This is a genomic window from Halomonas sp. A11-A (genome assembly GCF_003182195.1).
GTDB classification, from domain to species: Bacteria; Pseudomonadota; Gammaproteobacteria; order Pseudomonadales; family Halomonadaceae; genus Halomonas; species Halomonas alkalicola.
Genome location: NZ_QGTM01000014.1, coordinates 1 through 56716 on the forward strand (window position 1 = coordinate 1; position 56716 = coordinate 56716).

Below are 56716 nucleotides of genomic sequence, written 5' to 3' on the forward strand. Positions count from 1 at the left end.
GGCGGCAGATGAAGTACGCATGGCTACCGTTGAGTGCCTATCTCTCATTTGACCACCTCAGCAAGGAGGTCTGTCGCCTACTCGACGGCTACGGGTCTGAGCGCACGATAAATTTTGAATAGCCACTTACCCACGCTTTACCACCCCAGCTTCACCCTCCTGCTTGCTTGACTCTTTCCACCGTCGCAGAACCTGCCGCTTTCCCGGCAAAATGCGATGAACCGATTATTTTAGTGTCTTCTTACAACGCTTCAGGCGAGAGGTCCACCACCACCGGGTCATGGTCCGAGGAGCGGAAGGGATCGGGGCGGATGAGCTCCGCGGCGCTCTCCGGGCCGTCGTAGCCGAGGAAGGGGGGCTCGTCGGCGTTGATGGGCCAGGGGTGTACCGCCGCCACGGCCGCGGCCAGGGCGGGGCTCGCCAGGGCGTGGTCCAGGTAGCCCGACTCGCCGTGGAACACATAGGTGTAGCGTTGCTCCGGCGGCAGCTCCCTGGCGATCAGGTCGACCAGGCCGGTGTCGGTCAGGGTGCGGATCGGCTCCTCGGCACCATAGGCGTTGAGGTCGCCGACCAGCAGCAGCCGCTCGCTTCCCTCGGTAGCGAGGCGCTCGAGGAAGGCCGCCATCGCTTTCGCCTGGGCCACCCGGCGCTCGTTCCAGCAGCCTTGGCCCTGATCGATATCGCCCCGGGCGGGGCAGCCGCTCTTGGCCTTGAAGTGAGCGGTCACCACCCCGAAGGCCTCACCGCCCTCCCGGGGTTGGAAGAAGGCCGCCAGCGGCGGGCGATGGTGCACCGGGTCGTTGTCGGCATGGAGCTCGCTGATCGCCTCCACCCGGTCCGGCCGGTAGAGCAGGGCGAGCTTGATGGCATCGGAGCCGCGGTCGGCGCGGCCGCCCACCGCCCGGTAGGTCACGCCGGTGCGAAGGCTAAGCTGCTCGACCAGGTCGGCCAGCGCCCCCGGGGTGTTCTGAACCTCCACCAGCGCCAGGATATCGGCCTTCAGCCCCGCCACCGTGGCGGCGAGCTTGGCCCGCTGGCGCTCCAGCTCCTCGGCGTTGGCCGCACCGCGCTGGCCGAGGGTGGTGAAGTAGTTCTCGACGTTGAAGGCTGCCACCCGCAGGCGCTCCCCCGGCTCGTCCAGCGGCGCCGGGCGCGGGTTGGCATCCAAGAAGCGTGGCGTCTCGGTGGGGTGCAGGCGCCAGGCATCGAAGGCGTGGGTCAGCACCCCGGTCAGCCCCGCGACCCGGCTGCCCACGCGGCGGGTGCCGTCATCGTTCAGGTAGGGAATGGGGCTCGGGAAAGCGCGGTAGCTGCCGTCGTCGAGCATCAGCACGGCGCGCTCCTGCGCATCGTCCGGGGCGTTGGTGGGGCGAAAGAGGCGCTCGTTGGCGAGCCTCAGGGAGCCATAGCGCCCAAGCTCGTAGTTGCCGGTGACGGTAAGGGGCTCGGCGAAGGTGACCAGCCGCCCCTCCAGCGTTTCCAGCTCTGATTCATCGAGCGGCCAGGCCAGCGCCTCGGGCTCCGGCAGCCGGTCGCGGGCGCAGATCTCGACGCGTTCGACCCGCTGCAGCTGCACCCGGCCGCGGTACGCACCGGTGCGGGCGTGGAGCTGCACGTGCTTGCCTGGCACGAGGCGCTCGGCGTCGCGCTCGGTGGCCCCGGGCATGTAGACGAAGAGCCCCACCGGGCCCTGCTCGGTGGCCTGCTGCAGGTAGAAGCCGTTGAGGCTGTCGCGGCCCAGGAAGGCACCGGTGACCACGCCCTCGGTCACCACCGCCTGGCCTTCGGGCAGGGCCGGCGCAGCGTCGGTTCCCTTGATGGCGGCGAGGTCGGCGGTGGAGGGTTCGGGGCAGCTGGCTGGGGCCTGCGCGGCCACCAGCAGCAGGGCCAGCAGCAGATAGCGCCCGATGCGCCGGGTGCCCAGCAGGCGGGGGGCGCCGTCGGAGGCGGCACTCAGCCGTGCAAACAGGGCGAGATTTTGCCTGGGTTTCATGGGGATGATGTCGCTGCCCTGAAGATTGCCAAGTCCAAGATAGTGTCATGAAGACGAGCCGTGACTCTAGCGAGGTTTGTCGTGCACTCCAAGGACGAGCGCAGGGCAGGGGGCCTCTGGCCGGTAGGTCAAGCACTGCGCCACCCTTCGTCAGGGGGATCGGGTAGACTCGTGCTGCACGAGGACCATTGAGACGCGACCGAGGGGGGAGCATGGGGATCGGAGCATCCGGCCTGTTGCTGGTAGCACTGGGCGGCGCGCTGGGCGGCATGGGCCGCCTGGCGGTGACCAACCTGTTCAGCCACTGGCTGGGGGCGCGCTTTCCCTGGGGCACCCTGGCAGTCAATCTAAGCGGTGCGCTGGTGGCGGGCTGGTGGGCCGCACGGCTGGGGATTCCCACCACCCTGGATCTCTCCTCGGCGTGGCTGGCGCTGGTGGTGGGGCTGCTGGGCGGCTACACCACGGTCTCCTCCTTCAGCCTGCAGACCCTCACCCTCTGGCAGAGCGGCCACCCGCGCCGCGCCGTGGCCAACGTGCTGGCTACCTGCCTGGCGGGCCTCGCCCTGGCGTCGCTTGGCTGGTGGCTGGCGGGAGGTGGCGCATGAGCCGCGGATATTCCCCTCTGTTCCCCTATGCCGCGGTGGGGCTCGGCAGTGCCCTGGGCAGCCTGCTGCGCTATCTGGTCTCCATGGGGTCGCTGGCGCTCTTCGGCCCGCTCTTCCCCTGGGGGACCCTGGCGGTCAATGTTGTCGGCTCCTGGCTGATCGCCTGGCTGGCCACCCTGGGGGGGCGCTACACCCACGGCCGCGTGGCGCGCTGGCAGCCCTTCCTGGTGGCCGGCTTCTGCGGCGGCTTCACTACCTTCTCGCTGTTCAGCCTCGAGACCCTTCATCTGATCACACTCGGCCGCCCCTGGCTGGCCGTGGCCTATGTGGCTGCCAGCCTGCCGCTCTGGTTCGCCGCGGCCTGGCACGGGCAGCGGGTCGCCAGGACGATGCGCCAGGCGCGGGGGCGGCGTTGAGCATGATCAGCACCGCCACGACGGTGGCCAGCACGGCCGAGAGGCCCAAGCCGATCAGCCAGATCCTGGATCCCTTTGTCATTCACTCTCCCCGGTCGCTGGCGTCATGGGCCGCTGCATTCTGCCAAGCGTGACACCCTAGCATGATGCCATCGCCGGGTGGACGGGAACCGGGGTATCGCTTCTGCGCGTCAGTCGCTATGGGCCGGACGGAAGCCACTTCAGGTGGCCATCGAGACGGGGTAGGCTGTAGGCCGACAGGATGAGTCGAGAGGTGTACGGCGTGAGCCAGGGAGTGGTGACCTATCAGGTGAGAGAGGAGGCGCTGGCGCGGCCCGAGGAGGTTCGGCTGGGGTCGAGTTCGCCGTCGTTCCTGCGGCCGCTGCTGGGCCGGGCACATCGGCGGCGGAGCCTGCTGGCGAGCGGGGTGAACTGGGAGCGCATCCTGTTCATCGAGGTCGACGGCGAGGTGGCCGGCTATCTCCAGTTCTATCTGGGTGGCGAGGGCCCGCATCGTCTCGGCCATGAGGACCTGCGGCCGCTGACCGGGCCGGCGCGGGTGAGTTCGCCAAGCTCCTTCACGCTGACCAGGATGTCGATCATCACCTCTCGACCCTGGTCATCGAAGGCCATGATGGTGCGTTCGTGTTCGCTCATGGAGTGACTCCGGGGGCTGATGGGGCTGCCTCCAGTATCGGCGCTTGAGCCGGGAGTGGCGAGTGCCGGAATGCCGCGGGACGGACAGGGTGGCAGCGCTCAGCGCTCGACCCAGCCTCGGCTGATCAATGGCGCGAACAGCAGGTGATAGAGCCGCCTCGCCACGTGGTGATAGAAGGGCAGGATCAGCCAGCTGCGACTGACGCCGACCAGCGCGGCCACGCCGGCGGCCAGCAGCAGGGCGCCCAGCATGTCCTGGGGGAAGTGCACGCCGAGAAAGACCCGCGCCCAGGCGACCGGCACGGCCAGCAGCAGCAGGTAGCGGCCGATGCGACGGGTGCCGGCATGCAGCAGCAGGCTGAAGCCCATGGTCAGCATGATGGTGGCATGGTTGCTGGGGAAAGCGGGCGTCGCCGCATGCTCGAGGAAGGTCTGCCCCACCGGCATCATGAAGGGGCGCGGCGTGGGCCACCAGTACCCGATCAGCCAGCTCGCGGCCAGGGCGAGCAGGGTGGCGATGAACGCCTCGAGCAGCGGACGCTTCAGGCGGTCGCTGCCGCGCAGCCAGCCGATGACCAGCAGGGCCGGCACCAGCCAGATCAGATAGACCGCGGCGAGCTCGGCCAGCAGCAGCAGGCGAGGATCGCTGTCCGGTGCGGCATTCAGCTGGGCGAACAGGGCGAGATTGAGCGTCTTTTCCGTGAGCATGAGGTGTCGGGGCGTCGTCCTTGAGGGGTGGCACAGGTCCGCACCGGCGGGTGATCCGGTGCGCGGCCTTTCTGCAGTGTGTGACAGGAGTATGACGATGCGCCCGGGCGGGGACAATGGGGCGACCATGAGGTCGCCCCTTGCCCGGGCGTCAGGCGGGCAGGCCGAGTACCGCGGTGGCGATGGCGAAGTAGATCAGCACGCCCACGGCGTCGGCGATGGAGGTCACCAGCGGCGCGGAGGCGGTGGCCGGGTCCCAGCCCAGGCGATTGAGCAGGAAGGGCAGGATCATGCCGATCAGGCTGCCCATGATCACGATCAGCACCATGCTCATCGCGACCACCATGGCGATCTCGGTGCCGGCGCGGAAGATCCCCACCACCGAGACGGCGAGTGCCATGGTCAGGCCCAGGGCGATGGCCACGCTGACCTCGCGGCCGAGCAGTCGCGCCCAGTCCCGAGTGTGCACATCGCCGGTGGCCATGCCGCGCACCATCAGGGTCGCCGCCTGGGAGCCGGCGTTGCCGCCGCTGTCCACCAGCAGGGGCAGGAAGAAGACCAGGGCGATATAGGCCTCGATGGTCTCCTCGAAGTAGGCGATGCCGGCGCCGGAGAAGATGTTGGCGAACACCAGCAGCACCAGCCAGACGATGCGCTTGCGGTAGAGGTCGAAGAGGCTGGCGCTGCGCAGGCCGCCCTGCAGCTTGCCCACCGAAACGCTCTTGTGCATGTCCTCGGTGGCCTCCTCCTCGGCCACGTCCATGGCGTCGTCATAGGTCACGATGCCCACCAGGCGCTCGCCGCCGTTGGTCACCGGCAGGGCCATCAGGTCGTAGCGCGAGATCAGCCTGGCCACCTCTTCCTGAGGGGTGTCCACCTTGGCGACCACCAGCTCCTCGACCATCAGGCTGGCCAGGGTAGCGTGGGGATTGGCCAGGATCATCTCGCGCAGCGACAGGGTGCCGGTCAGGCGGCCTTCGTCGTCGACACAGTAGATCTGGTAGATGGTCTCGGCGTTGGGGCCGGTGCGGCGCACCTTCTCCAGGGCGGTGGCCACGTCCATCTCGGCCGGCACGGCCACGTACTCGGAGGTCATCAGGGCTCCGGCGGTGCCTTCCTCGTAGCTGGCCAGCTTGCGGATGTCCTCGCGCTCGGCGTGGGCCAGGCGGCGCAGCAGCCCCTGCTGGCGGGCCTCGTCGAGCAGCTTGAAGAGGTCGGCACGCTCGTCGGCGCTCATGTGGTGCAGCAGCTCGGCGAGGGTGGCGTCGTCCATCTCGGCGGCAAGCGCGCTCTGGGTCTCCTCCTCCAGGTAGCCGAAGGCGCTGGCGCGTTCGTCCAGGGGCAGGTAGTCCAGCAGGGAGAGGGTGGTGTCCTCCTGCTCGTGCTGGATGAACTCGGCGAGGTCGGCCAGCTGCATCTCGGCGACCAGATGGCGGATGGCAGCGGTGTCCTGCTGCTCGATGGCGCTGCGCAGGTCGGCAGCGAGCTCGATGTAGCTCATGGTGTGGCTCCTTGGCGCGCGTCAGGCGGGCGCGCAAGAACCGGGGCCTAGGGGGTAGGCGCGGGCGGGCTCCGGCGCACCACGACGTTTGACGCGGCGCGGTCAATCAAGTTGTCGGTCGTGTCGTAGCGACTCGGAGGTTCCATTGATTCCTCAAGGGGGTTTCGCTGCCATGCAGCAGCGCCGGCATATTAGCCGCGAGTCAGATGAGGGTCAATTAAGATCGATTGGCAATTGCCTTGAGCGGCCAGGTGCGCTCATGCGGGGTCGATGGTCAGCGGCAGGCGCTTCTGGCACACGAGTTGAAGCCAAGAACGCAATCGGTTTGCAGCAGATACCGAAGCGCCCGCCATGCAGGGCATGGCGGGCGCTCGGAAAGGCCGCTTGGCGGGTTACGCCGTCAGCCGGCTGGCCACGGCGTCGAGGAAGCCGTTCATGTCGACCAGGGTCTCGCTGGCCGGGTCGCGGGTCTTGCCCTTGAGGTCGCCGGTGATGATGCCGGCATCCACGGTGTCGATCAGCGCCGCCTTGAGGGCATGGGCGTAGTCGATCAGGGCGTTGTTCTCGTCGCGCTCGCCCAGGGTCTCCAGGGCGTTGGCCACGGCGAAGAGCAGGGCGGAGGAGTTGAAGTGCGCCTCCCGGCCGTCGGTCTCCAGGTACTTCAGGTAGAGGTCGTGGGCGGTGCCGTGGGGCGCCTCGAACAGCATGGTGCCGTCCTTGCTCTCGATGATCGAGCTGGCGGTGGCCAGGCTGCCGCCCAGGGCGGCGGAGATGTCGGAGAAGATGTCGCCGTCCAGGTTCTGCGCCGGGTAGAGGGCGTTGCGGGGCGGGTCGGTGATCATCTTGATGAGCTGGCTGGAGGGCCGCATGATCATGAACGACGGCGGTGGGGTGCCGGTCTCGGCGAGCTCGCGACGCACGTCGGTGATCGCCGTGCTGAACACCTCGTCGTACTCCATGTACTCGCGCTTGAGGCCGAAGTAGACCTCCTTGCCCTTGCGCGAGGCGTCGCGGAAGACCTGCAGGACCCAGTCCTTGATCGCCGCCTGGTCGTTGGACATCAGCAGGATGGCGTCGCCCTTCCTGACCCGGCGCGCGTGCTTCTCCTCGCCGTCGACGATCACCTTGAGGATGCCGTCTTCCGAAGCGGGGGCGTTGAAGCTGCCGTACTGGTCGCCGCCGCCGGCGCTCATGCGCGAGATGGAGACCTGGGCCTTGCGGTCGGGAATGCCGAAGCGCTTGAGCTCCTCCACCAGCTTGTAGAGCTTGCGGCCGGTGGTGTTGTCCGGCACCCCCCACAGGGCGCGCTCCGGCGGATTGGCCACCAGGCGGGCGGCCTGGGCGTCGATCAGTTCGTAGTGATAGGAGAGCCCCAGCGCTTCGACCTGCTCGCGGTAGTCGCGATCAAAGATCTCCTCGATGGCGGCCCGCATCACGCCGTCGTAGCCGGCGATGACGGTATCCTTGAGGCCCAGGTAGATGTCGCGTTTCTCGCCGATGGCGCGCTGGAAGAAGCGGTGGGCCCAGGCCTTCACGTCTTCCACATCGTTGGTGGCCAGCAGCCAGGGGTCGCCCTTGTTGACCTCGCGGCGGTGCAGTTCGACCGGGTCGCCGCTGGCTCCCACGAACATCAGCTTGACCACGCCGGTGGCCCGGGAGAGCTCGTTGAAGCTGTCCTTGATGCCGCCGGTCTCCATGGTGTCGACCTCGATGTCGCGGCCGATCCATTCGGGGCGCGAGAACTTGAGGTTGCGAAACTCGATGTCCTCGCGGGTGATGTTGCCGCCGATGCCCTTGCGGATGGCGCCGTTGGGCGATCTGGTGGCCAGCGGGTGGAGCTTGGTGCCGTCGATCTCGGGGTGCTTGGCGAGCAGCTCGCCGAGCTGGGTGCGGTTGACCGTCATGCCGGCGTTCTTGATCCCCACGCCGTGTTCCCTGAGCGCCTCGACCGCATCGACAATCACCTGACCGTTGGTGACCAGGCGATTCTCGGCCGAGAGGTCGATCTCCACCAGCGGCATCTCCAGCCGGGAGGTCACGAAGGTGTCGAGGATTCTCTCGAAGGCCACCTGGGCCATCTCGTCGCCGTGCAGGATGACGAGGGGGGCGTCGACGCGGATCTTTTTGCTCATCACGGTTCCCTGTTTGTAGTGTTCGATCGATGAGGATCGTCACGATGTGCGGTGAGCCACAGGGTACGCCTGGCATGGCCAGGGCGCTACGCGCAGAAAGCAGTAGGGCATAGGGGCGCGCCGCTGCGCTAACCCTCGGCGCGGGCGGACCAGCGCTCGTCGGGATGCACCTCGTTGGCGGGCAGCACCGGGTCGTAGCCCTCGGCGCGCAGCGCCTCGATCACCTCCCGGGTGTGCTCGCTGCCCAGGGTCTCGAGCGTCGCCTCCACCTCGGTGGCGCGCAGCGAGAGGTCGGTGAAGGTGCGCTGGTGGGCGATCTGGATCACGTTGGCGCGCTGGTCGGCCAAGAGCCGGGTGAGCTCCGCCAGTGCCCCCGGCACATCGGGGATCGCCACGCGCACCCGCACGATGCGCCCGGTGCGCACCAGGCCACGCTGGATCACCGAGGAGAGCGCCAGCATGTCGATGTTGCCGCCGCACAGGATCAGCCCCACCTTGCGGCCTCGGTAGCGCTCCGGCTCGGCCAGCACGGCGGCCAGCCCTGCGGCGCCGGCGCCCTCGGCCACGCTCTTCTCGATCTCCAGCAGCAGCAGGATGGCGCGCTCGATCTCGGCCTCGTCCACCAGGCGGATATCGCTGACCAGCTCGCGGACGATGGGCAGGGTCAGCCGTCCCGGCTGCTTGACGGCGATGCCCTCGGCCAGGGTGGCCAGGCCGCAGTGGATCGGCTCTCCGGCCAGCGCCTGCTTCATGGCCGGGAAGCGCGACGTCTGCACGCCGATCACCTCGATGGCGGGGTTGAGCGCCTTGGCGGCCACCGCGTTGCCGCCGATCAGCCCGCCGCCGCCGATGGGGATCACCAGGCACTCCAGGTCGGGCACCTCGTCGAGCATCTCCAGGGCGATGGTCCCCTGCCCGGCGATGATCCGTTCGTCGTCGTAGGGGTGCACGAAGACCAGGTCGCGCTCCTCGGCCAGGCGCCGGGCATAGTCGCCGGCCTCGGCGACCCCGTTGCCCTCCAGGTGTACCTCGGCGCCGAAGCTGCGGGTATTGCGCACCTTGAGGTTGGGCGTGTGGCGCGGCATGACGATGGTGGCGTGAATCCCCAGACGGGAGGCGTGGTAGGCCACCGCCTGGGCGTGGTTGCCGGCGGACATCGCGATCACCCCGCGGGCACGCTCCGCGTCGCTGAGGCTCAGCAGGTGGTTCAGCGCCCCGCGCTCCTTGAAGGCGGCGGTGAACTGGTGGTTCTCGAACTTGATGTAGAGCTCGCAGCCGGTGAGCTGGGAGAGGGTGTGCGAGTGCAGGCAGGGGGTGCGCTCCACGCTGCCCCGGATGCGGGCGGCGGCCTGTCGGACGTCGTCGAGGGTCACGGTCATGGTGGGCGGCTCCGGGTTGGCTGAGCCCCCCATGATGCGTCGCCGTGAGACGCTTGTCGAAGCCGTCGCCGACCCCGCGAGGGAAACGCTTACCGAACCCCGGCGGCTGGGATAGAGTCCATCCAGGCACCCCTTCCAGGGTGATACTGACGAGGAGCATGCGATGAATGCCAGCAGGATACTGGAACAGCTGATGCAGCAGGCCGGTGGCCAGTCGGGCCGTCAGGGCGGCAGCGGGAGCCAGGGCGGTTCGGGCCTGGATATCAAGGGCATGCTGGATGGGCTCTCGCGCCAGCTGGGCGGTGGCGGCGAGGGGGGCGCAGCCGGGCAGGGCGGTGGCTCGGGGCTGGACGTCAAGAGCCTGCTGGGCGGCGGCGCCCTGGGGCTGCTGGTCGGCTCCAAGCGTGGCCGCAAGCTGGGCGGCAAGGCGCTCAAGTACGGCGCCATCGCCGGAGTGGGCGCGCTGGCCTGGAAGGCCTGGCAGAACTCGCGCGGGCCGGGCGGCGAGTCGCCCGCCGAGGGCGAGCCGGTGGAGCGCCTGGGCGGTGAGGCCCGCGAGCGGCGCAGCCTGGAGCTGCTGCAGGCGATGATCATGGCGGCCCGTGCCGATGGCCATATCGACGACCAGGAGCGAGCCCTGATCACCCAGCAGATCGATGCCCTGGGCGCGGACCAGGAGCTGCACGCCTGGGTGGAGCGCCAGCTGGCGGCACCGCTGGACGCCGAGGCCCTGGCTCGCCAGGTCGACTCGCCCCAGGCGGCCCGCGAGATGTACCTGATCAGCGTGGCGGTGGTCGACGAGCAGAATGCCATGGAGCGCGCCTGGCTCGACCAGCTCGGCCAGGCCCTGGCGCTGCCGGGCGAGGTCACCGCGGCGCTGGAGCACCAGGCGCGCGAGGCCGGCTGATGGACGCGGCACTGATGACCCTGGCCACCGGCTTCGGCCTGGGGTTCTCGCCCTGGGCCTCGGGCACGGTGGGCTCACTGCTCGGCCTGCCGCTGGCCTGGTGGCTGCTGGGGCGCACCCGCCGCGTGCAGGCGGGCGTTACCCTGGCGCTGCTGCTGGCGGCGGTGCCGGTCTGCCACCTGGCCGAGCAGGCGCTTGCCGCCAAGGATGACGGGCGCATCGTGCTCGACGAGATCGTCGCCTTCCCGGTGGCGGTACTGGGCCAGGCAGGGGCGCGAGCGCCCTGGGCGATGGCCTCCGCCTTCGTGGTCTATCGGGTTTTCGACAGCATCAAGCCGCCACCGGTGACTCTGGCCGAGGCGGTGCCCGGGGGTGCCGGCATCGTGCTCGATGACGTCGTGGCCGCCGCCATGACCTGGCTGGTGATGGCGGGCGGCCTCGCGCTGTGGCGGCGGCGTCAGGCGTCGCCTTGAGTCGTCGGCGGGAAGCGCACGTCGAAGCCGCGGGCGTCGCGCAGGCGCCTCGCTAGAGCGAAGACGTGGGGGTCCTCCACCTCCAGCTCATGCAGCGCCTCGGCGAGGTTGAGCAGGTAGTCGCGGTTGGGGCCGCTGGGGCCGTGGGCACGGGCGATCTGAGCGGCGATGGCGTCGAGCGGGGCGTCGCCGAGGAAGGCGGCATTCTCCTCGGTGGCGAGATAGATCAGCCCCTCGGCGCTGTCGCCATCGGTGAAGTGCAGCGGGACGACCTCGCGCAGGTAGCCGTTCTTCTCGCGCACATCCAGGGGGGCGAGCACCTCCGGGGTGATGCGGTAGGCCATGCCGTGGCACACCGCGCCCGGGTCGCGCACCAGGGTGGCGACGCGGCCAGGCGCCTCCGGGGTGCCGCGATGGTCGTGGGAGCCCTGCCAGAAACGCCGCGACCAGCCGTGGATGAACGCGGGGCGCCGCTCCAGGTAGGCGAAGTCGACCTTCCAGATCAGCGAGCCGTAGCCGAACAGCCAGATCTCGGCGTGGCCGTCGAAGTGGGTCATCTGGCGGTTGAGGGCGGTGGTGTCCAGGGCCATGGTGGTCGTGCAGCCGGTGGTGGAGAAGGAAGCCCCCATGATGCGTCGGAAGGCGGCGAAAGTCTAAGGGGGGAAGGGGCGCGACGCGGTCATGTGGGTGCGGTAGTCTGGCGGCCTGTTCACTTTCTGCTGATGGAGTCTCTGCCATGACCGTGATGATACTCGGCCTCTTGATCTTTCTGGGGGTTCACTCGGTGCGCATCGTCGCCGACGACTGGCGCAGCGCCCGGATCGCCCAGATGGGCGAGCTGCCCTGGAAGGCCGCCTACTCGGTGGTCTCGATCGTCGGCCTGGCGCTGGCGATCTGGGGCTATGGCCAGATGCGCCTGTCGCCCACCTGGGTGTGGTTTCCGCCGGTGGGGCTGCGCCACGCCGTGTCGCTGCTGATGATTCCCGCCTTCATCCTGCTGGTGGCGGCCTATGTGCCGGGCAACCACCTCAAGGCGAAGCTGGGCCACCCGATGATCATCGCGGTGAAGCTGTGGGCTTTCTCCCACCTGCTGGCCAACGGCCGGCTCGGCGACATCGTTTTCTTCGGCGCCTTCCTGCTCTGGGCGGTGTTCGACTTCCGCTCTGCCCGCCGTCGCCCCGCACCGCCGGCTCAGGCGGCGAGCGCGGCGCGGACGGCCATCACCGTGGTGGCGGGCCTGGTCGCCTACTATCTGTTCGCCTTCCATCTGCATGTCTGGGTCACCGGCGTGCCGGTGATGTGAGCGCCTCGGCTCACCTCGCGGTGAGCCGAGGGAGGCCAGCGGCACCCCAGTATCCCGCCCACATACATGGTTCATGCCCTTGACCGCGGTCAAGTGACGGTTTGGCTCAGGGGCTCCCCCCAGACGCGCTCCAGCACCGCCAGGGCCTCACTGATCACCGCCTCCTCGCCGCGGTCGCGCCGCCAGATGAAGCAGAGCGCGCAGGGCAGGCGGATCCCCTCGGCCACGGCGAGGCCGCGCTCCTGACGCTCGGTCATGGCCAGGGCGTCCCGGGCGAGGCTCAGGCCCACCCCGGCGCGCACCAGGTCGAGCATGCAGGCCTCCTGATCCACCTGGGCGACGCCATTGGGGGCGAGGCCCAGCGGGTCGAGCACGCCGTGCAGCAGGCGGTGGTGGACGGAGTCTTGCGGGGTGACGATCCACGGCAGCCGGGCGAGCCGCTCCCAGTCGGCAACGGCCAGGCGGCTGCCCCAGCCGGCCGGGGCGATCACGTGGTAGTGGAATTGGGTGAGCTCGCGGTGGACGATCTCCGCGGAGCCCTCGCCGGGGCCCTCACCCGGCGGGGCGAGATAGAAGCCCACGTCGAGTTCGCCGCGGCGGACCCGCTCCAGCACGCTGCCGCTCATGCCATGGGAGAGCTCGGTCTCGAGCTGTGGGGAGCGCTCCACCAGGCGGTGCAGGAAGGCGCCCAGGCGGATGAACTCGGGGTCGACGATGGTGCCGATCTTCAGCCGGCCGCGCAGGGTGCTGTGCAGGGCACGGGCGCTCTGGTCGAAGGCGGACACCGCGGCCAGCGCCTTCTCGGCGGCGGGTAGCAGCGCCTGGCCATCCTCGGTGAGCGTGAGCCCCTTGGGCCGTCGCCGGAACAGGGTGAGGCCCAGTCCCGCCTGGAACTGCTTGAGCTTGAGGCTCACCGCCGGCTGGGTCAGGTTCAGCCGCTCGGCAGCGCGGGAGACGCTGCCCTCCCGGGCCACGCTGACGAAGGCGCGCAGGGCCTGGAGATCCTGCATGGAAGCCTCCTCGGTATCCGGTGTGATATCAGCTGAACTTATACGCTGGTTTTGAATTACTCAATTGATCCTGGCGGTGATCGCGCTAGTCTGGGCAGTCACAGACGTGCGCCTGCCCTGACGAGGCCGACGAAAGGCGCGCTCCCGAGGCACATAGAGCGATAACAGACGAGGCCACCATGAGCACAGCGACCATCCTGCATTATATCAATGGGCAAATGAACGCCGGTGAGTCCGGCCAGAGCAAGGAGGTCTTCAACCCGGCCACCGGCCAGGTGACCGGCCGAGTGGCCCTGGCCTCCCGCGCCGATGTGGACACCGCCGTGGCCGCCGCCGCGGCGGCCTTCCCGGCCTGGGCCGATACCCCGCCGATCCGCCGCGCCCGGGTGATGTTCAAGTTTCTGGAGCTGCTCAACGCCCACAAGGATGAACTCGCGGAGGCGATCACCCGGGAGCATGGCAAGGTCTTCACCGACGCCCAGGGCGAGGTGGCCCGTGGCATCGATATCGTCGAGTTCGCCTGCGGTATTCCGCAGCTGCTCAAGGGCGACTACACCGAGCAGGTGAGCACCGGCATCGACAACTGGACGGTGCGCCAGCCGCTCGGCGTGGTGGCCGGCATCACCCCCTTCAACTTCCCGGCCATGGTGCCGATGTGGATGTTCCCGGTGGCCATCGCCGCCGGCAACAGCTTCATCCTCAAGCCGAGCCCGCTGGATCCCAGCGCCTCGCTGCTGATCGCCGACCTGCTCAAGCAGGCCGGGCTGCCGGACGGCGTCTTCAACGTGGTGCAGGGCGACAAGGAGAGCGTCGAGGCGCTGATCGACCACCCCGAGGTGCGCGCGCTCTCCTTCGTCGGCTCCACGCCCATCGCCAACCTGATCTACGAGCGTGGCGCCCGCCATGGCAAGCGCGTGCAGGCCCTGGGCGGAGCCAAGAACCATATGGTGGTGATGCCCGATGCCGACCTCGACAAGGCGGTGGATGCCCTGGTCGGCGCCGCCTACGGCTCCGCCGGCGAGCGCTGCATGGCGATCAGCGTGGCGGTGCTGGTGGGCGACGTGGCCGACCAGGTGGTGCCGCGCCTGGCCGAGCGGGCGCGCGCCCTCAAGGTCAAGGACGGCATGCAGCTCGACGCCGAGATGGGGCCCATCGTCACCCGCCAGGCCCACGAGCGCATCACCGGCTACATCGCCAAGGGCGTGGAGGAGGGCGCTGAGCTGGTGGTCGACGGCCGCGACTTCGATGCCTCCACTACCGGCGAGGGCTGCGAGCAGGGTTTCTGGATGGGCGGCACCCTGTTCGATCATGTCACCCCGGAGATGACCATCTACCGGGAGGAGATCTTCGGTCCGGTGCTGGCCTGCGTTCGGGTCCCCGACATCGCCACCGCCATCCAGCTGATCAACGACCACGAGTTCGGCAACGGCGTGAGCTGCTTCACCGAGAGCGGCAGCGTGGCCCGTGAGTTCGGCCGTCGCATCCAGGTGGGCATGGTGGGCATCAACGTGCCGATCCCGGTGCCCATGGCCTGGCACGGCTTCGGCGGCTGGAAGCGCTCGCTGTTCGGCGACACCCACGCCTACGGCGAGGAGGGGGTGCGCTTCTACACCAAGCAGAAGTCGATCATGCAGCGCTGGTCCGACTCCATCCGCGGCGGCGCCGAGTTCGCCATGCCGACGCATAAATAAGGTTTTTCGCAGGCTGGCGTGAAACTGCCCTGTGGGAGCCCGGGTCCCCCGGGCGAATGGCGCCGTAGGCGCCCCGGCGGTGTTGGTGAGGTTGGCATCTTCCGCCAGGAGTCCTTCGGCCTCCATTCGCCGGGCAAAGCCCAGCTCCCACAAGAAGTTCTCAGCCTCAACCAAGGCTCATGCCAGTTTGCGAAATAAGCAGCACGAGCCACCATTTGCCGCAGTGAGATCACGCCATGGCTGACCAGGAATTCGACTATATCGTGGTGGGGGCCGGCACTGCCGGCTGCCTGCTGGCCAACCGCCTGAGCGCCGACCCGGCCAACCGGGTGCTGCTGATCGAGGCGGGCGGCCGCGACAACTACCACTGGATCCATATCCCGGTGGGCTATCTCTACTGCATCGACAACCCCCGCACCGACTGGCGCTTTCGTACCGAGCCCGACCCGGGGCTCAACGGCCGCTCGCTGATCTACCCGCGAGGCAAGACTCTGGGCGGCTGCTCGAGCATCAACGGCATGCTCTATATCCGCGGCCAGGCGTGCGACTACGACGGCTGGGCCGAGCTCACCGGCGATGACGCCTGGCGCTGGGAGAACTGCCTGGCGGACTTCATGAAGCACGAGGACCATCACCGCCTGGATGCCGGGGGCGACGCCGACGCCGCCCATCGTGACTTCCACGGCCACGGCGGTGAGTGGCGGGTCGAGAAGCAGCGCCTCAGCTGGCAGGTGCTCGATGACTTCGCCACCGCGGCGGTGGAGGCGGGCATCCCCCGCACCCGGGACTTCAATCGTGGCGACAACGAAGGGGTCGACTACTTCGAGGTCAACCAGCGCAAGGGGTGGCGCTGGAATACCTCTAAGGCCTTCCTGCGCGGCGTCGAGACCCGCGGCAACCTGACCCTCTGGCACTCCAGTCAGGTGCTGGGGCTCGAGCTCCAGAGTGGAGAGAGCGGCGAGCCGCGCTGCCGCGGCGTGCGCGTCGAGCGCAACGGCGCCGAGGTCGTGGCCCGCGCGGCCCGCGAGGTGATCCTCGCCGCCGGAGCGATCGGCTCGCCCCAGCTGCTGCAGCTCTCGGGCATCGGCCCGGCGGCGCTGCTCGCCGAGCACGACATCCCGGTGGTGGTAGACCTGCCCGGGGTGGGGGAGAACCTGCAGGACCACCTGCAGATCCGTTCGGTCTATCGCGTCACGGGGGCGAAGACCCTCAATACCATGGCCAACTCCCTGGTGGGCAAGGCGAAGATCGGCCTGGAGTATGTCCTCAAGCGCACCGGGCCCATGAGCATGGCGCCGTCGCAGCTGTGCGCCTTCACCCGCAGCTCCGAGGCCTATGAGCATCCCAATATCGAGTACCACGTCCAGCCGCTGAGCCTGCCGGCCTTCGGGCAGCCCCTGCACGACTTCCCGGCGATCACGGCGAGCGTGTGCAACCTCAACCCCACCAGCCGCGGCACGGTGCGCATCCGAAGCCGCGACCCGCGCCAGGCGCCGGCCATCGCGCCCAACTACCTGAGCACGCCGGAGGATCGCAAGGTGGCGGCGGATTCGCTGCGGGTCACCCGGCGCATCGCCGCCCAGCCCGCCTTCGCGAAGTACCAGCCGGAGGAGGTGAAACCCGGCGTCGAGTTCCAGAGCGACGAGGACCTGGTGCGGCTCGCCGGGGATATCGGCACCACTATCTTCCATCCGGTGGGCACCACCAAGATGGGGCGCGACGACGATCCCATGGCGGTGGTCGACCCGCACCTGCGGGTGCGCGGTGTGGCGGGGCTGCGCGTGGTGGATGCCGGGGTGATGCCCACCATCACCAGCGGCAATACCAACTCGCCGACGCTGATGATCGCCGAGAAGGCCGCGGCCTGGATCCTGGCCGGGGAGTAACTTTCTCGTCATCGAAGGCAAATAGTGTTTGACCTGCGCCCGAGAAGGGCGCAAGCTGTGCGCAGTTGGTTAGCAAGTCGAACATCGCAAGTGGTTATCGAAGGCTCATGGCATCGATTTCCCGGTGAAAAGTTTCTTGTTCTACCCACTGCAACTCGGGTATTTCCCGGAAAATCAAACGCTATTAGAGGAATTCGATAATGGCTACCGGTACTGTCAAGTGGTTCAACGACACCAAGGGCTTCGGCTTCATCTCTCCGGACGACAACGGTGACGACCTGTTCGCTCACTTCTCCGAGATCCAGGCTGACGGCTTCAAGACCCTGCAAGACGGCCAGAAGGTTTCCTTCGACGTCACCCAGGGCAAGAAAGGCCTCCAGGCTTCCAACATCAAGGTCATCGGCTAATCGCCAGCTGACACTGATGTGACTCCTTCGGGAGTCGAGAAAGGGCCCGCCACGTGCGGGCCCTTTCGCGTGTGCGCCAGTTGGCCGAGAGGGGGCGCCGGGGTGCCAGCTCAGGCAGGAAGGTAGGATCGATATGGCTATTTGTGGAATAAGGGAGTTTCTACAAAGAATTTTTTAGAATAATCGGCGAGCGGCAGAATAGGGGCACTCTCGTTGACCGGATGCCTGCCATGCCCCTGGATGCCTGGATCTCCCTCGCCGTCGTGATCGTCGTCTTTCCGCTGATGGCCTTCTCGCGGCTGGGGCCGGATATCGTCCTGCTGGGCGCGGTGATCCTGCTGCTGACGCTCGGCATCCTCGAACCGTCCCAGGCGCTGGGCGGCTTCGCCAGCACCGGCCTGTTCACCGTGGCCTTCATGTATGTGCTGGTCACCGCCATCCGCCAGACCGGCGGCATCGACCTGATCATTCGCCATGTGCTCGGCCGGCCGCGCCGCGAGAGCGGGGCGCTGCTGCGCTTGCTGCTGTCGGTGGCCTTCCTGAGCGGCTTCCTCAACAACACCCCGGTGGTGGCCACCTACATTCCCGCGGTGCTGAGCTGGAGTCGCCGAGTGTGTGTGCCGGCCCACCGCCTGCTGATGCCGCTCAGCTTCGCCTCTATCCTCGGCGGCACCATCACCCTGTTCGGCACCAGTACCAACCTGGTGGTGCATGGCCTGCTGGTGGACCGTTCACCCGAGCTTGCCATGGGGCTCTTCGATCTCGCCTGGGTGGGCGTGCCGGTGGCGGTGGTCGGCCTCGCCTACCTGATCCTGCTGGGGCCGCGGCTGCTGCCGGCGCGGCGCGGCGCCGCGGCGGCCTTCGAGAACCCCCGTGAATTCACCATCGAGATGGAGGTCGACCCGGAGGGCCCTCTGGTCAATCGCACGGTGGAGGAGGCGGGGCTGCGCCACCTCCAGGAGCTGTTCCTGGTGGAGATCGAGCGCGACGGCAACGTGGTCAGCGTGGTGGGGCCCGGTGAGCGGCTCAAGGGCGGCGACCGGCTGGTGTTCGCCGGCACCAGCGAGGCGGCGGTGGAGCTGCAGCAGGTGCGCGGCCTGATGCCGTCGCGCCACGGTGAGTCGAGCCTGGAGAAGGACTTCAAGGAGCGGCGCCTGGTCGAGGCGGTGGTCTCCAGCCAGTGCCAGTTCGTCGGTCAGCGCATCCGCGACGGCCACTTCCGCACCCTCTACGGTGCCGCCGTGCTGGCGGTGTGCCGCGGCGGCGAGCGGGTCGCCGGCAACCTCGGCCAGGTACGCCTGCAGCCCGCCGACGTGCTGCTGCTGGAGGCGCGCCCGCCCTTCATCGAGCGCCATCGCCAGTCGCGGGACTTCCTGCTGATCAGCCAGCTCAACGGGGCGGCACGCCCCGTTCACGAGAAGGCCTGGCTGGCCTGGAGCATCCTGGCCGGCGTGGTGGCCCTGGCCAGCCTCGGGGTGATGAGCATGATGAATGCGGCCATGCTGGGGGCGGCGCTGGTGCTGCTGACCGGCTGCTGCTCGGTGGGGGCCGCCAAGCGCGGGCTGGATACCCAGGTGCTGCTGACCATCGCCGCCTCCTTCGGCCTGGGCGCGGCGCTGGAGAGCTCCGGGGCCGCGGCGGCTCTTGCCGGAGGGGCCCTGGCGCTGGCGGATGGCAACCCACTGCTGCTGCTGGTCGGGACCTACCTGCTGGTGGCGCTGCTGACCGAGCTGGTCACCAACAACGCCGCCGCGGTGATCACCTTCCCGGTGGTGATGGCCAGCGCCGAGAGCCTGGGGGTGAACCCGATGCCCTTCGTGGTGGCGGTGATGTTCGCCGCCTCGGCGAGCTTCCTCACGCCTATCGGCTACCAGACCAACCTGATGGTGCACGGGCCCGGAGGCTACCGCTTCGGCGACTTCCTGCGGGTGGGCGGGCTGCTCAACCTGATCACCGCCGCGGTGGCCCTGACGCTGATTCCGCTTATCTGGCCCTTCTGACGGACCCGGCGTCTCGCCGCCGCCATGGCTTTGCGGTAGGGTGTCGGGTCTGATTTCCCCGACCAATGGAAGCCCTCCCCATGAGCCAACCCGGTGAGCTGATCATCGAGCCGAAGGGCGGCAAGCCCGCCGATGCCTGTGTCTTCATCCTGCACGGCCTGGGGGCCGACGGCAGCGACTTCGAGCCGCTGGTGCCGGCCCTCTCGCTGCCGGCCGACGCCAGCGTGCGCTTCATCCTGCCCCATGCGCCGCGCCTGCCGGTGACCATCAACGGCGGCATGGTGATGCCGGCCTGGTACGACATCCTCGAGATGAACCTGGGGCGGCGCGTCGACGAGCGCCAGCTAAAGGCCTCCGCCGAGCGCATCCAGGGCCTGGTGCGCGAGCAGATCGGCCACGGCATCGACAGCCGTCGGATCATCCTGGCCGGCTTCTCCCAGGGCGGGGCGGTGGCCTACCAGGCGGCGCTCTCCTTCGAGCAGCCGCTGGGCGGCCTGCTGGCGCTCTCCACCTACTTCGCCACCGCGGAGAGCATCGCCCTGGCCGAGGCCAACCGCGAACTGCCCGTCGAGGTGCACCACGGCAGCTTCGACCCGGTGGTGCCCGAGGCGCTCGGCCGCGCGGGCTTCGAGCGGGTCAAGTCGCTGGGCTATCCGGCCCACTATCGCCAGTACCCCATGGCCCATGCGGTCTGCCCCCAGCAGGTCGCTGATATCGGCCACTGGCTGAGCCAGCGCCTGGCCCGCTGAGCCCTGGCCGAGCGCCATCGGCCATGCGTACAGGTGCCAGGCCACGCATTTTGGGCTAGGGTGGAGGGTGGACGCGGAGAGGTCCCTTCACTTGACGCAGGGAGTGTCGTGGCTTGGGCATGGAGATAGTCAGGCGGACATGGCAGCGCTGGCGGGCCGGAGGCGAGCAGAGCGCCCCCGGTCTCGATGCGCTGCTGCTCGCGCACTATCCCGGGGCGGTCATGCTGCTCGACGAGCAGGGCGTGGTGCTGCGCGTCAATCCCGACTTCGAGCGCCATGCCGGCTACCCTCCCGACCAGCTCCTCGGTCGTCGGGCGGTGACGCTGGATGCCGACCCCCTGCATGGCGGTTTCGCCCTCGCTCTCGATCACTGCTTCACCACGCGGCAGGCATGGCGTGGCGTGCTCCTCTGCCGGCGAGCCGATGGTGCCCTGCGCCACCAGACCACCATGATCCAGCCCTTGGAGGAGCGCCCGGGTGGCCCGCTGCGGCTGCTGGTGATCCAGTATGACGTCACCGGCATGCGCGAGCGGGAACTCCACGATCGGCAGCTGCTGGCGCGGCTCGAGGGCACCGTCTCGCACCTACCCGGGGCGGTGTTCCGCCTGCGCCAGGATGCGGCCGGCCATCTGGAGCTGCTCTATGCCAGCGAAGGACTGGTAGCGCTGATCGGGCAGACGCCCGAGCGGGTGATGGTCGATATCGAGCGCCTGCGCCGGGCGGTGGAGGAGATCGTCCTGGAGGTCGAGGGGGCGACCATCCGCTTCACGGTCAGCCTGGGCCTGGCGATCCTGCTCCCCAACGGCAGCCTGGAGGGCGCCCTGGGCGATGCCGACCGGGCCCTCTACCGGGCCAAGCACGAGGGGCGCAACCGGATCTGCGGGTCCGGCGGCGCCTCGCCGCTTCCCCGCGACGCTGATCCAGCGTGAGGGGGCGCCCTGGCATTCACCCCGCGAAGTGGTCAGGATCTTCGTCATGATATCGACTGCCCTGATTCTCCTGGCGCTGCTCTGCCTGCTGGACCGGCAGCTGGCCCGCGCCTGCCTGGCCTTCATCGCCTTCGCCCTGGTGATGGCGCTCGCCTGGTGGCGGCTGGGGGCTCCCTGGCTGGCCGCTGCCGAGGCGCTGCTGGGCGCGCTGCTGTCCGGCGCTGCCCTCTTCCATGCGCTGGGTTGCGCCGGCGACGTGCCACGCCTGCCCCAGCGGGACACCACGCCGCGCTCCGGCCTCCGGGCGGCAGTGCGTTGGCTCGCCGTCCTGGCCTGGCTCCTGCTTGTCGGCCTGGCGCTGGTGGGACTGCTCGCCAGCGAGCGGCTCTCCCTGCGCGGGACCGCCATGCCGGCCCTGGTGCCGACGGGGCTCGGGGTGATGGCGCTGGGGCTGTGGGCCTTCGCCCACCATCGCCACCTGCTGCGCCGGCTGCTGGCCTTCAACGTGCTCGGCTCCGGCGTCTTCCTGCTGCTGGCGGGGCTCGCGGGCACTGCTCCCGAGGTGCAGGGGCTGATCCTGGTGGGGCTGACGGTGGCGCTGGTCGGCTCGGTGCTGGGCGCTCTGCTGCTGCGCCGCCTGCATGCCCTGGAGGGCAGCGTGATCCTCGAGCCCGAGGCCGCCCATGAGTGAAGCCGCAAGCCTGCTGCTGTGGCTGACGCTGGCGGCGCCGCTGCCACTGGGCCTGCTGGCCCTCTGGAAACCGCCGTGCCAGATGCGCACGGTGGTGCTGGCCACCGGGGCGCTGCCGCTGGCGACGCTGTGGCTGCTGCCCAGAGCGGGGGAGGGCGCGCTGCACGGCAGCCTGGCGCTGGGTGGGCTCTCGCTGCACTGGCGGCTGGATGCCCTGGCGGCGCTGCTCCTGCTGCTGACCCAACTGGTGCTGCTGGCCAGCGCCGCCTACGGCGTGGGTCACCGCCGCGCGGCGCTGGCCGCCGACGCGCCCCATGCGCGCTTCTGGCCGCTGCTGGGCGGCCTGGCGTTCGCCCTGGGGGTGATCTGGGTGGCCGCCGACCTGCTGCTGCTCTATGCCGGCCTGGAGCTGATGGGGCTGTGTGCAGTGGGCATGATGCTGCTGCCCGGCAAGGCCGAGGCGATCCGCGCCGGCCTGCGCTACCTGCTCTACGCCCTGGTGGGATCGCTGGCCTGGCTGCTGGGGGTGGCGCTGCTGCTGGGTGCCTGGGGCACCCTGGAGCTGAGCGGCCTGGCCGCGGTGGCCGAGCCCGATGCCACCACCCGCATCGCCATGGCGCTGCTGGCCGGCGGCCTGCTGCTCAAGGCGGCGATCTTCCCGCTGCACGGCTGGCTGGCCCCGGTGCATGCCAGCGCCTGGACCCCGGTCAGCGCCGTGCATGGCGCCCTGGTGGTCAAGGCCTCCTTCTTCATCCTGATCACCCTGTGGCGGCGGCTGCTGCCGGAGGCCGAGGGGGCGGCCTGGGCGCTGGGCCTGCTGGGGGCGGCGGCGGTGCTGTGGGGCGGGCTCAAGGCGTGGCGGGCCGACTCCCTCAAGCAGGTGGTGGCCTGGTCCACGGTGGGTCAGCTCGGCTACCTGATGCTGGCCTTTCCGCTGCTGGCCGGCGCCGCCGCCTCGGTGGCGTCGCTGGCCTGGCAGGCCACCTGGCTGCAGCTGGCCGGCCACGCCCTGGCCAAGGCGGCGATGTTCATGGCCGCCGGCAACCTTCTGTTCTCCACCGGTGCCAGCCGCCTGGTCGACCTGGCCGGCACCAGCCGCCGGCTGCCGCTGTCGCTGATGACCTTCGGGGTGGCCGCGGTGACCCTGATGGGGCTGCCGCCCAGCGCCGGCTTCACCGCCAAGTGGCTGCTGCTGCAGGCCTCGCTGGAGTCGGGCCAGTGGCCCTGGGCGGTGGTGCTGGTGCTCGGCACCCTGCTGACCGCCGCCTATGTGTTCCGGGTACTGCGCTGCTCCTTCGTGGAGGAGGCGCCGCGCCATGAGTTCCACCCCCTGCCGCGGGGCACCGACCTCACGCCGCTGCTGCTAGCCCTGGCAGCGGTGGGGCTCGGCCTGGTGGCGGAGTGGCCGCTGTCGCTGCTGCGCCAGGGAGGGGTGCCATGAGCGGGGCCTTCTTCCCGGTCGCCACCCTGGCCACGTCGCTCGCGGCGGCGGCGATCATCTTCCTGCTGCCGGAGGGTGCCTTCCGCGCCCGGACCGGGCTCAACCTGGCCGCCGCCGTGCTCAAGATCGGCCTGGTGGCCTGGATGGTGCGTGGCCTCAGCCAGGGGCATGCCTACGCTGTGGAGTTCCCGGTGCTGGAGGGGCTCGCCTTCGTGCTGCGCGCCGACCCCCTGGGCATCATGTTCGCCGGGCTCTCCTCGCTGCTGTGGCTGTTCACCACCATCTATGCTATCGGCTACCTGGAGGGCTCGCCCAACCGGCGGCGCTTCTTCGGTTTCTTCAGCCTCTGCGTGGCCAGCACCCTGGGCATCAGCCTGGCCGGCAACCTCTTCACCTTCCTGATCTTCTACGAGCTGCTGACCCTCTCCACCTACCCGCTGGTGGCTCATCGCGGCACCCCCAAGGCGCTGGCCGCGGCCACCCTCTACCTGCGCTTCACCCTGACCGCGGGGCTGGTGCTGATGATCGGCATGGTGGCGCTGCACGCCCTGGCCGGCGATATCCGCTTCGGCCAGCGGGAGATCCTCGCCGAGTTCGGCCCCGAGCAGCGCGGCGTGCTGATCGCCATCTTCTGGGTGCTGATCGCCGGCTTCGGGGTCAAGGCGGGCCTGGTGCCGCTGCACGGCTGGCTGCCCCGGGCCATGGTGGCGCCGGCGCCGGTCAGCGCCCTGCTGCACGCGGTGGCGGTGGTCAAGGCCGGCGCCTTTGGCATCGTGCGCTTGGTCTATGACGTCTATGGCGCCGAGCTCAGCCACGCCCTGGGGCTGCTCACCGGGCTCGCCGTCATCGCCACCGTCACCATCCTCTATGGCTCCGTGCGCGCCCTGGCCCAGGTGGAGCTCAAGCCGCGGCTGGCCTTCTCCACGGTGAGCCAGGTGAGCTACATCGTGCTCGGGATCGGGCTGTTCGGGCCCCTGGGCACCATCGCTGCGCTCTCCCACCTGCTGCACCAGGGGCTGATGAAGATCACGCTGTTCTTCTGCGCCGGCAACTATGCCGAGGAGCTCGGTATCCACCGCATCGATGAGCTCGATGGCGCGGGACGACGCATGCCGCTGACCAGCCTGGCCTTTACCGTCGGCGCCCTGGGGATGATCGGCCTGCCGCCGCTGGTGGGCTTTCTCAGCAAGTGGTACCTGGGCACCGGGGCGGTGGAGGCCGGGATGTCCTGGGTGATCGCCGTGCTGGTGGCCAGCAGCCTGCTCAACGCGGCCTACTTCCTGCCGATCCTCTACCGGCTGTGGTTCCGGCCCGGCCCGGCCCATGGCGTGGGGGCCTGGCCCGAGGAGCGCCACCTGGGCCGCCTCGAGACGAATGCCTGGCTGCTGCTGCCGGTCATCGCCACGGCGCTGTTCAGCGTGATGGCGGGACTCTTCGCCGGGCTGCCCTACAGCCCGCTGGAGTGGGCGACCCGGGTGGCCAGTCTGGAGTACCTGCCATGAGCCAGGAGATCTTCGCCGTGCTGATGATCGCCGCGCTGCTCTGGCCGCTGCTGCTGGGGTTGCGCCAGCCGCTGATGGCGGCCCTGGCCGGGCGCGACGAGGTGCGTTTCCCGCTCGACCCGCTGTGGGCCACGGCGCCGCTGCCGGCGCTGGCCCTGGCGCTGCTGGGCGGCGACGGTGAGCTGTCGATGGCAGCCTGGCTGCTGGGCGGGGTCTGGGTGCTGGACGAGCCGCGTCGCGTGCTGCTGGCGTTCACGGCGCTGCTGTGGCTGCTCGCCGGCTGGTATGCCCGCGGCTATCTGGCCGGGGACGGCGAGCGGGCCACCGCCGGGGACGGCGCGGCGGCCACGCGCCTTGCCCGCTTCGCCGTGCTCTGGCCGCTGACCCTCTCCGGCAACCTGCTGCTGCTGGTGGCCGAGGACATCGCCAGCTTCTACCTGGGCTTCGCGGTGATGACCTTCGCCGCCTACGGCCTGGTGATCCACTCCGGCACCCGGGATGCCCTGACCGGCGGGCGCGCCTACCTGATCATGGCGGTGCTCGGCGAGGGGCTGATCCTGGGCGGCCTGCTGTGGGGCGCCGGCAGCCTGGGAGTGCTGACCCTGGGCGAGCTGCGCGAGGGGCTCGCCACGCTGGAGCAGGGCGCCTGGATCGGCGTGCTGCTGTGGCTCGGTTTCGGGGTCAAGGCCGGCGTGGCGGGCCTGCACCTGTGGCTGCCCCTGGCCCACCCGGTGGCGCCGACGCCGGCCAGCGCCGTACTCAGCGGGGCCATGGTCAAGGCCGGGGTGGTGGGCTGGATGGCGACCCTGCCGCTGGGCGAAACCGCCACCGCGGAGGGCATCGCCTGGCTGGGCCGCGCCATGCTGGCGGTGGGCCTGGTGGGGGCTATCGGCGCTGCCCTGGTGGGCGTCTGCCAGCGCCACCCCAAGGCGGTGCTGGCCTACTCCAGCGTCAGCCAGCTCGGCATGCTGGCCGCCCTGGTGGGGGCGGGGCTCACCGCCCCCGCGCTGTGGCCGGCGCTGGTCCCTGCCGTGGTGCTCTTCGCTGCCCACCACGGGCTCACCAAGGGGGCGCTGTTCCTGGGCGTGGGCATCGCCGAGCATCCGCCGCGGCTGCCGTCCTGGGCGCTGACGCTGCTGCTGGCCGCCCCGGCGCTCTCCCTGGCCGGCGTGCTGGGTTCCGGGCTTGCCACCAAATGGGCCTTCAAGGAGGCGCTCTACGACGGTGGCTACGCGGGCCTGGTGACCTGGCTCTCCCTGGCGGCGGTGGGCACCACGGCGCTGATGGCGCGCACCCTGTGGTGCCAGTGGCCGGGCGAACGGCAGGCTCGGCGGGACCGGCTGATGTCGCTGGCCGCTCCCATGCCGCTGGCCTGGCTGCTGCTGCTGGCAAGCGCCCTGGCCCTGCCGCTGTGGCTGCCGGCGCTGGGCATGGCGCCGGCCTGGCCGCCGGCGGCAGAGCTCGTGGGCCTCGGATGGCCGGCCCTGCTGGGGCTTGCGCTGTCGCTGCTGGTGGGGTGGCTGGTACATCGTGGGGTGCTGCGGGCGGCCTGGCGGCGCCCGCCCCCGGGGGATCTCTGGTGGCCGCTGGCCCATGGCCTCGGCCGGCTGTGGACGGCCACCCGGCCCTCTCTCGAGCGGCTGGCCGCGGCAAAGGCGGCTTGGGTGGCCTGGTGGGTGGGCCTGGAGCGGTCGGGCACCGCGGCGCTGGAAGCGTTGGGCGAGGGGGAGGCGTGGCTGCGTCGCCACGCCGCGCTGCTGATGGTGGTCGTCGCCGTGGGGCTCGCCCTGGTGCTGCTGTTCAGCGCCGCCTGAGGCCGGTAGGGGCCTCAGGCGGGAGCGGGCGGCGGCGTGTCAGAGCAGCTCCTCGCCGGCCAGGGCCAGTCGCGAGCGCTCGACGCTCTTCAGGGTGATATGTCCGGCATGGGGCCAGTCGCGGAAGCGCTGCACCACCGCCGCCATCCCGCAGCTGTTGGCGGTGAGGTAGGGGGTGTCGATCTGGCCGACGTTGCCCAGGCAGACGATCTTGGTGTTGCGCCCGGCCCGGGTGACCAGCGACTTGAGCTGCTTGGGCGTGAAGTTCTGCGCCTCGTCGATGATCAAGAAGGTGTCGTTGAGGGTGCGCCCGCGCATGAAGCCCGGCGAGCGGATCTGCACCCGGGCGCCGAGCAGCTGGCGGGTGGCGCCGTTATCCCAGCTCGATTCCCCGTTCTCGTCGCGCAGCAGGTTGTCCATGTTGTCGTGGAAGGCGCCCATCCAGGGCGACATCTTCTCCTCCTCGGTGCCGGGCAGGAAGCCGATATCCTCGCTCATGGAGATCGGCGCCCGGGTGAAGACGATGCGCTCGAAGCGCTTGGTGTCCAGGGTCTGCTGGAAGGCGGCGGCCAGGGTCATGAAGGTCTTGCCGGTGCCGGCGCTGCCGGCGATGGTCACCAGGTCGACCTCGTCGTCCATCAGCAGGTTGAGGGTGAAGTTCTGCCGGCAGTCGTGGGCGTGCACGCCCCAGACGCTGGCGCCGTGGCGATAGTTGGTGAGCAGGTCGAGGCGGGCCCGGCCTCCGCTCACCTCGCGCACGATGGCCTCGAAGCCGCCCTCGTCGTCGCTGTCCGCCACCAGCATGCCCGGGTGCCACTCGGGGGGGATCTCGCCGTTGAGGTGGTAGGTCACCCGCTGGCCCTCGCGCTCGACGCTGACGTCGAGTGACAGGCCGTTCCACAGCTCGCTGCCGGCGTCCGGATAGACCCTCACCCCCTCCAGCATGGCGTCGCTGTCGTCGAAGGCGCGATCGTTGAGGTAGTCCTCCACCGGCACGCCCAGGGCGGCGGCCTTGACCCTGAGGTTGATGTCCTTGGTGATCAGGATCACCGAGGCGTCCGGGCGCTCCTGACGCAGCCGGCAGGTCTCGGCGAGGATGCGGTTGTCGGGGTTCTCCTCGAGGGGCTCCAGGGGCCTCAGGTCGGTGTAGCAGAGCAGGCGCAGGCGCCCCTCGGGGCCGTTCAGGCGCGGGATGGGAATGCCGTCGCGGATCTGCTCGAGGCCGACATTGGCGGTTAGGTCTGACAGGGTACGGCTGACCTGGCGGGCGGTGCGGGCAATCTCGCGGACGCCGTTCTTGTGCTTGTCCAGCTCCTCGAGCACGGTCATGGGGATGACCACCTCGTGCTCGTCGAACTGGTAGAGGGAGACGGGGTCGTGCAGCAGGACGTTGGTGTCCAGCACGTAGAGGCGGGTGGCCTTCTTGTCGATGCGTACCATCGGCGCAGCTCTCCTGATTGTCGCGAGCGGGCGTCGTTTATGACGTCCCGATGTCGACACTGTCAGCGCGCCATGTCAGGGAAGTGACAGACGCCGACGGTGCCGTACAGCGCTTCTGCTCCCTCCTGTGACTCCTTCCTGTAGCCTTCGACAGCGGGCGGGGCGCGGGGTGCGCTCCCGCCTCATGCTGAGCATGGTGCCGCCCGCGTCATGCTGCTGTGCAAAATCAGCCGCTCTTTCAACGTTATCTCAGCGTCACCGTTCCGTATCCTGATAGACGCTCTCCACCTCGAGGGTGGAGCGCTTGCCGAGGTCGGCGAAATTCTCGGTAAGCCACCCTTCGGCGGTGCGGCGCCCCTCGTCGCGCAGGTGGCAGAGGAACGACCACTCGGCGTTCATCTTGCTCGAGACCGAGAGCTTGCCCAGGGTGTCGTCCCCGGCGATGCGGTGGAAGAGGGTGCCGGCGTAGCAGCCGATGTCCACGCCATGGTCGCCCAGCAGGCGCTGGAGCATGGCGATCATGCGCACCTCCTTGATCAGCGAGGCGTTGAAGGTGATCTCGTTCAAGCGGTTCATGATCGCCGCGGCGCTGGTGGGCAGCTCCTCGCGGTAGATGGGGTTGATCTGCACGATCACGATGTCCCGGGAGCCGCAGTGCTCCATCAGCGGCATCAGCGAGGGGTTGCCCATGTAGCCGCCATCCCAGTAGGCCTCGCCGTCGATCTCCACCGCCTGGAACACCGTGGGCAGGCAGGCCGAGGCCATCACCGCATCCACGCTCATCTCCTCGCGGGTAAAGATGCGCTGCTTGCCGCTGCGCACGTTGGTGGCGGTGACAAACAGCTTGAGGTCGGGGCAGCGACGCACCCGCTCGAAGTCGACCCGCTCCTCCAGGATGTCGCGCAGCGGATTGAGATTGAAGGGGTTGAACTGATAGGGGGAGACCAGCCGGCTCATCAGGTCCATGGCGATGTAGCCCGGCGAGTGGTCGAGGCTCCAGTTGCCGGTGAGCACGTCCAGCGGGGTGCGCCGGATGGGGCTCGTCATGCCGGCGCGGCTCACCGCGGCCCAGAAGTCGTGCAGCGCCTGGCGGGCGGTGTCGCGGTCGCCGCGGGTCAGGGCGTCGGCCATCACCACGCCGTTCATGGCCCCGGCGCTGGTGCCGCTGATGCCCTCGATCTCGATACGGGGATCCTCCAGCAGGCGGTCCATCACGCCCCAGGTGAAGGCGCCGTGGGCGCCGCCGCCCTGCAGGGCCAGGTCGATCCGTTTGGTCTCGCTCATCGGCTTGCCTCTCATGTCGGTTACGCTGTGCTGCATTGCATCACGAACAGCATAGAGAGTTCACCTCGGGGCGGCCAGCCCTACTGTCATGCCTCGACCCACACCTCTTCGCCCTTGAAGCTCACCTTCCAGGTGCGCAGCTGAACGCTGTCGTCCTCCAGGCACCGGCCGTCGGCGAGGCGGAAGTGCTGCTTGTAGAGCGGCGAGGCGACCACCGGTTCGCCCTTTAGATCGCCGACGATGCCGCGGGCGATGACGTTGGCCCCTGAGAAGGGGTCGCGGTGGTCGATGGCGTAGAGTTCCTGCGCGTGGCCGGCCAGCGACGGTGGGTTCTGGGCGGCTGACTGCGGCGGGTTCGCGCCGCCAGGTAGATAGAAGAGCGCGACCTGAACCGGGCCCTCGTCGGTTTCGAGCCAGGCGGCCACGCCGGAGTGGGGCACCAGGTCGGCGCGGGTGCATAGACGTTGCCAGGTCTGGGTCATGGTGTTGGCTGCTGCAGAGGCGATAGTCATGGGGAAAGACTCCTTCAGGCGGGACGTAACTGGCCGCGCTCGCTGGTATAGATGATGTCCGGGTCGGGGCGGCTGTCGTTGACGAAGCTTCTGAAGCGCTTGAGCTTCTCCGGGTCGCTGATGGCGTTGGCCCACTCGCACTGGTAGGTGTCGACCACGGCCTGCATCTGGCGCTCCAGCTCATCATTGATGCCGAGGCTGTCTTCGAGGATCACTTCCTTGAGGTAGTCCAGGCCGCCTTCCAGGTTCTCGCGCCATACCGAGGTGCGCTGCAGGCGGTCGGCGGTGCGGATGTAGAACATCAGGAAGCGGTCGATGTAGCGGAACAGCTCTTCGTCGCTGAGGTCGGTGGCAAACAGCTCGGCGTGGCGCGGGCGCATGCCGCCGTTGCCCGATACGTAAAGGTTCCAGCCGTTCTCGGTGGCGATCACACCGATGTCCTTGCTCTGGGCTTCGGCGCACTCGCGGGTACAGCCGGAAACCCCGAATTTGATCTTGTGCGGCGCGCGCAGCCCCTTGTAGCGGTGCTCCAGCCGGATCGCCATGCCCACGCTGTCCTGCACGCCGTAGCGGCACCAGGTGCTGCCGACGCAGGATTTCACCGTGCGTAGAGACTTGCCGTAGGCGTGACCGGTCTCGAAGCCGGCTTCGATCAGCTCGCCCCAGATCGCCGGCAGGTCCTCCAGGAGGGCGCCGAACAGGTCGATGCGCTGGCCGCCGGTGACCTTGGTGTAGAGACCGTACTTCTGCGCCACCTGGCCCAGCACTACCAGCTTGTCGGGGGTGATCTCCCCGCTGGCGATGCGCGGCACCACCGAGTAGGTGCCGTTCTTCTGCATGTTGGCCATGAAGGTGTCGTTGGTGTCCTGCAGCGGGATATGGGCCGCGTCGGTGATCGGCTCGTTGAAGCAGGAGGCCAGGATCGAGGCCACCGCCGGCTTGCAGATATCGCAGCCGAGGCCGTGGCCCACCTTGGAGCCATGCTTCTCCATCAGCTCGCTGAAGATCTTGATGCCCTCCACCCGGACGATGTCGTAGAGCTCCTGGCGGGTGTAGTGGAAGTGTTCGCAGATCGACTTGTCGACCTCCACGCCGCGGCTTTCGAGTTCGTGATCCACCAGGGTCTTGAGCAGGGCGGCACAGCCGCCGCAGCCGGTGCTGGCGCGGGTCTCGCCTTTCACCGCGCCCAGATCAACCGCGCCGCCGTCGATGGAGGCGCATACATCCGCCTTGGTGACGTTGTGACACGAACAGATCATGGCGGTGTCCGGCAGGGCGTCCGGCCCCAGCGCGGGGGCGGCGCTGCTGCCGGCCGGCAGAATCAGGGTGGCAGGGTCCTCGGGCAGTTCGATGCGGTTGGCGTAGTACTGCAGCAGGGTGTCGTAGACGCTGTTGTCGCCCACCAGCATGGCGCCGACCAGGCGCTTGCCGTCGCTGGAGACCACCAGCTTGCGGTACTGCTGCTTGAGCGGGTCGAGAAAACGGAACTGGCGCGCTCCGGGTGTACGGTCGCCGTGGGCATCGCCGATGGAACCCACGTCGACGCCCATCAGCTTGAGCTTGGTGCTCATGTCGGCGCCCTTGAAGGGCTCATTGCCTTCGAGCAGCGTGACGGCAGCGGCCTTGGCCATCTGGTAGCCGGGGGCGACCAGGCCGAAGATGCTGTTGTTCCACAGTGCTACCTCGCCGACGGCGAGGATGGCCGGGTCGCTGGTCAGGCAGCTGTCGTCGATCACCACACCGCCGCGCTCGCCGAGCTCCAGGCCGCAGTCGCGGGCCAGCTCGTCGCGGGGACGAATGCCGGCGGAGAAGACGATCAGGTCGGTTTCCAGCACTTTTTCGTCCTGGAACACCATGCGGTGGCGGCTGCGCTCGCCGTCGACGATCTCCTGGGTCGCGCGGCCGGTGAGCACCTGCACGCCCAGCGATTCGATCTTCTCGCGCAAGAGCTCGCCGCCTTCGGTGTCCACCTGCATCGGCATCAGCCGCGGGGCGAACTCCACCACGGCGGTGTCCAGATTCAGGCCGCGCAGGGCATTGGCTGCCTCCAGGCCGAGCAGCCCGCCGCCCACCACCACCCCGGTGGCGGCATTCTCGGCCGCGGCGCGGATGGCATCGAGATCGTCCAGGGTGCGGTAGACCAGGCAGCCCTCGCGGTCATTGCCGGGAATCGGCGGCACGAAGGGAAAGGAGCCGGTGGCCAGCACCACTCGGTCGTAGGGGGTGCGGCCCTCGGCGGTGACCACCTCGCTCGCCTCGCGGTCGATGGCGGTGACCGCCTCATCGAGGCGCAGGGTGATGCCGTGCTCGGCGTAGTAGTCGGCGGTGGAGAGGGCCAGCGACTCGGCGTCCTGGCCGTTGAAGACCTCGGAGAGGTGGACCCGGTCGTAGGCCAGGTGGCGTTCCTCGCCGAACACCGTGATGGCATAGCGCTCGGTGGCGCCGCGTTCTACCAGCTGTTCGACCAGGTGGTGGCCGACCATGCCGTTGCCGATGATGATCAGGTGCGGTTGGGTAGACATGTCAGGCGGCCTCCTTCTCGGGGCGGGTCTGAGTGGGGGAATCCTCGGGCTTGGGTGAGGCGTCGAGTGAGGCGTCGAGTGAGGCGTCGAGCAGGGCGTCGGCGTCGGCCGCGCCCAGCAGCAGGGCGGGTCGGCAGGGGGTGAGATCGCGTCCGGCCAGGGCCTGGGCGAAGTACCAGGGACCCGGGGCGGTATCGCCGTAGAGCACCGCTCCCTCCAGGCGGCCCTCGCGCAGCAGGAGTCGGCGGTAGTCGCCCTGATCGGGGTCGTGGTAGGCGAGCACCTCGTGCTCCTCGCTCGGCTCGGTGGGGCCGAAGGCATAGAGGGAAACGCCGCTGACCTTGAGCCGGGTGGCGCTGGGGCGCTCCGCGTAGCCGCCGACCGCTTCACCGGCGAGGTGGGCGGCGAGCACCTCGACCTGGCGCCAGATCGGCTCCACCAGGCCATAGGTGTGCTGTTCGAACTGGCAGCATTCGCCGAGGGCGAAGATCGCCGGGTCGGAGGTGGTCAGGTACCCATCCACCCGGATGGCGCGGTCCACCGCCAGGCCGGCGGCTCGCCCCGGCTCGACGTTGGGCGCGATGCCGATGGCCACCACCACGCAGTCGGTGGGCAGGCGGCGCCCCCCCTCGAGGCAGACGGCGGCGACACGGCCCTGGCCATCGTCCTCGAGGGCGGCCAGCCGGGCCCCGGTGATGACCGCAAGCCCGCGGCCGACGAGCTCCTGCTCGAGCAGGCCCGCAGCGGTGGCATCGAGCTGGCGGTTCATCAGGTGCTCCGCCCGCTGCAGCAGGGTGACCGCCATGCCGCGCTTGCGCAGCCCCTCGGCGGCCTCCAGGCCCAGCAGGCCGCCACCGATCACCACGGCGCTGCCGCCGCGGCTGGCGCAGTCGGAAAGGGTGGCGGCATCGTTCAGGTCGCGGAAGGTATGGACGCCCGCGAGCCGGATGCCGGGCAGCGGCGGCAGCGCCGGGCGCGAGCCGGTGGCCAGCACCAGGCGGCCATAGGCCAGGTGGCGTCCGGCATCGGTGGTCAGGCGTTGCGCCTGACGATCGATCTCGGTGACGCGCTCGCCGAGGATCAGCTCGATGCCCTGCTCGGCATACCACTCGGCCGAGCGCAGGGTCAGGGTGTCGCGCTCCAGTTCGCCGGCCAGCAGCGGCGAGAGCAGTATGCGGTTGTAGGCGGGAGAGGGCTCCTCGCCGATCACCGTGATGCGGGCAGGCCTGGCCGGCTGCCTGAGTAACGCTTCCAGCAGCCGGTGGCTGGCCATGCCGTTGCCGACGATGACCAGTGGGTCCTGGGGTGCCTGGGTGCTGTGCGGAGGCATGGAGCTCCTCCTCTGCCTGTGGGTGAACGCAAAAGGGCGCCTCGACCCCGTCTCGTGGAGAGACGGGTGCGAGGCGCCCTTGCCTGATGTTCGTTGACGGGCGATCGCCGTTGATCGCCGTCTGAGCAGACCCATCAAGAATCTCGCCAGCAGGCGGTTGTCGCGCCATACATTTCGTTTAATCAATGGGTTGCCGAGGCCTGGCGGCGGCGTGGCGGGAGAGGGCGGGTGCCGGGGGAGCGCCTCGCTGGTGCAGCAAAAGGGGGGGGGTGCACCGCGATGAGGCAGGTTTCGGCGGCGTCGACCCGGCGCGAGGTGGCACCCCGTGGCGGGCACGGCGCGAAATGCCAGGCGTCAGGCATGGGGTAGGGCGGGTTGGCACCCCGCTTGCATCGCCCTGGGTATCCATAAGGCGCCATGTCGGTGCCTCTCGGGGCAACGACGCCCGCCGCTTCCTGGCCAGACCGGGACGCGGCGGGCGTCTGCGTTCATGGGCCCTGGAAACGACAACAGCAGGAGACTGCCATGCGGCACATCAGCACCACCTGTCCCTACTGCGGCGTCGGCTGTGGGGTCCGGGCGACCCTGGCGGACGGGCAGCTGACCGCGGTGGCCGGCGATGCCGACCATCCGGCCAACTACGGACGCCTCTGCGTCAAGGGCTCGGCGCTGCACGAGACCCTGGGCGAGCAGGGCCGGCTGATGCGGCCGCGGGTGGACGGCCGCGAGGTGACGTGGGCCACGGCCCTGGATGCCGTGGCCGAGCGGCTGGCGGCCACCCGTCGCGAGCATGGCAAGGAGGCGGTGGCCGCCTACCTCTCGGGCCAGCTGCTCACCGAGGATTACTATGTCGCCAACAAGCTCTTCAAGGGTTTCATTGGCACCCCGCACCTGGATACCAACTCGCGGCTCTGCATGGCCTCGGCGGTGGCCGCCCACCGGCGCGCCTTCGGCGCCGATGCGGTGCCCTGCAGCTACGAGGACCTGGAGGAGGCCGAGCTGGTGGTGCTGGTGGGGTCCAACCTGGCCTGGAACCACCCGGTGCTCTACCAGCGCCTCAAGGTGGCCAAGACCCGCAACCCGCTGATGCGAGTGGTGGTGATTGACCCCCGGGTCACCGACAGCTGCGAGATCGCCGATCTCTACCTGGGCCTTCGCCCCGGCAGCGATGCTCGGCTGTTCAACGGCCTGCTGGCCTGGATGGCCGACCGGGGCAGGCTCGATGCTCTCTATCTGGCGCGCCATACCCGGGGGCTGGACGCGGCCCTGGCGGCGGCCCGGGAGGATGACGTTTCGCTGGCGGCCGTGGCCGCCGACTGCGACCTGGACCCGGAGCGCCTGGAGACCTTCTACTACTGGTTCGCCAGCCAGCTCCACGTGGTGACCCTCTTCTCCCAGGGGATCAACCAGTCCAGCAGCGGCACCGACAAGGGTAATGCGATCATCAACTGCCACCTGGCCGGCGGCAAGCTGGGCCTGCCCGGGGCCGGCCCCTTCTCGATCACCGGCCAGCCCAACGCCATGGGCGGCCGCGAGGTGGGGGGCCTGGCCAACCAGCTGGCCGCCCATATGGACTACGACAGCCCCGGCGCCATCGATCGGGTCACCCGCTTCTGGTCGACGCCCTCGCTCACGCCGAGCCTCCCCGAGGCCCCCGGCCACAAGGCGGTAGACCTGTTCGAGGCGATCGAGCGCGGCGAGATTCACGCCCTGTGGATCATGGCCACCAACCCGGCGGTGAGCCTGCCCCGTGCCGACCGGGTACGGGCAGCGCTCGAGCAGTGCCCGCTGGTGATCGTCTCCGAGTGCGTCGCCGACACCGACCTGCTGGCGTACGCCGACATCGTGCTGCCGGCATCCTCCTGGTCGGAGAAGGACGGCACCGTGACCAACTCCGAGCGGCGCATCTCCCGCCAGCGCGGCCTGCTGCCGCCGCCGGGGGAGGCGCGCCACGACTGGTGGATCATCTGCGAGGTGGCCCGTCGGCTGGGCTACGGTGAGGCCTTCGCCTACGCGCACCCGGCGGAGATCTTCGACGAGCACGCCCGGCTCTCCGGCTTCGAGAACCTTCCCGGCACTCCGGGCGAGCGGCTGTTCGATATCTCCGGGCTGGCCGGGCTCGACCGCGACGCCTACGACGCCCTCGCACCCATCCAGTGGCCGGTCACGGCCGCCGCGCCCCGCGGCACCGCGCGGCTGTTCGAGGAGGGCCGCTTCGCCACCCCCGACGGCCTGGCCCGCCTGGTGCCGGTGCGCCCCCGCGGGCCCGAGCAGGCGCTCTGCGCGGCGCGACCGCTGCGCCTCAACACCGGGCGCATCCGCGACCAGTGGCACACCATGACCCGCACCGCCCGCTCGCCGCGGCTGATGAACCACCGCCCCGAGCCCTTTATCGAGGTGGCCCCGGCCGATGCCGCAGCCTGGGGGGTGTCCGACCAGCAGCTGGCGCGACTGCGTGGCGCCGGCGGCGACTATGTCGGACGAGTGCGGCTCGCCAAGGGCCAGCGGCGCGGCGAGGTGTTCGTGCCGATGCACTGGAGCGACCGCTTCAGCGGTGTGGCCCTGGCCGGCCGTCTGCTCGCCGCCCACCTCGATCCGCTCTCCGGCCAGCCCGAGGCCAAGCAGGGCGCCGTGGCGCTGGCCCCGCTGGCGATCGCCTGGGAGGCCACCCTGCTGGTGGCGCCGGATCTGGCCGGTGAGGCCGACTGGCGCGAAGAGGCCGCCTACTGGGCCCGAATTCCCCTGGCCCACTGCCAGCGCTGGCAGCTGGCCGGCACCCCCGAGAGCGCCGACCGCGACTGGCTGGCCTGGGTAACGCGCCATTTGCCGGCGGCGACCCTGTGGCTCGAGGACCCATCCGGTGGGCGCCTGCGTGCCGCCGGCATCGAAGCGGGGCGCCTGCGCTGGTGGCTGATGGTGGGGCCGCCCGGCGAACTGCCGGGGCTGGCCTGGCTCGACGAGCGCTTCGCCGAGGCCGCCCGGGACGAGGCCCTGGACGGCGCGCGTCGTCGTCGGCTGCTGGCCGGCGGTGACGCCGGTGCCGCCGACAGCGGCCCGGTGGTCTGCAGCTGCCATCAGGTGGGAAGGCGCACCATCGTGACCGCCATCCGCGACGGGGATGCCAGCATCGAGGCGCTGGGGGCGCGGCTGGCCTGCGGCACCCAGTGCGGCAGCTGCGTTCCCGAGCTCAAGGCCCTGATCGAGGAGAGCTCCGCCGCCTGATAGGCTAGCCGCCCGGAAGCGGCGAGGGTCTGGTCAGTCGCCGGGCCCATGCCGGGCCGGCTGGCGGCTCGGCAGCAGGTCGGCGAGGTCGAGGATGGCGCGAGAGAGGTCGGCCATGCTGCGGCTCTGGTCCATGGCCGTCTTGCGCATGTAGCGGTAGGCCTGCTCCTCGCTCATGGCCTGGTTGGCCATGATGACCCCCTTGGCGCGTTCGACCAGCTTGCGCTCGCGCAGCGCCTTGCGGGTGTTCGCCAGTTCGTTGCCGAGCCCCTGCAGCCGGTCGGTCTGGCTGCGCACGAGCTCTAGCAGCGAGCGATTGAGGGGCGAGGCGAGGGCCTCGGCCGTCGCCTGCCCGTCGATGCCGCCGGGCGTGGCCGCGACGGTATCGCCCAGCAGCGGGTCGAGCGCCGAGGGGCCGGTGTCACACGGCGGCGCGGCCAGCGCCTGGCGCGCGGCGGCCAGGCGCTCGGCACATAGTGAAGCCAGCTCCTCGCCCAGGAAGGCCTCGACCCGGTGCATGGCATCGATGCGTCGGGTGGTCAGGGCGAACCAGAGCTCCCCCAGCTGCGCGGGGTCGCTCACGCCGGCCGCGGCGGCATCCACCGGCGCTGCCCCGGCGATCTCGCGCAGGCGCTGGATCGGTGCCAGGTCGCTCTCCGGCAGGGCGGCCTCCCAGCAGGTTCGGGCCTCGGGGCTGGCGAACTCCAGGAAGGTCGCGAAGCAGCGCGTCTGGGCCTCGAGCAGCCGCCCCAGCAGCCGGCGATGGGTGGCGTTGAAGCCGCCGGCGGTGAAGCCGTGGGCGCCGCAGGCGCGCTCCTGTCCGGCCAGCTCCTTGCCCTTCAGCAGGTGAAAGAGGGCCACCAGGGCCAGGGTGATGCGGGTGTCACCGCCGCCATCGGCGGCCTCGAACACCAGGCCCAGCAGGCCGCCGATCAGGCTGTTGTAGTCGCGCGTGGCGTCGTCCGGTGTCATCCGTCGGGTGGCCACGGCGCCACGCACCGTCTCCAGGGCGTCCAGGGCTTGCCACACCTCCGCGCCGCGGCGCAGCAGCCGGGCCCCCTGGGCCGTCTGCTCCGGGAGCTCGGCAAGCTCCGTGAGACGCCGCCGGACGGCCAGCTCGGCCGACTGGCTGTCGGCGATCCGCTCGCTGCGGTCGGCAGCGAAGCGCCGCCCCTCCGAGGCCAGGTAGATGGCGCTGCAGCCGCGCTCCTTCTGCAGCGCGTGGATCAGGCGACCGGTGTCGATGACGATGCCGCAGGCCGCGGAGAGCTGCTCGAGGGCGCCGAGCTCGCAGCGCCTGGCGGCCTGTCGCAGGCGTGATGCCGATGTCATGGGATAACCTCCCTTGCCAGGACGACCGCCGCCCCGGGCGGGCGGCGGTCGGTAATGGGGGCGAGGCGGCCACGTCGGCCGCCAGGCTCAGCGCAGCGAGAGGGCGCCGGCACCGGCGTCCTCGCCCAGCGCATCCCGGTACGCCTTGGCCTCCTCGGCCTCGGTCTCGTCCGAGAAGCGTACCAGCAGCGCGCAGGAGGCCAGCACCAGTACGGTCAGGCCCAGGTAGAAGAGCCCCTGCTGGTAGGTGATCGCCTCGGAGCGGAACAGGAAGGCGGCGGCCACCGCCCCCACGTTGCCGCCGGCGCCGACGATGCCGGCCACCGCGCCCAGCGCCTTCTTGTTGATGAAGGGCACCACGCCATAGGTGGCCCCTTCCGCCATCTGCACGAACAGGCTGAACACCAGCATGATACCGATGGCGTAGGAGAGCACGTGCATCTGGGAGAAGGCGACCAGGGCGATGCCCTCGCAGATCAGGGCGATGAACAGCCAGCGCACGCGGCCCTTGAGGCCACCATTCCTGGCGAACAGGTCGGAGAAGATACCGCCCAGGGTGCGGGCGAAGACGTTCATCAGCCCGAACAGGCCGGCGAGCATCCCGGCCATGGCCAGGGTCAGGTCGAAGTGGTCGAAGAAGTAGATGGCGGCGATGTTGTTGATGGTCAGCTCGACGCCGAAGCAGATCGCATAGACCACGAACAGCGCCCAGACGCGGATGTCCTTGGCGGCGGCCATGAAGCTGCTGCCGGCACCGTGTTCGCCCGTGGCCTCGGGCAGCTCGCCGCGTGCGCGCAGCTCGGCGAAGTTGCCGTTGGGGGCGTCCTGGGTGAACAGCCAGTAGCCGATGCCGGTGGCGAACATCACCACGCCCGGCACCACCATGGCCAGGCGCCAGCCCAGGGTCTCGCTGACGCCGAGCATCAGCAGCCCGGAGAAGATCAGCGGCATCAGGATCTGGGTGGTGCCGCCGCCCAGGTTGCCCCAGCCGGCGCTGGTGGCGTTGGCGGTGCCCACCACGTTGGGGGCGAACATCATGGTGGTGTGGTACTGGGTGATCACGAAGGCCGCGCCGATGGCACCGATGGCCAGGCGCGCCAGCAGGAAGGTCTCGAAGCTGTTGGCGAAGCCGATGCTCATCACCGGAATGGAGCCCAGCAGCAGCAGGCCGGTGTAGGTCTTGCGCGGCCCGATGCGATCGCACAGCACGCCGATCAGCAGCCTCACGATCACCGTGATCAGGACCGAGGCGATGATGGTGTTGCCGATCTGGGTTTGGGTCAGGTTCAGGTCTTCGCGCACCACCGCCATCAGCGGGGCGATGCCGAACCAGCCGAAGAAGCAGATGTGAAAGGCGAACCAGGAGAAGTGGAAGGCGCGCATCTGTGGCGTGCGCAGGCTCAAGAGACGAATTCGGTTCGCCTTGTTGAGAATTTCCATGGGCTATGACCTCGTACGGATTGTCGATACATGAGTTCGCCCTTCTCCGTTGAAGGTCAGGTCTGACGCACTCGTACTTCCCCTGGAAGCCTGGTCCACGCCTACCCGGCAATTTGATTCATATCAAGCAATCCGTTTGCCATATTCTCTTGTTGTTCAGTTAAAACATCGGGTTATGGTTTGATGGGTGGATCGAAGCTCGTACGATCCTGGAAGAGAATGGCAAGAGAGCGGCAGGAGAGTCGCCGCAGGGTGGCAAGAATGGTGCAGTGCCGCACGAAAATGCCCCCTGCTGGTGCTAGGGGGCGAGATCAGATCGGCAGGTTTTCAGCTCGTGTCAGTACATGGCCAGTTGGGTGGCGTCACGCTCGCAGCTGAGGAAGGCGGAGTTTTCCAGCCATTCGGGATCGGGGTAATAGGCGAACAGGTAGTGGTCTTCCTTGATACTGTCGATCAGCGGATAGGTCACTTCCTGGCGTACCGCCGGGCAGCCGTGGCTGCGCCCCAGTCGGCCGGTCTGGCGGATGAAGGCCTCGCTGACGTAATCGGCGCCGTGGATCACGATGGCACGCTGATAGGCCAGGTCGTTGACGCCTGGCTCCAGCCCCTCGAGACGCAGGGAGTAGCCGTTGCGTCCGTAGTAGCTGTTCATGGTGCGAAACAGGCCGAGGCTCGACTGATAGCTCTCGGGGATGTTGGAGAACACCGTGGCCTCGGCATCGCCCGAGCCGCGGCCGTGAGAGACCAGCTCCTCGAACATCAGCTCGTTACGGGGCAGGTCGAAGACCCACAGGCGCGGCTCGGTGGAGGGCAGCGAGTAGTCGATCACCGCCAGCCGCCTGGCGTCCGGGTCGGCACAGGCCAGGGCATTGGCGGCCAGCGACAGCACCTGAGGGTCGGCGCCGGGGGCCAGGCGTGTCAGCCGCTGGTCCAGGGTCTGGCCCGGGAGGGCGTCGGGATGCAGGGCCTGGGCGAGGAAGGTATCGGCATGAACCTGGCCGGCAGCGAACAGCGCGCAGCCGGCGAGTAGGGGGAGCGGAAGCAGGGGTCGAGTCATGAAAACACTACCTCGAGAATCGGTAACGGGCTGAGGGCCAGGCAAGACGAAGCGGGGCCCGCTTCCCTGTGGCCCCGCACCTGGGACTATTATGGAGAGAGAGGCAGGGAAAGCCAATTTAGCCTTAAACGATAAAAGGAAGTGAACATGCGGCCATTTGTCACCATCCTCGCGGTAGTGGCGGTGATGCTCCTCCCGCCGGCCTTTGCCGAGGAGCCCGAGGCGGTCCGGCAGGACCCCCTGGAGGCCGAGATCGCCCGGCAGGTGGTCGACGCCCCGGAGGGGCTGCGTCGTTTCTATGCGGCTCGGGAGTCTCGCCCCGCCTGGGGGGAGCGCCAGCAGGTGGCCGCTTTTGCCGAGGCCCTGGAGACCCTGGAGAGCGACGGGCTGGACCCGCGGGACTACCGGGCCGACCGCCTGGTGGCCGAGCATCGCCGCCTCCAGGAGGCCAATGCCGGCCCGGCCGAGCAGGCGCGCTTCGAGCTGGCGACCTCGACGCTGCTGCTGACCGCCCTGCGCCACCTTCAGCGCGGCCGCCTGGATCCGCGCACGGTGGACCCCCAGTGGGAGATCCCCGTGGAGCCGGCGCGACTCGACTTCGAGGCGATCTCCCGCGCCGTGGACGGCCAGCGCTTCGAACAGGCCTTCGGCGAGGCGCGTCCCGCCTATGCCCCCTACGAGCGCCTGCGCAGCGGCCTGGCCCGCTATCGCAACATCGAACGGGTCGGGGGGTGGGCGCCGCTTCCCGGAGAGCCGCGGGTGCTGCGGCGGGGCGATGTGGATGACGTCGTGGCGCTGCTGCGCAGCCGCCTGGCCATGGAGGGGGAGCTCGAGGTGATGGCCGCCGACCCGGGCGCCTTCCCGGGGGCCGAGCTCGACACCCCCGATCCGCGGCGCTTCGATGCCGCCCTGGAGGCGGCGGTGAAGCGCTTCCAGCGGCGCCACCTGCTGGAGGCGGATGGCATCGTCGGCCCCCAGACCCGGGCGGCGCTGAACGTGCCGGTGGCGGTGCGCATCGACCAGATCCGCCTCAACCTGGAGCGCGCCCGCTGGCTGCTGCACGGGCTGCCCGAGGCCTTCGTGCTGGTGGACATCGCCGGCTACCAGCTCAGCTATTTCCGGCCCAACGGGGAGCTCTGGCGCACCCGCATCGTGGTGGGGCGCCCCTACCGGCGCACGCCGTCGCTGCGCTCCGAGATCACCCACATGACGGTCAATCCCACCTGGACGATCCCGCCCACCATCCTGCGCGAGGACGTGCTGCCCCAGGTGCGCCGCGACCTCGGCTACCTCTGGCGCGAGCGGCTGCAGGTGCTGAGCCCCTCAGGTGCGCCGCTGGACCCCTGGCAGGTGGACTGGAACAACCCCGGCAATATCATGCTGCGCCAGGCGCCGGGGCCCCAGAACGCCCTGGGGCAGGTGGCGATCCGCTTCCCCAATGACCACCTGGTCTACCTCCACGACACCCCGGCCCAGGGGCTCTTCGCCCGGGAGCAGCGCGCCTTCAGCTCCGGCTGCATCCGCGTGCAGGGGGTGCTGGAGTTCGCCCAGCTGCTGTTCGACGACACCGGCTCGAACCAGAACCTTGGCGCCCTGATCGAGTCGGGCCAGACCCGCAACGTCTCGCTGGCCCGGCGCATGCCGGTGATCCTGCACTACTGGACGGTGCACCCGGGCGAGGAGGGGCAGCTGGTGTTCCGCCCGGACATCTACGAGCGCGATGACGCCCTGCTGCGGGCGCTCAACCGCCCGCTGGCGCTCTAGCGGCCGGCGACGCGCGTCACTCGTAGCCCTTGGCCTGCAGCCGGAACAGCATGGCATAGCGGCCGTTGGCGGCCATCAGGCTCGCGTGGTCGCCCTGCTCGAGGATCTCGCCGCCGTCGATGACGAGTATCTGGTCGGCGGCGCGCACCGTGGAGAAGCGGTGGGAGATCAGGATGGTCATCTTGTCGTGGCTGTGCTCGCGGAAGTCGGCGAAGACCGCCGCCTCGGCGGCGGCGTCCATGGCCGCGGTGGGCTCGTCGAGCACCAGGATGTCGGCGCTCTCGCGCATGTAGGCCCGGGAGAGGGCGATCTTCTGCCACTGGCCGCCGGAGAGCTCCTGACCCCCCTTGAACCAGCGTCCCAGCTGGGTGTGGTAGCCCTCGGGCATCTCGGCGATGAAGTCGTCGGCCAGGCCGCGTCGCGCCGCCTCCTGCCAGCGCGCCTCGTCCTCGAAGGCCGCCACATCGCCGGCGCCCAGATTCTCGCCCACCTTGAGCTGGTAGCGCACGAAGTCCTGGAAGATCACCCCGATGCGCCGCCGCAGGGCCCGGATGTCCCACTCGGCGAGGTCGCTGCCGTCGAGCAGGATGCGCCCCTCGCTTGGGGCGTAGAGGCGGGTGAGCAGTTTGAACAGGGTGGTCTTGCCCGAGCCGTTGGCGCCCACCAGGGCCAGGCTCTGGCCCGGGCGGAGGTGCAGCGAGATCCCCGTGAGCGCGGGGCGCTCGGCGCCGGGGTAGGTGAAGCCGACGTTCTCGAAGCGGATGCCGTCGCCGGGGTGGGCGCCCGCCGTCAGCGAGCCGGCATCGGGGGGAGTGGGCTGCTCCAGGTACTCGTAGAGGTTGGAGAGGTAGAGGTTGTCCTCGTACATGCCGCCGATCGCGGTGAGGCTCGCCGAGAGCGCCCCCTGGCCCTGCTTGAAGACCATCAGGTACATGGTCATCTCGCCCAGGGTCAGGCGCCCGGTGACGGTCTCCGCCACCACCCAGGCGTAGGCGCCGTAGAAGGCCAGAGTGCCCAGCAGGCCGAGGGCGAAGCCCCAGCTCTCGCGGCGAATCGTCAGCCGGCGATCCTCGCCGTAGAGGGTGTCGAAGATCCTGCGGTAGCGGTCGAGCAGCAGCGGCTCCAGGCCGAACAGCTTGACCTCCTTGATGCTGTCCTCCCGGGCCAGCACCGTCTCCAGGTACATCTGCATGCGGGTCTGGGGCGAGCGCCAGCGGAACAGCCGGAAGGCGTCGCCGGAGAACTTGGCTTCGGAGAGGAACACCGGCAGCGCCCCCAGGGCCAGGATCAGCAGCGCCCAGGGGGAGAACTGCACCAGCAGCACCCCGAAGCTGATCAGCGAGATGCTGTTCTGGGCGAGGCCGAAGGTCTTGTTGACCAGCCCCAGCGGGCGGATCGAGGCCTCGCGGCGGGCCCGGGTCAGCTTGTCGTAGAACTCCGAATCCTCAAACTGAGCCAGCGACAGGGTGCCGGCTTTCTCGAGGATCATCACGTTGACCTTCTGGCCGAGCAGGGCGCGCAGCAGCGACTGCTGGGCCGAGAGGCCGCGCTGGGCCATGGCGATGGCGGCGATCACCCCGGCCTCTGCCAGCACGTAGCGCAGCACCGGCCAGGCGCTCTCGAGGGTGAGGGGAGCGCCGGACTCGCGGTGGTAGGCCATGGCCTCCACCACCGAGTCGACGATCAACTGGCCGATCCAGGCCGCCACCGCGGGCAGCACGCCGGCCACCAGGGTGCACAGCGCCAGGCCCACGGTGAGTGGCCGCGAGGTCTGCCAGACCAGTACCAGCGCACGGCGGCTGTAGCGGAAGACCCCGAAGAAGGCCGCCAGGCGGTTCGCGGGGGGCGGGGCGGGTTGGGTGCGGCGCATATGGGGCGAGGACAAGCGGTGACTCTGTACCTGGAGAGGAGCGGCAGGGGCGATTCAGCCGGCGCGTGCCGCGGCCCCGGGGTCAGACACTAACCACAGCGCCCCGCGGGGGAGCGGGGCGCTGTGGGATATCAGGCGAGGGTTCAGCCCTCGTCGTCGCCGCTGCCGCGACGGCTTGCCACCACCGTGTCGGTCTCGCCGCTCTGCAGGGCGGCCAGCAGGGGTTCGGCCTGGCGCTTGAAGGCCACCAGCTGCTCGCCGGAGAGGCTCTTGTTCTCCGGCAGCTCCACGGTCATCGCATTGACCTGGGTGTTGTTCACCAGCACCTCGTAGTGCAGGTGCGGTCCGGTGCTGCGGCCGGTGTTACCGGAGAGCGCGATGCGATCGCCCATGGTCACGCGGTCGCCGCGGCTGACCAGCGGGCGGGAGAGGTGCAGGTAGCGGGTCTGGTAGCCGTTGTCGTGGCGGATGACGACATAGCGCCCCGCCACCGGGTGATTGGCGACCTTCTCCACGCGGCCGTCCGCCGGTGCGATGATCGGCGTGCCGATGGGCATGGCGAAGTCGGTGCCGCGGTGAGGGCTCACGCGGCCGGTGACCGGGTGGCGGCGACTCGGGTTGAAGCCGGAGCTGAGGCGGTAGCTGCCCTCGAAGGGATAGCGATTGAAGGCGGGATCGAGGCTCTCGCCGTCCGGGGTGTAGAACTTGCTGTCGGCGCTGTTGCGCACCAGGGTCATATCGAAGCGCTCGCCCTCGTACTGCACCGCCAGCACCCGTGGGTCGAAGCTCGAGCCGTCGATGACGTCGGACTCCACCAGCACCTGGAAACGATCGCCGCGACGGGTGTCGCGGCGGAAGTCGAGTCGCTGGCCCAGCACGCGGGTCAGCTCGCTGATCTCGGCGCTGGAGAGGCCGGTGGCCTGGGCCGAGCGGGCAAAGCTGCCGCTGACGGTGCCGGCGAACAGGCGCTGGGAGGCCTCGCCGGTGCGCTCGATGGTGGCAACCTCGAAGCCGCTGTCATCGCGCTCTACCATGAAGCCGCTGCGGGCGTTGCGCATCATGCGCAGGGCGAGCAGCTTGCCCTCCTCGTCGAGCTGGTACTCGAAGGTGTTCCCGGCGCGCCAGCGGGTCAGGGCGTTCTTGTCGGGCAGCTCGTCGAGCAGGCGCAGCACCTCGCTGTAGCCGAGCCCCAGCTGGTTCTGGGCCATCACCGCGAAGGTATCGCCCTGCTTGACGGTATAGGTCTGCCACTCCGGCACGAAGGGCTCGGTGGCGGCGATCTCCTTCTCGAGGATCACGGGGCCATCGTCGAACAGCCCGAGCTCCTCGTCCGGCACCGACTCATAGGAGGTGGCGTCGGCCATCAGGGTGCCATCGTGGTCGAGCATGCCGCTGCCGATGGTGCCCACTACCACTGCCATGTGCACCGCGCCCTGATCGAGCTTGGACTGTGCCTGGGAGGCGTCGGAAGCGCCGCTTTGGGCCGGGCGAGTGAGGGCCAGCGGCAGGCCGCCATCGCCGGAGGCGCTGGCGGTGTTGATCAGCTCGAGGTCGAGCGGCTCGCCGTCGACGAGCTTGGCCAGGGGCAGGCGATGCCGGGTGGCGTCCAGCGCCTGGCTCGCCATCTCGATGGCGTCGCTGACGGGGCTGCGTTCGAAGCTGAGGGTGGGAAGGCCGGGTCTGGCATCGACCTCGAGGGGAACGATCACGGTGTCGAGCGTACGGTGTTCGCGCTGGACATCCTGGTAGGTGGTGACAATCTTCTGTGCGCCCAGCACGGTGACCATGGTGGCGACCGGCAACAGTAACAGCTTGTGCGTGCGGGGCAGCGAATGGAGGATTCGCAACATGGGTTAAAGGCCAGTGAATAATGAAAATGAAATAGAGAGGAAAAAAGGCCTGAGAACCATAACCCATGACGTATGGTGTGCCTAGGCTGTACGTATGCACAGTAGGATTAGCCGCGCTCCGGTGCAGCGCGGCCAGCCGGTTCAGAAACGGTGTTTGCTAACTATCCATTGGGCCCGTGCGAGAGTGAAAAATCAACCCCTGTTCGTCCGGAGCGGTGCCAATCAGCCGGTGAGGGTGCCGTCGCGATAGTCGCGCAGCGCCTGCTGGAGCTCGGTCTGGCTGTTCATCACGAAGGGGCCATAGTGGGCGACGGGCTCCCGGTGGGGGGTGCCCGCCAGCAGCAGGGCCTGGCCGCCCGTGGCGCTGGCCAGTGCCAGGTGGTCGCCGGTGGAGAGTCGCGCCAGATGGCCCGCCGGCACCCGGGTATCGCCCACCTGAAACTCGCCCTCGAACACGTAGGCCAGCAGGGTAGGGGCGTCGGCCTGCAGGGTCAGCTCGCCCCCCGCCGCCAGGCGCAGGTGGGCCACGCCCCCGTTGCCGGCCAGAGCGTCCAGGGGGCCCGTCACCGCCTCGCCGTCATCTCGGGCCCAGCGGCCGCCCAGGGCGATCAGTTCGGCCTCGGCGCCGGCCAGTCGTGGCATCTCGTCGCCGCGCACGTCGCGGTATGCCGCCGGGCTCATCTTCTCGCTGGCGGCCAGGTTCAACCACAGCTGGAAGGCGTGCAGGCCATGGTGGTCGGTGAGCGGCATCTCGGAGTGGATGATGCCGCGCCCGGTGTGCATCCACTGGGCGTCGCCGGCGTGAATGGTGCTGGAGTGGCCCATATGGTCCTCGTGGGTCAGGCCACCGTGGATCACGTAGGTGAGGGTCTGGATGCCACGGTGAGGGTGGGGTGGGAAGCCGCCGATATAGTCGTCGGGACGATCCGAACCCAGTTCGTCGAGCATCAGGAAGGGGTCCAGCCCGCCGCCGAAATCGTGGATCCGCTTGATCTTGACGCCGTCACCGTCCTGGCTCGGCTGGCTGGGGTGGAGGCGATCGACCTGGCGAAGGAGGGGAGCTGTCATGATAGGGGTCTCTGGCTGTCGTGAGGGCTTCTTTATGAAGCGATATCTGGCATTCTAGGCCGATTTTTTCGAAGCTTAAGCGCATTACTTCGCTTTGTTTATTCGAGGGTATCGAAATGTCACGCGTCACCCTGGCCCAGTGGCAGATGCTGGCCGCGGTCGTCGACCACGGCGGCTTCGCCCGCGCCGCCGAGGCGATCCACAAGAGCCCCTCCACCCTCAACCATGCGGTGCACAAGCTCGAGGAGCTGCTCGGCGTCCAGGTGCTGGAGCCGGTCGGCCGCCAGGTGCGCCTGACCGAGGCCGGCGAGCTGCTGCTGCGCCGCGCCCGCCAGCTGATCGAGAGCGCCACGGCCCTGGAGGACGTGGCCGGGCGCCTGGCGGAGGGGCTGGAGGCGGAGGTGGTGCTGGCCGTGGATCAGGTGTTCCCCTCGGACGCCCTGGCCCGCGCCCTGAATGCCTTCTCCGAGGCCTACCCCTATGTGCGGGTCCAGCTGCACGAAACGGTGCTCAACGGCGGCATCGAGAAGCTCTACGACGGCAGCGCGGATCTCGTGATCTCCGGCCTCTCGGCCCAGGGCTTCCTGGGTGAGCCGCTGGTCACCGTGCGCTTCCTGGCGGTGGCCCACCCCGACCACCCCCTGCACCATCTGGAACGCTCGCTAGACCTGCGCGACCTGGTGCAGCACCGCCAGCTGGTGGTGCGCGACTCGGCGCAGCGTCAGTCCCTGGATTCGGGCTGGCTCAAGGCCGAGCAGCGCTGGACGGTGAGCCACCTGGAGACCTCCATCGACATGGTGCAGCGAGGCCTGGGCTTCGCCTGGCTGCCGGAGACGCGCATTCAGGGCCCCCTTGCGGCGGGGCGGCTGAAGCCGCTGCCGCTCTCCGTCGGCGGCGTGCGTGAGATCCCGGTCCAGCTGATCCACCGCGACCGCGACCGCGCCGGCCCGGCCACCCGGGCCCTGGCCGAGGCGCTGGCCCTGGGGGCGAGGGGCTGCCTGGTCAAGAATGATTCAATTTTATCGAATGACTGAGCCCAGAATATGCGCTGAAGAGTCGATGGTTTCGCAATAGGATGGTGGCATCACGATCCATCGGCGGCCAGGGGTCGCCCTCAGAGGAGGCGCTTTATGGGCCTTCTGGTCAACGGCAAGTGGCACGACCAGTGGTATGACACCGACAAGCACGGCGGCGAGTTCGTGCGCGAATCCGCCAAGCTGCGTGACTGGGTGACCCCCGGTGGCGAGAAGGGGCCCGACGGCCAGCCGGGCCTGCCCGCCGAGGCCGGGCGCTACCACCTCTATGTCTCGCTGGCCTGTCCCTGGGCGCACCGGGTGATGATCCTGCGCAAGCTCAAGGGGCTGGAGGCGCTGATCGGCCTCTCCCACGTCAGCCCGCTGATGCTCAACGAGGGCTGGACCTACAACGTGGCCGAGGGCTCCAGCGGCGACCCGGTCAACGGCGTGACCTACCACCGCGAGCTCTACACCCTCACCGACCCGCACTACACCGGCCGGGTGACGGTGCCGGCGCTGTGGGACAAGCAGCAGCGGCGCATCGTCAACAACGAGTCCTCGGAGCTGCTGCGCATGTTCAACGACGCCTTCGATGAGCTGACCGGCAACCGCCTCGACTTCTATCCCGAGGACCTGCGCGAGACCATCGATGAGGTCAACGCCGACGTCTACGACCACATCAACAACGGCGTCTACAAGTCGGGTTTCGCCACCGAGCAGAAGGTCTACGAGAAGCACGTGGTGGCGCTGTTCGAGGCGCTCGACCGCATGGAGGCGCGCCTGGCCGAGCACCGTTACCTGGCTGGCGAGTGGTTCACCGAGGCCGATATCCGCCTCTTCACTACCCTGATCCGCTTCGATGCCGTCTACCGCGGCCACTTCAAGTGCAACCTGCGCCGCATCGAGGACTACCCGAACCTCTCGAACTACGTGCGCGAGCTCTACCAGTGGCCGGGCATCCGGGAGACGGTCGACTTCGACCATATCAAGCGCCACTACTATTACAGCCACGGCACCATCAATCCCACCCGCATCGTGCCCCTCGGCCCGCTGCTGGAGCTCGACCGCCCCCACGACCGCGAGCGCCTACCGGGCCAGGGCATCCGCGAGAAGTCGTAGGCGCGCTCAACCTCAGGCGTTCTTCGCCAGCCAGCGATCCAGGGCATTGGCGAACTCGCGGCGGTCTCCGTCTGAGTAGCCCCTCGGCCCGCCGGTGTGCTCGCCGCTGGCTCTCATGGTTTCCATGAAGTCCCTCATCTGGACCCGGGCGCGGATATTGTTCTCGTTCAAGGCCTCGCCGCGAGTGGTCATCACCTTCGCGCCGCGCTCGATGGCCGCCATGGCCAGCGGCAGGTCGGAGGTGATCAGCAGGTCCCCCGACTGGAGGCGCTCGACGATCTCGTCATCGGCGGCATCGAAGCCCTGGCTTACCGCCAGTGCCTTGACCCACGGCGAGCGGGGCAGCGGTACCGCGTGGTTGGCCACGAACCAGGCGGCGGTCGAGGTGCGTTCGGCGGCGCGCACGATGATCTCGCGCGCCACCTTGGGGCAGGCGTCGGCGTCGACCCACAGTGTCGGCATGGCGTGTCTCCCTGAGCAGAAAGAGCGGTGGGCCCGGCGAAAAGGCTGGCCAGGTCGGGGTGGCGATGGTAGCATGCGACCTTCCTCGCATGTGCTGACCCCACCATCATGTACGACGCCACCGCCGCCGGTCCTCGACCGAGCACAGGATGCGCGCCGCAACGCCAGGCCCAGTGACACTCGCTGGCCGCAAGCGTTCGAATTGTGTAGATGGAGCGCCACCGAGATCCCGCCACCCTGGCGAGATCGGCGCAAATGGTCGCCACAGGGTTCCTGATCGCCATCCTCGATGGCATGGGCCCGATGCCTGGTGCGACCGGCGTCCCCGACTCCGATGTCCCGTGCTGCTGCCCCTGAAGGGCGCCGCACGCCTGACCGTATTGTTCGCGTCAGGGACGCCAATGAATTTTTGCCGGCAACCCCGGCCTACCAAGGTGTGATTGATGACCCCGACTTCTGTCGCCTCGCCGAGCTTCGGTGACCTCGCTCTGCTGCCCGCCGTTCTGTCTGCTGTCGAGACCCTGGGCTACGAGACCCCCTCGCCGATCCAGATTCAGACCATTCCGGCCCTGCTGGAAGGGCGTGACATGCTGGGCCAGGCCCAGACCGGCACCGGCAAGACCGCTGCCTTCGCCCTGCCGCTACTCTCCCGGCTCGAGCTGACCCGTCGCGAACCCCAGGTGCTGGTGATGGCGCCGACCCGCGAGCTGGCCCAGCAGGTGGCCGTCTCCTTTAGCCGTTATGGCCAGAACCTCCAGGGCCTGGAAGTGGCGGTCCTGTGCGGCGGCCAGGAGTATCGCGAGCAGTTGGGTGCCCTGAAGCGTGGCGCCCAGGTCGTGGTCGGTACCCCCGGCCGGATCATCGATCACCTCGATCGCGGCAGCCTCAAGCTCGACGGGCTCTCCGCCCTGGTGCTGGACGAGGCCGACGAGATGCTGCGCATGGGCTTCATCGACGACGTCAAGCGCGTGGTCGCCGACACCCCGAAGGAAGCCCAGCGGGTCTTCTTCTCCGCGACCCTGCCGACCGAGATCGAGCGCATCGTCAACCGTTACCTGGTAGACCCGGTGAAGGTGGCCATCGAGTCGCGCACTACCACCGGCGAGAACATCGAGCAGCGCCTGGTGCGCGTCGATGGCGGTGCCAAGCTGGAGGCGCTGTCGCGCATCTTGGAAGTCGAGCCGGTGGATGCCGCCATCGTCTTCGTGCGCACCCGGGCCGCCTGTACCACCCTGATGGAGCAGCTCTCCGCCCGCGGCGTCAACGTGGCCAGCCTCTCCGGTGACCTGGACCAGAGCCTGCGCGAGCGCACCATCCAGCGTCTCAAGCGCGGCAAGGTCGACGTACTGATCGCCACCGACGTGGCCGCTCGCGGCCTCGACGTGCCGCGCATCACCCACGTCTTCAACTACGATCTGCCCCAGGACTCCGAGGCCTACACCCATCGCATCGGCCGCACCGGCCGTGCCGGGCGTACCGGCATCTCGATCACCTTCGTGGGCTTCCGCGAAGGCCGCAAGGTGGGCTGGATCGAGCAGGCCACCGGCCAGAAGATGACCGAGATGGAGGTACCCGACGAGGCCGCCATCCGCTCCCATCGCGACGAGGTCTTCCACCAGAAGGTGATCGCCGCGCTGACCGCCGGTGCCGAGGAGCAGCGCGCCCTGGTGGGCCGCCTGGTCGAGGAGGGCTACGACCCCATCGAGCTGGCCTGCGCCTTCGCCCGCCTGGCCCGTGCCGACGAGGCCCCCATCGGCCGCATGCAGGCGCCGCGCAAGGAAGCCCGCAACGATCGACCCACCCGCGATGGCAAGCCGCCGCGCCGTGAGAGCCGCGGCCCGAGCGAAGGCATGACCCGCTACCGCGTCTCCGTGGGCCACAAGGACGGCGTCAAGCCAGGCCAGCTGGTCGGGGCGCTGGCCAACGAGGGCGGCATCGAGGGCTCGCGTATCGGCCGCATCGATATCCGCACCTCCTTCTCCGTGGTGGAGCTGCCGAGCTCGCTGCCGGCCAGCATCCTGGCCAAGATGGCCCGCGCCCGCGTCGCCGGCCGCGCACTCGAGATCAGCGAGGACAGCGGCGCCCCCGAGCGGGCCCCGCGCCGTCGTCGCGAGGATGGTGACGCGCCGATTCGTCGCCCGTCACGCGCCTGAGGTAACGGTTGCCGCCCAGCGGGCGGCACCACCCCCCCCCCCCCCGACAGGTCGGAGCTCAGCTCCGGCCTGTTGTCGTTGTGAGCCCTGAATCGTCTGCCAGCAAGGAGTAAGAGTCATGTGGGAGCGGGGCCTCGAGCGGGCCTCGAGCGGGCCCCGTGCTCGGCCCGGCCGCATGGCGGGGCGCGCCGCTCAGGCGATGCCGGGCTCCCCTGCCACCGCCTTGGCGAAGCGCACCAGCAGCGAACGTGCCTCGGGGGTGTCGGTGACGCGGCGCATCAGGTCGTGGGCGTCCTGGCCCTGGTCGCGTAGCGCCGCCACCTGGCGGGCCAGGTAGGCGCGCATCACCTCGGGGGTGAACTCGGGGTGGAACTGCACGCTCCACTGGCGCGGCCCGTAGCGCAGCGCCTGGTGGGCGTCGTGGGCGTTGCGGGCCAGCACCACGGCGTCTTCCGGCGCCTCGAGCACCGCCTGGGCGTGGGTCAGCTGGGCTGGGAAGCGCTCGGGCAGCTGGCCGAGCAGGGCGTCCGCGCGTCCCGCCTCGGTGAGTGTGACCTCATGGGTGCCGGACTCGCGCCCCGCCGGATGGTAGTCGCTCACCCCGCCGAACGCCGCGGCCATCAGCTGGTGGCCGTAGCAGACGCCGAGCATGGCCGTATTGCGCTCGCGCGCCTCCACCAGCCAGGGCTTCAGCGCCTCGCTCCAGGGCTCGGCGTCGCTGACCATGGCGTGGGAGCCGGTGATATAGAGGCCGTCGATCTCCTCGAGGGCGGGCAGCGGCTCGTGGCGGGCATCGAACACCTCAGCGTCGAAGCCGGCGGCGGCCAGCGCCTGCTGGAACAGCGCCTCGAAGTCGCCGTGGGCCTCCACCACCTCGGGGAAGGCGTCACCGGTCTTGACGATCAGCAGTCGGGGCATAGGGGGTATCCTCTTCCTGGATCAGGGGGCCTGTGTCGGGATGCGCGTCTTCGGCGGTGAGAGTCAGGCGCGGCGCAGCCGCTCGCCCAGGGCGGTCATGAACGCCGCGCCGGCCTCGAGCTGCTCGATGTCGATATATTCGTCGGGCTGATGGGCCTGGCCGATGCTGCCCGGGCCGCAGATCACCGTGGGCAGGCCCTGGCGCTGGAACTGGCCCGCCTCGGTGGCGTAGGCCACCGCGCCGGCGGGGCGCTCGCCCAGCAGCGCATGGCACAGCGCCAGCACCTCGGCGTTGTTGTCGTCGGCCAGCGCCGGCACCGTCTCGTTGAGGGCCTCGGTGACGATGGACGCCTGGGGCGCACGCTGACGCATCTCCGCCTCGAGCTCGGCGGCCCGGGCGTTGACCCGACCCAGCAGCTCCTCGAAGCGGTCCGAGGGCAGGTGGCGAATCTCCCACTCGAAGACGCACTCCCGGGCCATGATGTTGATCGCCGTGCCGCCGGCGATCTTGCCCACGTGCAGGCTCGAGTGCACCACGTTGAAGGCCTCGTCCACGCGCCCCTCGGCGCGCAGCTCCGCCATCACCTCTTCGATATAGGTGACCAGCCGCGCCGCCACATGGATCGCCGAGACCCCCTGGTTGACCTGGCTGGAGTGGCTGGCGCGCCCGGTCACCGTAGTGCGCAGGTTGGTGGCCCCCTTGTGGGCCACCACCGGGTGCATCAGGGTCGGCTCGCCGACGATCACCGCGGCGGGTCGCGGGTGCTCGGCCATCAGCCGCTCGATCATGCGCGGCGCGCCGATGCAGCCCACCTCCTCGTCGTAGGAGAGCGCCAGCCAGATGGGCGTCTCGAGCTCGAGGGTCACCCAGCGCGGCACCTCGGCCAGGGCGCAGGCGATGAAGCCCTTCATGTCGCAGGTGCCGCGGCCGTAGAGGCGGCCGTCGCCCTTGTCGACCAGGGTGAAGGGATCGGTGGACCAGGGCTGGCCGTCCACCGGCACCACGTCGGTGTGACCTGAGAGCACCACGCCCCCGGCCACCTCCGGCCCGATGCGCGCCAGCAGGTTGGCCTTCTTGCCATCGTCGCTCTCCACCCGCCAGTGGGGTACGTCATGCTCGTCGAGGTAGTCCTCCACGAAAGCGATCAGGTCGAGGTTGGAATCCCGGGAAACGGTAGGAAAGCCCACCAGGCGTTCAAGCATCTCGGCGGCGGTCATGGCGCGCTCCTTGGTATCGGTGAGGGAAATCCTATCACGACCGCGGGGTGGCCGGAGGCGGGCTGGGGGCAGCTTATGGGGACTCTCCGCCACGTCTTCTTACACCGGCCTCGGTAAAGTCGCTGAGCGCCAGGTATTCACGGCTGGGACCTGCTCCTGTTTCGCCATCGGCCTTGAAAAAGGTCTTCTCCAGCAGTGCCTCGCGCTCCTCCATCAGCGCCTGGGCCGCCTGCATGTGGTCGCTGACGATCCGGCGTGCGGCCTCGGTGTCCCGCCGCCGCAGCGCCTCGATCAGATGCCGCTGGTAGTGGTAGCCCCGCTGGCGAAGCTCGGGGTAGGGCTGCGCGTAGATCCGCTGGCAGACCGTCATGCTCATCAGCAGGCGGATGGGAAAGCGGCACATCAGGGCCAGCAGCGGGTTGGGACAGTAGTCCACCAGCACCAGGTGGAACTCCAGCTCCTTGATGCGCTGGAGGCGCTCCTCCTCGAGCGACGCCGGCGGGTGATCGTAGTAGGTCGTCACCGCCTCGAGGCGAGCGAAGGCCTCGTCATCCAGCACGCCGTCGAGGCTGGTCACCAGCGCGGGCCACAGCGCCTTGCGAACCTCGTAGATGTCATGGATGGTCGGCGGCTTGAAGAAGAAGTAGTTGCCCAGCAGCTCCATGGCGCGGTCATCGCTCACCTCGCTGATGAAGGCACCGCCGCCGGGGCCGGTGCGGGTCTGGATCAGGCCCTGGGCCTCCAGCCCCCGCAGCGCCTCGCGGATGGTGCCCTTGGAGGCGTCCAGCGCGGCGATCAGCTCCGGCTCCTGGGGAAGGCGGTCGCCCGGGCTCAGGCCGTGGCGCGCGATGTACTCCTTCACGGCGTCGCCGATCACCTCGGTGCGCTTGCGACGGCCTGGCTGTCGTGCTCGATTCATGAGACTCCCTGCAACGGTTCATCCTGCGCCTGTGGCATCCGTCCCGGTGCCTATTGGGACCTGCGGCCGATCATCCACGGGGCCGGTGGGGATGTCCACTGCCTGCCGGGGGTTGACGACCCTGGTGTTCTATCATGATAAATAACGCTCTCGCCCCTTTCACCCCCGACCACCACCAGCGAGGATGCCCATGACCTTCAGCCTGATTGCCTTGGCGCGCGATTCCCGGACCTTGGGGGTGGCCTGCGCCACCGGCGGGCCCGCCCTCGGCGGCTTCGTGCCCCATCTGATGCCCGGGGTCGGCGCGGCCATCACCCAGGGCTTCAGCACCAGCGTGATGGCCGCCGAGGAGGGGCTGGCGCGACTGGCCCGCGGTGAGCCGGTGGTGGCGGCGGTGGACGCGCTGCGCCGCCGCGACCACGGCGAGGCGTGGCGGCAGGTCGCCCTGATGGATGCCAGCGGCCAGGCGGCCGGCTGGACCGGAGACGAGAACGTCCCGGTCACCGGCCTGCACCTCGCCCCAGGGCTGGTGGCGGCGGGAAACATGCTGGCCAGCGACGAGGTGGTGCCGGCAATGGTGGCCGCCTACCGGCAGGCCCTGGAGGAGCAGGGGCTGGCCCATGCCCTGCTGGCGGCCCTGCTCGCTGCCCAGCGCCACGGGGGCGACCATCGCGGTACCCGTTCGGCGGCGCTCAAGGTGCGTGCGCCGGGGGGGCTGCCGCTGGACCTGCGCATCGACGACGCCCCTGACGCGGTGGCCGACCTCTGTGCGCTCCACCAACGTCTTGAGCAGGACGCCGATCATCAGGCCTTCCTGGAGCGGTTGCCTACTCTGGATGACCCTCACCGCCACTAGGCCATGTGCCCGCGAAGACGCCTGCTATTTATTGCTGTGAAGGGTTAGACAAAGGTATAACCCTTTCTGCGTTGGGCGGCCTGCAACTGCCTGACGCGCCGGGCCTTCCCCGTCGATTGCCCCTTTCCGATCGCCCCGGATGGCCGGGCGAGCGGTTGACATGCCGGAAAGCGGTCACCTAGCCTAATTTATCATTATAAATTGGCGGGCTGCCGGAGAGGCACCCGCCCCCAAGGCGAGGTGACCATGACGTTTACCTTGGAACAGGCAGGCCGCCAGGCTTGGGAGTGGCTGGAAGCTGCCTCCCGCTTCACCGAGACCCACGACGTCGAGCGTGAGGGTGTGACCCGGCTGTGCGCTTCGCGGGAACACCGCGCGGTGCTGGACGCCCTGACCCACTGGATGAGCGAGCTGGGCATGTCGGTGCGGATGGACAGCGCCGCCAACCTGATCGGCCGATACGCCAGCGCTGACCCCTCTGCCCGGACGCTGCTGATCGGCTCGCATCAGGACACCGTGCCGAGCGGGGGCAAGTACGACGGCATGATGGGCGTGATCCTGCCCCTGGCCCTGGTGAAGTACCTGCGGGAGAACGCGATCGCGCTGCCGTTCCACATCGACGTGGTGGCCTTCAGCGACGAGGAAGGGACTCGCTTCAGCTCCACGCTGCTGGGCTCCAAGGTGCTGGCGGGCCGCTTCGACCCGGAGATGCTCGAGGCCACCGACGACCAGGGGGTGACCCTCGAGGCGGCGCTGCAGGCCTTCGGCTGCGACCCCGCCCGCATCCCTGAGGACCGCTATCGCTCCGAAGAGGTCATCGCCTTCCTGGAGGCCCATATCGAGCAGGGGCCGCAGCTGGAGCAGGCCGGGCTGCCGGTCGGCGTGGTCAGCGCTATCACCGGTATCGAGCGCCATCGGATAGAGGTGCAAGGCATGGCAGGCCATGCCGGCACGGTGCCCATGGCGCTACGCCGGGATGCCCTGGTGGGCGCCGCCGAGGTGATCCGCCATGTCGATGCCTTGTGCAAGGAGACCGATGATCTGGTCGGCGTGGTGGGCAAGATCGAGAACGCCCCTAACGGCGTCAACGTCATCCCCCAGACCGCCACCCTGAGCATCGAGCTGCGCTCCCCGGACGACGACATTCGACGGCACGCCCGGCGCCAGCTC

Annotated in this window: 45 protein-coding genes and 1 pseudogene (1 of these 46 cut by a window edge); 24 read left to right on the plus strand and 22 right to left on the minus strand. The window is 69.3% G+C overall.

The window, feature by feature from the left end:
* Nucleotides 1–122: pseudogene (locus DER72_RS10210) on the plus strand (IS630 family transposase); the annotation flags it as partial.
* Between the two features lie 119 nt (nucleotides 123–241).
* Here the strand turns inward: DER72_RS10210 and DER72_RS10215 are convergent.
* On the minus strand, nucleotides 242–1993 hold the full coding sequence (locus tag DER72_RS10215; RefSeq protein WP_110069890.1) for an ExeM/NucH family extracellular endonuclease: 1752 nt from the start codon (nucleotides 1991–1993) through the stop codon (nucleotides 242–244).
* A 212-nt stretch (nucleotides 1994–2205) separates the two neighbouring features.
* On the opposite strand from DER72_RS10215, the gene DER72_RS10220 reads away from it, so the two are divergent.
* From DER72_RS10220 to DER72_RS10230, 3 genes are all read left to right on the plus strand, one after another.
* Nucleotides 2206–2598 carry a CrcB family protein gene (locus DER72_RS10220; protein ID WP_110069891.1) on the plus strand — a complete coding sequence of 131 codons (393 nt, stop codon included), beginning with the start codon at nucleotides 2206–2208 and terminating at the stop codon, nucleotides 2596–2598.
* Nucleotides 2595–3014, plus strand: coding sequence for a CrcB family protein (locus DER72_RS10225; protein ID WP_110069892.1), 420 nt, complete (start codon nucleotides 2595–2597; stop codon nucleotides 3012–3014). The genes DER72_RS10220 and DER72_RS10225 overlap by 4 nt, the downstream gene beginning before the upstream one ends.
* 298 nt (nucleotides 3015–3312) lie before the next feature.
* On the plus strand, nucleotides 3313–3678 hold the full coding sequence (locus DER72_RS10230; RefSeq protein ID WP_219983266.1) for a hypothetical protein: 366 nt from the start codon (nucleotides 3313–3315) through the stop codon (nucleotides 3676–3678).
* A 92-nt stretch (nucleotides 3679–3770) separates the two neighbouring features.
* Here DER72_RS10230 and DER72_RS10235 read toward each other — a convergent pair whose 3' ends face one another.
* The 4 genes from DER72_RS10235 to DER72_RS10250 form a co-directional block, all read right to left on the minus strand.
* Nucleotides 3771–4379, minus strand: a complete 609-nt coding sequence (locus tag DER72_RS10235) for an undecaprenyl-diphosphatase (RefSeq protein ID WP_110069894.1) — start codon at nucleotides 4377–4379, stop codon at nucleotides 3771–3773.
* 151 nt (nucleotides 4380–4530) lie between these two features.
* Complete coding sequence (gene mgtE, locus DER72_RS10240) at nucleotides 4531–5880, minus strand: magnesium transporter (protein WP_110069895.1); 1350 nt, start codon at nucleotides 5878–5880, stop codon at nucleotides 4531–4533.
* Nucleotides 5881–6272: 392 nt separating this feature from the next.
* A complete protein-coding gene (locus tag DER72_RS10245) occupies nucleotides 6273–8012 on the minus strand; it encodes an isocitrate/isopropylmalate family dehydrogenase (protein ID WP_110069896.1) in 1740 nt (579 codons plus the stop codon).
* A 128-nt stretch (nucleotides 8013–8140) separates the two neighbouring features.
* On the minus strand, nucleotides 8141–9391 hold the full coding sequence (locus DER72_RS10250; protein ID WP_110069897.1) for a threonine ammonia-lyase: 1251 nt from the start codon (nucleotides 9389–9391) through the stop codon (nucleotides 8141–8143).
* Nucleotides 9392–9554: 163 nt separating this feature from the next.
* On the opposite strand from DER72_RS10250, the gene DER72_RS10255 reads away from it, so the two are divergent.
* Nucleotides 9555–10298 carry a tellurite resistance TerB family protein gene (locus tag DER72_RS10255; protein WP_110069898.1) on the plus strand — a complete coding sequence of 248 codons (744 nt, stop codon included), beginning with the start codon at nucleotides 9555–9557 and terminating at the stop codon, nucleotides 10296–10298.
* Nucleotides 10298–10771, plus strand: a complete 474-nt coding sequence (locus DER72_RS10260) for a phosphatidylglycerophosphatase A (RefSeq protein WP_110069899.1) — start codon at nucleotides 10298–10300, stop codon at nucleotides 10769–10771. Before DER72_RS10255 ends, DER72_RS10260 begins: the two co-directional genes overlap by 1 nt.
* On the opposite strand, the gene DER72_RS10265 is transcribed toward DER72_RS10260, so the two are convergent.
* Nucleotides 10756–11361, minus strand: a complete 606-nt coding sequence (locus DER72_RS10265) for a gamma-glutamylcyclotransferase (RefSeq protein WP_110069900.1) — start codon at nucleotides 11359–11361, stop codon at nucleotides 10756–10758. The two genes, DER72_RS10260 and DER72_RS10265, sit on opposite strands and share 16 nt — an antisense overlap.
* Nucleotides 11362–11507: 146 nt before the next feature.
* Between DER72_RS10265 and DER72_RS10270 the strand changes: the two genes are divergently transcribed.
* Nucleotides 11508–12074 carry an NnrU family protein gene (locus DER72_RS10270; protein WP_110069901.1) on the plus strand — a complete coding sequence of 189 codons (567 nt, stop codon included), beginning with the start codon at nucleotides 11508–11510 and terminating at the stop codon, nucleotides 12072–12074.
* 89 nt (nucleotides 12075–12163) lie between these two features.
* Here the strand turns inward: DER72_RS10270 and DER72_RS10275 are convergent, their stop codons facing one another.
* Nucleotides 12164–13084: a LysR family transcriptional regulator gene (locus DER72_RS10275; protein ID WP_110069902.1), complete on the minus strand. Its 921-nt coding sequence runs from the start codon at nucleotides 13082–13084 to the stop codon at nucleotides 12164–12166.
* Between the two features lie 179 nt (nucleotides 13085–13263).
* Between DER72_RS10275 and DER72_RS10280 the strand changes: the two genes are divergently transcribed.
* The 10 genes from DER72_RS10280 (at nucleotide 13264) to DER72_RS10325 (ending at nucleotide 26194) form a co-directional block, all read left to right on the plus strand.
* Nucleotides 13264–14775, plus strand: coding sequence for a CoA-acylating methylmalonate-semialdehyde dehydrogenase (locus DER72_RS10280; protein ID WP_110069903.1), 1512 nt, complete (start codon nucleotides 13264–13266; stop codon nucleotides 14773–14775).
* Between the two features lie 236 nt (nucleotides 14776–15011).
* Nucleotides 15012–16661 (plus strand): GMC family oxidoreductase, encoded by a 1650-nt coding sequence (locus tag DER72_RS10285; RefSeq protein ID WP_110069904.1) that lies wholly within the window; start codon nucleotides 15012–15014, stop codon nucleotides 16659–16661.
* A gap of 200 nt (nucleotides 16662–16861) precedes the next feature.
* The gene (locus DER72_RS10290) at nucleotides 16862–17068 is read left to right on the plus strand and encodes a cold-shock protein (RefSeq protein ID WP_010629501.1); all 207 of its coding nucleotides are present in this window, start codon (nucleotides 16862–16864) and stop codon (nucleotides 17066–17068) included.
* 230 nt (nucleotides 17069–17298) lie between these two features.
* Complete coding sequence (locus DER72_RS10295; RefSeq protein WP_110069905.1) at nucleotides 17299–19068, plus strand: SLC13 family permease; 1770 nt, start codon at nucleotides 17299–17301, stop codon at nucleotides 19066–19068.
* Between the two features lie 80 nt (nucleotides 19069–19148).
* Nucleotides 19149–19817: an alpha/beta hydrolase gene (locus DER72_RS10300; protein ID WP_110069906.1), complete on the plus strand. Its 669-nt coding sequence runs from the start codon at nucleotides 19149–19151 to the stop codon at nucleotides 19815–19817.
* Nucleotides 19818–19936: 119 nt separating this feature from the next.
* The gene (locus tag DER72_RS16275) at nucleotides 19937–20746 is read left to right on the plus strand and encodes a PAS domain-containing protein (protein ID WP_110069907.1); all 810 of its coding nucleotides are present in this window, start codon (nucleotides 19937–19939) and stop codon (nucleotides 20744–20746) included.
* 46 nt (nucleotides 20747–20792) lie between these two features.
* On the plus strand, nucleotides 20793–21437 hold the full coding sequence (locus DER72_RS16175) for a hydrogenase subunit MbhD domain-containing protein (protein ID WP_181395650.1): 645 nt from the start codon (nucleotides 20793–20795) through the stop codon (nucleotides 21435–21437).
* On the plus strand, nucleotides 21430–22878 hold the full coding sequence (locus DER72_RS10315) for a complex I subunit 5 family protein (protein ID WP_110069908.1): 1449 nt from the start codon (nucleotides 21430–21432) through the stop codon (nucleotides 22876–22878). The genes DER72_RS16175 and DER72_RS10315 overlap by 8 nt, the downstream gene beginning before the upstream one ends.
* Complete coding sequence (locus tag DER72_RS10320; protein ID WP_110069909.1) at nucleotides 22875–24380, plus strand: complex I subunit 5 family protein; 1506 nt, start codon at nucleotides 22875–22877, stop codon at nucleotides 24378–24380. Before DER72_RS10315 ends, DER72_RS10320 begins: the two co-directional genes overlap by 4 nt.
* Complete coding sequence (locus tag DER72_RS10325) at nucleotides 24377–26194, plus strand: proton-conducting transporter membrane subunit (RefSeq protein ID WP_258306271.1); 1818 nt, start codon at nucleotides 24377–24379, stop codon at nucleotides 26192–26194. Before DER72_RS10320 ends, DER72_RS10325 begins: the two co-directional genes overlap by 4 nt.
* Nucleotides 26195–26233: 39 nt before the next feature.
* Here DER72_RS10325 and DER72_RS10330 read toward each other — a convergent pair whose 3' ends face one another.
* The 5 genes from DER72_RS10330 to DER72_RS10355 all read right to left on the minus strand — a co-directional run bounded on the left by DER72_RS10330 (nucleotide 26234) and on the right by DER72_RS10355 (nucleotide 33282).
* Nucleotides 26234–27634, minus strand: a complete 1401-nt coding sequence (locus DER72_RS10330; RefSeq protein ID WP_110069910.1) for a PhoH family protein — start codon at nucleotides 27632–27634, stop codon at nucleotides 26234–26236.
* A 255-nt stretch (nucleotides 27635–27889) separates the two neighbouring features.
* Nucleotides 27890–28918, minus strand: a complete 1029-nt coding sequence (locus tag DER72_RS10340; protein WP_110069912.1) for a patatin-like phospholipase family protein — start codon at nucleotides 28916–28918, stop codon at nucleotides 27890–27892.
* An 86-nt stretch (nucleotides 28919–29004) separates the two neighbouring features.
* Nucleotides 29005–29430 carry a nitrite reductase small subunit NirD gene (gene nirD / locus DER72_RS10345; protein ID WP_110069913.1) on the minus strand — a complete coding sequence of 142 codons (426 nt, stop codon included), beginning with the start codon at nucleotides 29428–29430 and terminating at the stop codon, nucleotides 29005–29007.
* Nucleotides 29431–29444: 14 nt separating this feature from the next.
* A complete protein-coding gene (gene nirB, locus DER72_RS10350; protein WP_110069914.1) occupies nucleotides 29445–31952 on the minus strand; it encodes a nitrite reductase large subunit NirB in 2508 nt (835 codons plus the stop codon).
* A 1-nt stretch (nucleotide 31953) separates the two neighbouring features.
* Nucleotides 31954–33282 (minus strand): NAD(P)/FAD-dependent oxidoreductase, encoded by a 1329-nt coding sequence (locus DER72_RS10355; protein ID WP_110069915.1) that lies wholly within the window; start codon nucleotides 33280–33282, stop codon nucleotides 31954–31956.
* Nucleotides 33283–33807: 525 nt separating this feature from the next.
* Between DER72_RS10355 and DER72_RS10360 the strand changes: the two genes are divergently transcribed.
* Nucleotides 33808–36504, plus strand: a complete 2697-nt coding sequence (locus DER72_RS10360) for a nitrate reductase (RefSeq protein ID WP_110069916.1) — start codon at nucleotides 33808–33810, stop codon at nucleotides 36502–36504.
* 33 nt (nucleotides 36505–36537) lie between these two features.
* Here DER72_RS10360 and DER72_RS10365 read toward each other — a convergent pair whose 3' ends face one another.
* The 3 genes from DER72_RS10365 to DER72_RS10375 all read right to left on the minus strand — a co-directional run bounded on the left by DER72_RS10365 (nucleotide 36538) and on the right by DER72_RS10375 (nucleotide 40333).
* On the minus strand, nucleotides 36538–37836 hold the full coding sequence (locus DER72_RS10365) for a nitrate regulatory protein (protein ID WP_110069917.1): 1299 nt from the start codon (nucleotides 37834–37836) through the stop codon (nucleotides 36538–36540).
* An 87-nt stretch (nucleotides 37837–37923) separates the two neighbouring features.
* Nucleotides 37924–39276, minus strand: coding sequence for an MFS transporter (locus tag DER72_RS10370; protein WP_110069918.1), 1353 nt, complete (start codon nucleotides 39274–39276; stop codon nucleotides 37924–37926).
* Between the two features lie 337 nt (nucleotides 39277–39613).
* Nucleotides 39614–40333, minus strand: a complete 720-nt coding sequence (locus tag DER72_RS10375; protein ID WP_258306272.1) for a murein L,D-transpeptidase catalytic domain family protein — start codon at nucleotides 40331–40333, stop codon at nucleotides 39614–39616.
* Nucleotides 40334–40480: 147 nt separating this feature from the next.
* Between DER72_RS10375 and DER72_RS10380 the strand changes: the two genes are divergently transcribed.
* Nucleotides 40481–42097 carry a murein L,D-transpeptidase gene (locus DER72_RS10380; RefSeq protein WP_258306273.1) on the plus strand — a complete coding sequence of 539 codons (1617 nt, stop codon included), beginning with the start codon at nucleotides 40481–40483 and terminating at the stop codon, nucleotides 42095–42097.
* A gap of 16 nt (nucleotides 42098–42113) precedes the next feature.
* Here DER72_RS10380 and DER72_RS10385 read toward each other — a convergent pair whose 3' ends face one another.
* The 3 genes from DER72_RS10385 to DER72_RS10395 form a co-directional block, all read right to left on the minus strand.
* Nucleotides 42114–43967: an ABC transporter ATP-binding protein gene (locus tag DER72_RS10385; RefSeq protein ID WP_110069919.1), complete on the minus strand. Its 1854-nt coding sequence runs from the start codon at nucleotides 43965–43967 to the stop codon at nucleotides 42114–42116.
* Nucleotides 43968–44110: 143 nt separating this feature from the next.
* Nucleotides 44111–45817, minus strand: coding sequence for a peptidoglycan DD-metalloendopeptidase family protein (locus DER72_RS10390; protein ID WP_110069920.1), 1707 nt, complete (start codon nucleotides 45815–45817; stop codon nucleotides 44111–44113).
* Nucleotides 45818–46039: 222 nt separating this feature from the next.
* Nucleotides 46040–46885: a pirin family protein gene (locus tag DER72_RS10395; protein WP_110069921.1), complete on the minus strand. Its 846-nt coding sequence runs from the start codon at nucleotides 46883–46885 to the stop codon at nucleotides 46040–46042.
* A 116-nt stretch (nucleotides 46886–47001) separates the two neighbouring features.
* Here DER72_RS10395 and DER72_RS10400 point away from each other — a divergent pair, with 116 nt between their 5' ends.
* On the plus strand, nucleotides 47002–47919 hold the full coding sequence (locus DER72_RS10400) for a LysR family transcriptional regulator (RefSeq protein WP_110069922.1): 918 nt from the start codon (nucleotides 47002–47004) through the stop codon (nucleotides 47917–47919).
* Between the two features lie 96 nt (nucleotides 47920–48015).
* Nucleotides 48016–49020, plus strand: a complete 1005-nt coding sequence (locus DER72_RS10405) for a glutathione S-transferase family protein (protein ID WP_110069923.1) — start codon at nucleotides 48016–48018, stop codon at nucleotides 49018–49020.
* A 12-nt stretch (nucleotides 49021–49032) separates the two neighbouring features.
* Here the strand turns inward: DER72_RS10405 and DER72_RS10410 are convergent, their stop codons facing one another.
* Nucleotides 49033–49482 carry a YaiI/YqxD family protein gene (locus DER72_RS10410; protein WP_110069924.1) on the minus strand — a complete coding sequence of 150 codons (450 nt, stop codon included), beginning with the start codon at nucleotides 49480–49482 and terminating at the stop codon, nucleotides 49033–49035.
* 443 nt (nucleotides 49483–49925) lie between these two features.
* On the opposite strand from DER72_RS10410, the gene DER72_RS10415 reads away from it, so the two are divergent.
* Nucleotides 49926–51635 carry a DEAD/DEAH box helicase gene (locus DER72_RS10415; RefSeq protein WP_110069925.1) on the plus strand — a complete coding sequence of 570 codons (1710 nt, stop codon included), beginning with the start codon at nucleotides 49926–49928 and terminating at the stop codon, nucleotides 51633–51635.
* 192 nt (nucleotides 51636–51827) lie between these two features.
* On the opposite strand, the gene DER72_RS10420 is transcribed toward DER72_RS10415, so the two are convergent.
* The 3 genes from DER72_RS10420 to DER72_RS10430 form a co-directional block, all read right to left on the minus strand.
* Nucleotides 51828–52553, minus strand: a complete 726-nt coding sequence (locus DER72_RS10420) for a glutamine amidotransferase (RefSeq protein WP_110069926.1) — start codon at nucleotides 52551–52553, stop codon at nucleotides 51828–51830.
* Between the two features lie 63 nt (nucleotides 52554–52616).
* On the minus strand, nucleotides 52617–53771 hold the full coding sequence (gene argE, locus DER72_RS10425; protein ID WP_110069927.1) for an acetylornithine deacetylase: 1155 nt from the start codon (nucleotides 53769–53771) through the stop codon (nucleotides 52617–52619).
* 73 nt (nucleotides 53772–53844) lie between these two features.
* A complete protein-coding gene (locus DER72_RS10430; RefSeq protein WP_110069928.1) occupies nucleotides 53845–54690 on the minus strand; it encodes a FadR/GntR family transcriptional regulator in 846 nt (281 codons plus the stop codon).
* 190 nt (nucleotides 54691–54880) lie between these two features.
* Between DER72_RS10430 and DER72_RS10435 the strand changes: the two genes are divergently transcribed.
* Nucleotides 54881–55546, plus strand: coding sequence for a DUF1028 domain-containing protein (locus tag DER72_RS10435; protein ID WP_181395651.1), 666 nt, complete (start codon nucleotides 54881–54883; stop codon nucleotides 55544–55546).
* A gap of 246 nt (nucleotides 55547–55792) precedes the next feature.
* A protein-coding gene (locus tag DER72_RS10440) for an allantoate amidohydrolase (RefSeq protein ID WP_110069930.1) crosses the window boundary here: on the plus strand, nucleotides 55793–56716 show its 5' portion. The gene runs 339 nt beyond the window's last position; 924 of the gene's 1263 nt are visible here — the first part of the coding sequence; its start codon is at nucleotides 55793–55795; its stop codon lies off the right edge, out of view.

Bases quoted from the DNA above. Each gene is read 5' to 3' on its own strand.
- DER72_RS10215 (WP_110069890.1), bottom strand. From the start codon at position 1,993: ATGAAACCCAGGCAAAATCTCGCCCTGTTTGCACGGCTGAGTGCCGCC.
- DER72_RS10220 (WP_110069891.1), top strand. From the start codon at position 2,206: ATGGGGATCGGAGCATCCGGCCTGTTGCTGGTAGCACTGGGCGGCGCG.
- DER72_RS10225 (WP_110069892.1), top strand. From the start codon at position 2,595: ATGAGCCGCGGATATTCCCCTCTGTTCCCCTATGCCGCGGTGGGGCTC.
- DER72_RS10235 (WP_110069894.1), bottom strand. From the start codon at position 4,379: ATGCTCACGGAAAAGACGCTCAATCTCGCCCTGTTCGCCCAGCTGAAT.
- mgtE (WP_110069895.1), bottom strand. From the start codon at position 5,880: ATGAGCTACATCGAGCTCGCTGCCGACCTGCGCAGCGCCATCGAGCAG.
- DER72_RS10245 (WP_110069896.1), bottom strand. From the start codon at position 8,012: ATGAGCAAAAAGATCCGCGTCGACGCCCCCCTCGTCATCCTGCACGGC.
- DER72_RS10250 (WP_110069897.1), bottom strand. From the start codon at position 9,391: ATGACCGTGACCCTCGACGACGTCCGACAGGCCGCCGCCCGCATCCGG.
- DER72_RS10255 (WP_110069898.1), top strand. From the start codon at position 9,555: ATGAATGCCAGCAGGATACTGGAACAGCTGATGCAGCAGGCCGGTGGC.
- DER72_RS10260 (WP_110069899.1), top strand. From the start codon at position 10,298: ATGGACGCGGCACTGATGACCCTGGCCACCGGCTTCGGCCTGGGGTTC.
- DER72_RS10265 (WP_110069900.1), bottom strand. From the start codon at position 11,361: ATGGCCCTGGACACCACCGCCCTCAACCGCCAGATGACCCACTTCGAC.
- DER72_RS10270 (WP_110069901.1), top strand. From the start codon at position 11,508: ATGACCGTGATGATACTCGGCCTCTTGATCTTTCTGGGGGTTCACTCG.
- DER72_RS10275 (WP_110069902.1), bottom strand. From the start codon at position 13,084: ATGCAGGATCTCCAGGCCCTGCGCGCCTTCGTCAGCGTGGCCCGGGAG.
- DER72_RS10280 (WP_110069903.1), top strand. From the start codon at position 13,264: ATGAGCACAGCGACCATCCTGCATTATATCAATGGGCAAATGAACGCC.
- DER72_RS10285 (WP_110069904.1), top strand. From the start codon at position 15,012: ATGGCTGACCAGGAATTCGACTATATCGTGGTGGGGGCCGGCACTGCC.
- DER72_RS10290 (WP_010629501.1), top strand. From the start codon at position 16,862: ATGGCTACCGGTACTGTCAAGTGGTTCAACGACACCAAGGGCTTCGGC.
- DER72_RS10295 (WP_110069905.1), top strand. From the start codon at position 17,299: ATGCCCCTGGATGCCTGGATCTCCCTCGCCGTCGTGATCGTCGTCTTT.
- DER72_RS10300 (WP_110069906.1), top strand. From the start codon at position 19,149: ATGAGCCAACCCGGTGAGCTGATCATCGAGCCGAAGGGCGGCAAGCCC.
- DER72_RS16275 (WP_110069907.1), top strand. From the start codon at position 19,937: ATGGAGATAGTCAGGCGGACATGGCAGCGCTGGCGGGCCGGAGGCGAG.
- DER72_RS16175 (WP_181395650.1), top strand. From the start codon at position 20,793: ATGATATCGACTGCCCTGATTCTCCTGGCGCTGCTCTGCCTGCTGGAC.
- DER72_RS10315 (WP_110069908.1), top strand. From the start codon at position 21,430: ATGAGTGAAGCCGCAAGCCTGCTGCTGTGGCTGACGCTGGCGGCGCCG.
- DER72_RS10320 (WP_110069909.1), top strand. From the start codon at position 22,875: ATGAGCGGGGCCTTCTTCCCGGTCGCCACCCTGGCCACGTCGCTCGCG.
- DER72_RS10325 (WP_258306271.1), top strand. From the start codon at position 24,377: ATGAGCCAGGAGATCTTCGCCGTGCTGATGATCGCCGCGCTGCTCTGG.
- DER72_RS10330 (WP_110069910.1), bottom strand. From the start codon at position 27,634: ATGGTACGCATCGACAAGAAGGCCACCCGCCTCTACGTGCTGGACACC.
- DER72_RS10340 (WP_110069912.1), bottom strand. From the start codon at position 28,918: ATGAGCGAGACCAAACGGATCGACCTGGCCCTGCAGGGCGGCGGCGCC.
- nirD (WP_110069913.1), bottom strand. From the start codon at position 29,430: ATGACTATCGCCTCTGCAGCAGCCAACACCATGACCCAGACCTGGCAA.
- nirB (WP_110069914.1), bottom strand. From the start codon at position 31,952: ATGTCTACCCAACCGCACCTGATCATCATCGGCAACGGCATGGTCGGC.
- DER72_RS10355 (WP_110069915.1), bottom strand. From the start codon at position 33,282: ATGCCTCCGCACAGCACCCAGGCACCCCAGGACCCACTGGTCATCGTC.
- DER72_RS10360 (WP_110069916.1), top strand. From the start codon at position 33,808: ATGCGGCACATCAGCACCACCTGTCCCTACTGCGGCGTCGGCTGTGGG.
- DER72_RS10365 (WP_110069917.1), bottom strand. From the start codon at position 37,836: ATGACATCGGCATCACGCCTGCGACAGGCCGCCAGGCGCTGCGAGCTC.
- DER72_RS10370 (WP_110069918.1), bottom strand. From the start codon at position 39,276: ATGGAAATTCTCAACAAGGCGAACCGAATTCGTCTCTTGAGCCTGCGC.
- DER72_RS10375 (WP_258306272.1), bottom strand. From the start codon at position 40,333: ATGACTCGACCCCTGCTTCCGCTCCCCCTACTCGCCGGCTGCGCGCTG.
- DER72_RS10380 (WP_258306273.1), top strand. From the start codon at position 40,481: ATGCGGCCATTTGTCACCATCCTCGCGGTAGTGGCGGTGATGCTCCTC.
- DER72_RS10385 (WP_110069919.1), bottom strand. From the start codon at position 43,967: ATGCGCCGCACCCAACCCGCCCCGCCCCCCGCGAACCGCCTGGCGGCC.
- DER72_RS10390 (WP_110069920.1), bottom strand. From the start codon at position 45,817: ATGTTGCGAATCCTCCATTCGCTGCCCCGCACGCACAAGCTGTTACTG.
- DER72_RS10395 (WP_110069921.1), bottom strand. From the start codon at position 46,885: ATGACAGCTCCCCTCCTTCGCCAGGTCGATCGCCTCCACCCCAGCCAG.
- DER72_RS10400 (WP_110069922.1), top strand. From the start codon at position 47,002: ATGTCACGCGTCACCCTGGCCCAGTGGCAGATGCTGGCCGCGGTCGTC.
- DER72_RS10405 (WP_110069923.1), top strand. From the start codon at position 48,016: ATGGGCCTTCTGGTCAACGGCAAGTGGCACGACCAGTGGTATGACACC.
- DER72_RS10410 (WP_110069924.1), bottom strand. From the start codon at position 49,482: ATGCCGACACTGTGGGTCGACGCCGACGCCTGCCCCAAGGTGGCGCGC.
- DER72_RS10415 (WP_110069925.1), top strand. From the start codon at position 49,926: ATGACCCCGACTTCTGTCGCCTCGCCGAGCTTCGGTGACCTCGCTCTG.
- DER72_RS10420 (WP_110069926.1), bottom strand. From the start codon at position 52,553: ATGCCCCGACTGCTGATCGTCAAGACCGGTGACGCCTTCCCCGAGGTG.
- argE (WP_110069927.1), bottom strand. From the start codon at position 53,771: ATGACCGCCGCCGAGATGCTTGAACGCCTGGTGGGCTTTCCTACCGTT.
- DER72_RS10430 (WP_110069928.1), bottom strand. From the start codon at position 54,690: ATGAATCGAGCACGACAGCCAGGCCGTCGCAAGCGCACCGAGGTGATC.
- DER72_RS10435 (WP_181395651.1), top strand. From the start codon at position 54,881: ATGACCTTCAGCCTGATTGCCTTGGCGCGCGATTCCCGGACCTTGGGG.